Raw genomic sequence first — 56,533 nt, 5'->3', positions numbered from 1 at the left:
CAATCAGCACCGTCGAAACCGTCAGTGCGACCGCCGCGAGGGCGATGATCTGGATTCGGCGCTGCTTCTTCAGACTTTTCATGGGCTCACATCACGGGAACAACGGGGCCATCAACAGCCCTTCAGTCTCTGGAATACCTAACATCAGATTGGCATTTTGCAACGCCTGCCCCGACGATCCCTTGGTCAAATTGTCGAGGGCAGCCACAACCACGGTCCGCCCCGGCAACCGATCCGCCGCGACGCCGATATGACAGAAGTTCGATCCGCGCACGTGCCGGGTGCTGGGCACCTCGCCCATGGGCAGCACTTCGATGAACGGTTCCGCCTCATAAGCCGCTGCCAGCGTGTCATAAATCGCCTGTGCCTCGCCCTTCACGTAGGCCGTGCCCAGAATCCCCCGGTTTGCAGGGATCAGATGCGGCTGGAACTGGATATGCACATCCCGCCCCGCAACCTTGGAAAACTCCTGGTCAAACTCGCCCAAATGCCGGTGCGCGCCGCCCGTGGCATAGGCGTGATACCCTTCGCTCAACTCGGCATGCAGCAAATTCTCTTTCAACGCCCGCCCCGCGCCAGACACGGCCGCCTTGAGGTCAAGAATGATGTCATCCAGATCAATCACGCCCGCCGAAATCAATGGCCGCAACGCAAACTGTCCCGTGGCAGCGTTGCACCCCGTGCCAGCCACCAACCGCGCGGCAGTAATTTCATCGCGATAAAACTCGGTCAGGCCATAGACAGCTTCGCCCTGCATCTCGACCGCCGAATGCGGGTTGCCGTACCACTTCTGATAGGCCTCCGGGTCGCGCAGCCGGAAATCCGCGCTCAGATCAATGATCCGCAGATCGCGCGGCAAGCCCGAGATCACCTCTTGGCTCGTCTTGTGCGGCAAGGCACAGAAACACAGGTCAATCCCCGCCCAGTCGATCTGGTCAAAGGCGACCATGGGCGGCAGATCCAGATGACGTAAGTGAGGATAGACCTGCGCAACAGTCTGCCCAGCTTTAGAGAACGCACCCAAAGCCTTGATTTCAATGGAAGAGTGCCCAGCAATCAGCCGGATCAATTCAGCGCCCGTGTAGCCGGAAGCGCCCAGAATAGCGATGTTATAGGTCATGTCGGTCTTCTTGAATAAAGTGTCAGATCAGGCGGCTTCAAACGTGATCTGTCGTCGCAAGAATTGCGTGGCGCGCTGGCTGACGGTCTTGGGATCACCGGTGGTCAGATACCCCGACGCACCACTGCCCATCTTGTCAGGGTGACGCTGCAGATAGTCGGCCAGGCTCTCGCCCACCAAACCGGCTTGCGAATACACAGCCACATCCGCGCCCAGCGCGTCCTGAAACTCGTCCTGCATCAGCGGATAGTGGGTACAGCCCAGAATGGCGGCCTGCGGCTCGGGCATCTTACGCTTCAGCGCATCCACATGGGACCGCACCAGCGCATCCGCCAAAATCATGTCGCCATCCTCGATGGCATCCACAACGCCCCCACAGGCCTGCGCTTCGACATCGACGCCAATCGCGCGAAAGGCCAGCTCGCGCTGAAACGCGCGGCTCGCTACGGTGGCAGGCGTTGCAAACAACGCCACATGCTGCACCCCGACCTCGCGCGGCGGAGAATTGTCTCCCCACTGACGCTCGGTCAGTGCTTCGATCATTGGCACAAAAACACCCAGCACACGTTTGTCAGAGGGCACCCACCTTTCCTGCATCCGGCGCAAAGCCGCTGCAGAGGCCGTATTGCAGGCCAAGATCACCAGATCGCAGCCCGCATCGAACAGGCGCTGCACAGCCGCAGTCGTCAGGTCATAGATATTGTCGGCCGTCCGCACACCGTAAGGTGCATTGGCACTGTCGGCGAGGTACACGAAATCCACATCCGGCAGCCGCTTTTGCGCAGCATCCAGCACGGTCAAACCGCCCAAACCGGAATCGAAAATACCAACTGCCATGCAGCACCTCTCGCGGCTCACGTGCGGTGCCGCTCTTCGAACTCATATCCCAGGTCAAACATCTTCACCGGGTTCGGATTCAGCTCATACGTGGCTTTGCGCAGGAATTCCATCATCTGTTTGGGATGCTGCGCCATCGGGTTAAGCACATCCCTGCCGATAGGGTCCCCAATCACCACATCCACGGGCGTATCCACCCGCTTCTTGAACTCTTTGATCAGCAAGCCAAGGCGCAGCGTATTGTGCAGATGGCTGGCAATCTGGAACATGCGGCTGGTGTGTCCATCGAAGTAGAGCGGCACAACCGTTGCCTCGGATTTCGCCACCATGCGCGCGGTAAAACTGCGCCAACCGGGGTCCATGGGCCGCGAAAACGGCTTTGCTGCCGTGCTGACAGTCCCACCGGGAAAGATGCCAATCGCTCCGCCGTCGCCAAGATAGCGCAACGCCTCCTTGCGGGTCGCCACGTTCAGCGCCATGGCCTCGCGTGTGTCGTCAAAGCTGATGGGCAACAGAACCCTGTTCAACTCCTCGGCCTTCTTGAAAACCGAGTTCGCCATGATCCGAAAATCACCCCGGATGGTCGACAGGATATGTCCCATCATCAAACCATCCAGAATGCCATAGGGATGGTTCGCAATTAGAATAAGCGGCTTGTCACGCGGGATGTTGTCCAAACTGCCCGCAACGACATTCAGCGACAGACCATAGCGCTCAACCATCACGGCCCAGAAATCACGGCCCGCCGCCACCTCGTGTTCGTAGCCCTGCGCCCGCTTGATCAGCCGCAGGCGCCCGGTCGTGTTTTCAAGGATACGGATCAACGCCCGTCCGCCCTTGGTCTCGGCCGAGTGGGAATAGCTGATCTCGCGCGTAATTTCGCGTTGCTGACGGTTGGGCATGGTGTTCTGCCTGATGACGGTACTAGGCACCCGTTTTACGGGGTGCGCGCAATCCTGCCTAGCCCATATGACGCAGGTGTGACGCGATCACTCAGCCGCCTTGGCCTGTTCTGGCCCTCCTGCCCGAATAACGGACAACAACTCCTCGCGCCGCTTGGCCGCCTTCGCCTCGTTCGCCTGCTTGACCGGACCAAAGCCCCGAATGTCGAGCGGAAGCGCCGCCAGTGCCACAATCGCATCGCGGGTCCCCTCATCAAGCTTGGGCAAGACCGCCTTTATATCCGCCTCGTACTGCTTGATCAGCGCCCGTTCCATCTTGCGCTCTTCCGTCCGCCCAAAAATATCCAACGGTGTTCCGCGCAGTCCCTTCAACTTCGCCAAAATGCGGAAGTTGCGCATCATGCCCGGCCCATATTCCTTCTTCACAGGCCGCCCATCCGGACCGTCCTTTGACAGCATCGGCGGGGCCAGGTGGAACTTCATGGTGAAGTCGCCCTCAAACTGCTCCCGCGCCTTGGCCTCTGTTTCCAGATGCAGGCGGGCCACCTCGTACTCGTCCTTGTAAGCCAGCAGCTTGTGGTAGCCCTTGGCCACCGCCTCCTTCACGGCGACGTCCTCGACCCCGTCAACCAGCTTGCGATACCGCTTGGCCAAACGCTTGCCCTGATACTTCACCAGATGATCCGCCCGGAAGGCGATCTTCTCATCCAGCGATTTCGGCAACTGGATCACCTTGGGCTCCGCAATCCGCGCGGCCTCTTCCGCATGCAGCACCGCCCAGCGCCCGATATCAAAGGCGCGTTTGTTGCGCTCAACCGCCGCACCGTTCAGATCAATCGCCGCCACGATGGCGTCATGGGTCAACGGCACCAAGCCCCGCTGCCACGCCGCGCCAAAGATCATCATGTTGGAAAAGATGCTGTCGCCCATCGTGGCCTTGGCCAGATCGGACGCATCGAACATATCTACCCGGTCGCGCAGACGCGCTTCCAGCGCAAGGGATAGTCGATCAGACGGCAGCGCAAACTCTGTATCACGGGTGAAATCCCCGGTGATGATCTCATGACTGTTCACCACCGCGCCCGTGCGCCCAGCGCTGGTCAGGCCAAGCGTCTTGGCCCCAGCGCTGACCACCAGGTCGCCGCCAATCAGTGCGTCACACTCGCCCGTAGCAACCCGAATGGCACTGATATCGGCAGGATCATTCGCCAAACGGCAATGGATGTGCACCGCACCGCCCTTCTGGGCGAGGCCCGCCATCTCCATCATCCCGGCACCTTTACCGTCGATATGGGCCGCCTGCGCCATGACCGCACCAATGGTAACAACACCCGTGCCCCCGACGCCCGTGATGACTACGTTCCACGTACCCTTGATCTCGGGCAGCTGCGGCATCGGCAGGTCGGGCAGATGCAACTCGGTTGTCGCCGCCTTCTTCACCTGCGCCCCTTCCAGCGTCACAAAGCTGGGGCAGAACCCTTTGAGGCAGGAAAAATCCTTGTTGCAAGAGGACTGGTCAATCGCCCGCTTCCGGCCCAGCTCGGTCTCTTTCGGCACGATGGAGACACAGTTCGACTGCACGCCACAATCGCCGCAGCCCTCGCACACATCCGTGTTGATGAACACACGCTTGTCGATGTCCGGAAAGGTGCCGCGCTTGCGGCGCCGACGCTTCTCGGCCGCACAAGTCTGCACATAAACGATGGCACTCACGCCTTCAGTCTTAGCAAAGCGCTCTTGAACCAGCGGCAACTCCGCCCGCTCATGGGTCGGCACACCCGTAGGAAAGCGCGAGACATCCACGTCTTCCTTTTCGTCATAGACAACGGCGACATGCTCACACCCCATCGCTCGGACTTCATCGACGATGCGGTAGGGATCAAGGCCACCCTCATTCCCCTGCCCACCCGTCATGGCAACAGCGTCGTTGTACAGGATCTTGTAAGTGATGTTGGTTCCGGCAGCCAAAGCTGCGCGAATGGCCTGCACGCCCGAGTGGTTATAAGTCCCGTCGCCTATATTCTGAAACACATGATCGCGTGTCGAAAACGGCGCCTCGCCGATCCAGTTCGCGCCCTCGGCCCCCATATGGGTATACCCGATGGTCTCGCGGTCCATCCACTGCACCATGTAGTGACAGCCGATGCCCGCATAGGCCCGCGACCCCTCGGGCACCTTGGTCGATGAATTGTGCGGACAGCCCGAACAAAAGTAAGGCAAGCGCGCCGCAATATCCTCAGCATTGTCGGACCGGCGCGCCTCGTCCAGCTTGGCAAGCCCCGCCTTGATGCCGTCTGTGTTGCGGCCCTCTTCGACCAGAATACCGCCCAGCTTCTCTGCAATCCAAATGGGATCTAGCGCCCCACGCGTCGGGAACAACTCTTCACGGTGCAGTCCACCGGCCCCGCCCTTGTACCAGCCATAAACGCGGCGCCCGCGCCGGTCGTCAAAGATGGCCTCCTTGATCTGTACCTCGATCAGCTTGCGCTTTTCCTCGACCACAACGATCAGGTCCAAGCCTTCGGCCCAGTCGTGGAAGCCCTGCATGTCCAGCGGAAAAGTCTGCCCCACCTTGTAGGTCGTGATGCCCAGCCGCTCGGCTTCGTTCTCATCTATGTTGAGCAGGTTCAAAGCGTGAACCAAATCCAACCAGTTCTTGCCCGCAGCGACAAAGCCGATCTTGGCGCCCGCCTTGCCCCAAATCCGCTTGTCCATGCGGTTGGCGCGCGAAAAAGCCTCTGCCGCAAAGCGTTTGTGGTCAATCATCCGCGTTTCTTGTTCCGTCGGCGTATCCACCAAACGAATGTTTAATCCGCCCTCGGGCAGTTGGTAGTCTGGCACCTTGATGGCCATGCGATGCGGGTCGCCATCCACGACACTGGTGGCCTCCACCGTGTCCTTCATAGTCTTCAGACCAACCCACAGCCCCGAAAACCGGCTCAGCGCCCAACCATAGACACCGTAATCCATGATTTCCTGCACACCTGCCGGAGAGACAACAGGCATGTAGGCATCAATCAGCGCCCATTCGGACTGGTGTAACACGGTCGAGCTTTCGCCAGTGTGGTCGTCCCCCATGGCGACCAGCACACCGCCATGTTTCGACGATCCAGCCATGTTGGCGTGTTTGAACGCATCGCCAGAGCGGTCGACCCCCGGCCCCTTACCGTACCACAAACCGTAGACACCATCGAACTTGCCCTCGCCCCGCAACTCGGCCTGCTGCGCGCCCCATAGGGCAGTCGCTGCCAAATCCTCGTTCAGCCCCGGCTGAAATGTCACGTCATGCGCGGCAAGCTGCTTCAGCGCCCGCGTCATCTGCATGTCCACAGCCCCCAGCGGAGAGCCGCGATATCCAGTCACCAGGCCGGCAGTATTCAGCCCCGCAGCGGTATCTCGCGCCTTCTGTATCAGCATCAGGCGCACAAGCGCCTGTGTGCCGTTCAGCAAAACGGGGCTCTTTTCAAGATCGTAGCGGTCGTTCAAGGAAATCTTTTGCGTGCTCATCGCTGGCCTCCCCTGCCGTGATCAGTCTTGCATATTCTCAGTTGAATAATAGGTCACACACTCTGACCTTACCAGAAAATTTTTCGTGCGTTCCCGGTTCCGGTCATGCAAGCGATGTGAAAAGAGACTATTTCGGATACGGTAGCGCAAACGTTACGAAAGTGGTGCAAATGGACTGGGATAAGTTACGGATATTTCACGCGGTCGCAGACGCGGGCAGCCTGACTCACGCAGGTGACAAGCTGAATCTGAGCCAATCCGCCGTGTCCCGGCAAATCCGCGGGCTCGAAGAATCGCTGAACGCCACCTTGTTTCACCGCCATGCACGCGGGCTGATCCTGACGGAACAGGGCGAGTTGCTGTTTGATGCGACGACCGCGATGAACAAGCGGCTCGACACGGCAAGCGCCCGCATCCGCGACAGCGAAGAAGAAGTGTTTGGCGATCTGCGCGTCACGACCACAATCGGCTTCGGCACGCTGTGGCTGGCCCCGCGTCTGGTCAAGCTCTACGAACAATACCCGGACCTCCGGGTCGATCTCATGCTCGAAGAGCGCGTGCTCGACCTGCCCATGCGCGAGGCCGACGTGGCCATCCGCATGAAAGAACCCAGCCAGGCCGACCTGATCCGAAAGCGTCTTATGACGGTCAAGATGCAGGTGTTCGCCACACAGGCTTATCTTGATGCCAATGGCACACCCAACACGCCCGAAGACCTGATCCATCACCGCCTGATCTGCCAGAACGTGAACTCGGCCCAGGTGGGCGCAGGCAGCAGCCTCGTGCAGCACTTGCTGACCTACGAAGTGCGGTCCCTTCTGACAGTGAACAACTACTTCGGCGTGTTGCAGGGGGTGCTTCAGGATCTCGGCCTTGGCATCCTGCCCGACTACGTCTCACTGGACGATCCGCGACTCGTCCGCGTGCTACCCGAGATTGAATCTGCTGATGTGCCTGTTTTTTTGGCGTACCCAGAAGAATTGCGCCAATCCAAGCGGATCGCCGCCTTCCGGGACTTCGTGCAGGAAGAGATCATCGCGTACCGTAAAATGTTGAGGAAAAAAGAAAATCCCTGAGATATGCGAAAAATGCATACCTGCCATGCCTTTGCGCGTGCAGAAAGTGCCTTGATCGGGGGCATTTGCATCCCTACCTCGCCTATTGAAGATACACGGCGCATATCGCGCCATCTTCATACCTCCCTGTTGGACTTGGCCGAGCTTCGCGCTCGGCCTTTTTTTATCTCCACGTTGCAACGAATCCCTTTTCCGGTCATGCCGGAGAAAAAGACTTTGCGCCGGGGGGCCCATGTTTTTGATGAATTTCCTGCTGCGGACAATTGTGTTCGCTCTCTCATTGTCCATTGCTGTTGGCGCATCCGCACAGGGCCTGTCCGTCACGGGAAGCAGCTCATCTTCCAGTGAAACAGTCCCCGAACTGCCCGACCCTCTGACCGAAGACGCCGCAAACGCTCTGATTTCCCGGCTGTCCGACACGCAGGTCCGCGAGTTGCTGCTGGATCAGCTGAACGCGCAAGCTGTTCCTGAACAGGAAGACGCGGGTATTGGCGAATTCCTGTACCACTTAACGACAGGTGCATTCGGCACGATCACGGAGTCGGTCGAACGCGTGCCGATCCTGTTCAGTAGCCAGGCCAAGGCGTTTTCGAATTTCGGTAACTTCGTCGGTACAAATGGTCTGCTAGCGACCGCAGGCTTCTTCGTTCTGGTCACAATCGGAGCGCTGTTGATCGAACTGGTGTTCCGGCGCTTTATTCGCAGATGGCTGATCCTGCCCGAACAGGCGGATCAGGATGCCAACTTGCGGTCCACTCTGTCCCTGCTCTTTATCCGATTGCTCAGCGAACTGGCCGCAGTGGGGGTCTTTATCGCAGCCGCGATTGCACTGACGAACCTCGTTGTGCCACCCTACTACCATCCATTCATCACCTTGTTCGGTTTCAACCTCGTCGGCCTGCCTCGGTTGGCCATCGCGGTCGGGCGATTCTTCATGGCGCCCACAGCGCCCGCCTACCGGATCGTGCACGCCACGGACGAGGTTGCACGCGCCATCGTCTTCCACATGTTCTGGCTTGCACTCCTGATCGGGTTTGGCGCGTCCATCATCCCGTTCAATGCTGCCAATGGCGTTCCCATGGGTGAATCCCGCATCGGCTTCTGGATCAACCTTTCGGTGCATGTCTACGTGGCCATGATCGTCTGGCGTTACCGCGACGCCATGGTACGCATGATGCGCGGCGCCGATCCTGACGTCAGCCCTGTCGAAGAACGCATCGCGCGCGCCTTTCCCTATTTCGCCATCGCTGCGGCCATGGGGACATGGTGGGTGGTCAACATCGTGGTCAGCTACGGTGACTTCTCAGTGCTACGCAGTGCCCCCCACTACAAGACAATGACCCTCCTGCTCTTCGCACCTGCCATGGATACAGCGATCCGTGGCCTTGTGCGGCGGCTGGCCCCACCCATGACGGGCGAAGGGGCGGTGGCCCAACGCGCATATGTGGCGACGAAACGGTCCTATATCCGCATCGGTCGGGTCATCGTGTTCGGTATCGTGCTGATCTCGATCGCGGGCTTCTGGGGCATGACACCGACAACGCTCGCCTCGGCCGGTGTTGGCGAACGCTTCGCCGCCAGCCTGATCGAATTCCTGATGATCATCGCAATCGGCTATCTCGTCTACGAGGTCGTCTCGCTCATCATCAACCGCAAGCTGGCCGCGGAACAAACGGCATCAGGCTACGATCCTGACACGGAAGACACCGGCGATGGCGGCGGCGCAGGCGGATCGCGCCTGTCGACCGTGTTGCCCCTGATCCTCGGCGTCAGCCAGGCAACCATCATCGTCCTGTTCCTCTTGCTGGGGCTCAGCAACATCGGGGTGGACACGACGCCACTGCTGGCAGGTGCCGGTATCGTCGGCCTCGCCATCGGCTTCGGTGCCCAGAAACTGGTGACAGACGTTGTGTCGGGTATCTTTTTCCTGGTCGATGACGCCTTCCGCACCGGCGAATATGTCGAAGTGGATGGCACCATGGGCACGGTCGAAAAGATCTCGATCCGGTCGATGCAATTGCGCCACCACAAGGGCCCCGTGCATACCCTGCCCTATGGCGAAATCCCCAAGATTACCAATTTCAGCCGCGACTGGGTGATCATGAAGCTGCGCTTCACCGTTCCCTTTGGCACGGACCCCGAAAAGGTCCGCAAACTGTTCAAGAAAATCGGGCAAGACATGATGGCCCTGGACCAGTTCAAGGACGACTTCCTGCAACCCTTCAAATCCCAAGGCGTGTTCGAGTTCGACGACGTGGGCATCGTGATCCGGGGCAAGTTCATGGCCAAACCCGGCACACAATTCGTGCTGCGCAAGGAAATCTACAACCGCGTCAACAAGGCGTTCGAAGAAAACGGCCTCGAGTTTGCACGGCGCGAGGTGCGGGTCGCCATCCCGAACCTCACGGATCAGGACAAGCTGACGGAAGAGGACAAGGCCACCATTGCCGCGGCGGCAACGCAGGCCGCACAAGAGATGACCGATCAAGCCCCTGCAGCGGACAAGCCCGGGGATTGAAGCGGTCGACCTAAAAACGAGAAAGAAAACTTTATTCAGTCACGCGGCATCGCATTCCGGTGTGATGACATAGGGTGATCGACACGTGGTCGTGACAACATCTTTCCTTGGGGCAGCTGGCAACCATTTGATGGGCAACAGCATAAAAAGGAGCCTGTTATGACGTTTATTAAATCGACCCTTACCGCATTGACACTCGGCCTCTCAGCCACTGTTGCGCACGCCGACCTCAGCCCGTCGGATATCGCCGCCATCGATGGCAAAAGCGGTATTCGCGTCTATTCTTCAGACGGTGACTTCGTGGGGCTGACCAATGGCTTGAGCATCAACCAGGATCGCACGCGCCTCTTTTTGGTGCCGCGCGCCGGATCCATTTTTCGTTTGCGTGGCAAGGACGTGATCGTCACAACCAAGACCGACCTGTTGACGCTGCAGGATGGAAATATTGTGATTGATGCCGACACCCAAAGGCTGCGGATCAAGGCCCGGTCATCGTCCTCTGATGACGATGGAATCGTGACCATCCTGCTTTTGAATGGCTAAGACACACCCTGTGTTGCGCGCATCTTGTGTCCGACATGGCGCGCGCAACCGCTCCGGGTCATGGCCCAGCCTGCCTAAGTCAGGTTAATTTCGGCCAAAGCGACCGCGCGATGATCTAAGCAATTGATCTCTCGGAACGATCAAAAAGCGATGAAAATACCCTAAACGCAACGAACAGGCTGTCCCCGCGGGGACAAACCCTTTCCCCTCGCCCGTCCCTGCTCTAAAGAGCGGTCCAAAGCCGGGGGACACCACATGCCAGAACCGAAAATCACCGAAGATCTGATCGCAAGTCACGGGCTCAAACCCGATGAATACGACCGTATCCTCGAGATCATCGGACGCGAGCCAACCTTTACCGAGCTCGGCATCTTCTCGGCCATGTGGAACGAACACTGTTCCTACAAATCCTCCAAGATCCACCTCAAGAAACTGCCCACCACGGGCCCTCAGGTGATCTGTGGTCCGGGTGAGAACGCGGGCGTTGTCGATATCGGCGACGGACAGGCCGTGGTGTTCAAGATGGAGTCGCACAACCACCCCAGCTACATCGAACCCTACCAGGGCGCGGCCACCGGCGTGGGCGGCATCCTGCGCGATGTCTTCACGATGGGTGCCCGCCCGATTGCATCTATGAACGCCCTGTCTTTCGGCGAACCCGACCATCCCAAGACCCGCCAGCTGGTGCACGGCGTGGTTGAAGGCATCGGCGGATATGGCAACGCCTTCGGCGTGCCTTGCGCGGGTGGTGAAGTGCGGTTCGACCCGGCCTATAACGGCAACTGCCTCGTGAACGCCTTTGCTGCAGGCCTCGCCGACGCGGACAAGATTTTCTATTCCGCCGCCTCGGGCATCGGCATGCCCGTCGTTTACCTTGGCGCCAAGACGGGCCGCGACGGCGTCGGTGGGGCCACTATGGCCAGCGCCGAATTCGACGACACGATCGAAGAAAAACGCCCCACCGTGCAAGTCGGTGACCCCTTCACCGAAAAACGTCTGATGGAAGCCACGTTAGAGCTGATGCAAACCGGAGCCGTGATCTCGATCCAGGACATGGGGGCCGCTGGCCTGACCTGTTCCGCGGTGGAAATGGGCGACAAGGGTGGTCTTGGCGTCAAGCTGAACCTCAACGACGTGCCCGTGCGCGAAGAGAACATGACCGCCTACGAGATGATGCTGTCTGAGTCCCAAGAACGCATGCTCATGGTCCTCAATCCCGAGCTTGAGGCCGAGGCCAAGGCCGTCTTCGATAAGTGGGATCTGGACTTCGCCATCGTGGGTGAAACGCTTCCCGAAGACCGCTTTCTGATCGAGCACGATGACGAGATCAAAGCAGACCTGCCGCTGTCCAAACTCGCCTCCGAAGCCCCGGAATACGATCGTCCGTGGGAGCCCACACCAGAAGCCAGTCCCCTCGGGGACATCCCAAGCATCGACCCGATCGACGGCCTCAAGGCGCTGCTGGCCAGCCCCAACTACGCCGCGAAGCAGTGGGTGTTTGAACAGTATGACACAATGGTTATGGCCGACAGCGCCCGCACACCGGGTCTGGGTGCAGGGATCATGCGGGTGCATGGCACGGACAAGTCCCTTGCCTTCACGTCGGACGTCACTCCACGCTACGTCAAGGCCAACCCGGTCGAGGGCGGTAAGCAGGCGGTCGCAGAGGCCTATCGAAACTTGACGGCAGTGGGCGCCAAGCCATTGGCAACAACAGACAATCTGAACTTCGGCAACCCCGAAAAGCCCGAGATCATGGGACAGTTCGTGGGGGCGCTCGACGGAATTGGTCAGGCTTGCGAAGCGCTCGACATGCCCATCGTGTCGGGCAACGTGTCGCTTTACAACGAGACGGACGGCACCGGCATCCTGCCCACCCCCACCATCGGGGCCGTTGGGCTGATCGATCACCCGGACAACATCATCGGTGGCGACGTGCGCGATGGCCATGTGGCCTTGCTGGTGGGCGAGTGCGGCGGACATCTGGGCCAGTCCGCGATCCTTGCCGAAGTGTTTGGACGTACTGACGGGGACGCGCCGCATGTGGACCTTGATTCTGAGAAGCGGAATGGCGATTTCATTCGTGAAAACAGACACTTGATTAACGCCTGCACTGATCTGAGTGACGGGGGCCTCGCCCTTGCCGCTTTTGAATTGGCAGAAGCAGCAAACGTAGGCGTATGGATCGACGCCAATGAGATGGGCAGCTTCTTTGGCGAGGATCAGGCGCGGTATCTGGTGGCTTGTTCCTTTGACAAAGCCGAAGCCTTGATGATCGCCGCCGGCAAGGCGGGCGTGCCTATCGTTTCCGTCGGCAAATTCTCGGGCGATACGGTGTGGATGGGCAACAGCTCGGCCCCGCTGTCGGAATTGTCGGACATCTATCGCAACAGCTTTGCCGATACATTCGCGTGACCCTGTTGGGACGGCGAGACTTTTCGTACGAAAAATCTTGGCCCGGATCAGGCGGTGATCATTCGGAGCAAGCGGTCGCGGTCGCCGACATCGTCGCGCAGGGAAATCACCTGCGCCAGTTCTTCGATGGACGCTATGGAGTGACCGGCGCGGAAGCTGTCCACGTGGGGCAGCATTGCAGCGATACCACGGGCGCGTGGTGCAAAATCCTCCCACCTTAACAACGGGTTGATCCAGATCAAACGTTGTGCGGAGAGGTGCAGACGCTCCATCTGTTTCGCCAGTGCATCCGGGTCGTCACGGTCGAGACCGTCGGTGATCAGAAGCACCACAGCCCCTTGTCCCAAGACGCGGCGGGACCAGTCGCGATTAAACGTTTCAAGGCACGATCCAATCCGCGTGCCACCTTCCCAATCCTGCGCTTCCGCCCCTGCGGCTTGCAGCGCCGCATCCACATCACGCTGTGCCAGATGTCGCGTGATGTTTGTGAGCCGCGTGCCAAAAGTGAAAGCGTGCACCTTGGCCCAGCCCGCCCCCTTTGCATTCGCCACCGCATGGAGGAAGTGCAGCACAACGCGGGAATACTGGCTCATGGAGCCCGAGATATCGCAGAGCGCCACAAGGTTCGGATAGCGGACCCTCGGCGTTTTCCACTTCAGATCGCGCATCTCTCCGCCCTGTCGCATGGCCGCGCGCAAGGTGCGGGCGGGATCGATGCGCCCCAGCCCGGCGACCCGCGTCCGGCGCGTTGGCATGGGATCGACCGGCAGCGCCATGCGGGCAAGCATGGCTTTGGCTTGCGCCATTTCCTCGGTGCTCATCTGTTCGAAATCGAGGGTTTTGAGCTGTTCCTCGTTGCTCATGGTGAGCGAGGCGTCAATTTCGATCTCGGTCCCGCCCTCCTCCATCTCTGGCAGGTCGATGTCATCGCCAGCTCCATCAAGCAGCGCTTCGGCGGCGCGTTTCTCAGCGGCTTGTGCGCTACGGTCTTCCTGTACGCCCCGCACGGCAGGCAGCATGGCAGCCATCATGTGTTCGAGGTAGCGTGGGTCGCGCCAGTAGAGGCGGAAAATCTGGGCAAAGACCGCCCGGTGTTCCGGCTTTGAGACAAAGCAGGCGTGCAGCGTCCAGTAAAAGTCACGTTTCTCGGTGAAGCCCGCCTTGGTCACTGCCGTGATGGCATCCATCACGCGGCCCGTACCAATAGGTAGGCCAGCGCGGCGCAGGGCGCGGGCGAAATGGGTGATGTTTCCCGCGAGCTTTGGGTTTTCGGGGAGTTCGAGTGGGGTGTATTCAGGCATGCGGACGCTCCAGATGCCTACAAATCTTGTCTGCCGCGTTGTCGGCAGACAGGTTCGTGACGTCCAGCACGACGGCTGCGGCCGGAGTAAACAACTTCTCCCGGCTTCGAATGGTTTTTAGCACGTCACCATCCGTCAGCTTGGTGCCCCCTGCCCGGGATGGGTCCGACAGACGACGTTGGTTTTCATCAATGGAAAGGTCCAACACAAACAGATGCAATAGCGCGTTTCGGTCTCGTGCAAGTTCAAGTGTTGGTTGGAAAAGGAGTCTTGCAGCAGGTTCATCCGCCAAAGCGTCGGTTAGAACAATGGGTACATCGTCCGACAGCCGACGCGCATGGGCAAGGATGAGATTTCGGACTTCTTCGCGCATGGCTATGCTTTCCGGCGTATCGCGCGCATAGAGTGCCCGCGCGGCATCCAGCATCAGGTGATTGTGGATCAATCGCCCTCCCAAACGTTCGGCCACACGCTTTCCAATCGCCTTCTTACCCGCACCAGGCCAGCCGCCGATATGGATCACGGGCGCAACCGACATCAGATCATGCCGGTTCCAGAGACGCTTTGGCCTCGTCCAGCAGGCGTTTGGCCTCGGACCCTTGGAGTTTTTGGATATCGTCCTGGTACTTGAGGATTGCGCCGAGCGTGTCTGCGATGACCTCGGGGCTGAGTGTCAGCACGTCGAGCGCAAGCAGGCATTTGGCCCAGTCGATGGTTTCGGCGACGCCGGGCTTCTTGAACAGGTCCTCGGTCCGCAAGCGCTGCACGAAGGCCACCACTTCGCGGCTGAGTTCGGCTGCCGCTTCTGGCGCGCGGGCCTCCAGGATCTCCATCTCGCGGTCGAAATTCGGGTAGTCGACCCAGTGATATAGGCAACGGCGTTTGAGCGCGTCGTGCACTTCGCGCGTGCGGTTGGAGGTGACGATGGCGATGGGCGGTTCGGGGGCTTTTATCGTGCCCAGTTCCGGAATGGTAACTTGGAAGTCGGAAAGCGCTTCGAGCAGGAAAGCCTCGAACGGTTCGTCCGTGCGGTCCAGCTCGTCGATCAGCAGGACCGGCGCCCCGTTGGCGTCCGGGCGCATGGCGTCGAGCAGCGGGCGTTCGATCAGGTAATCATCAGAGAAGAGTTCGGTTTGTAGCGCTTTGCGGTCGGCCCCGCCCGATGCTTCCGCTGTGCGGATCGCGACCATCTGTGCCGGAAAGTTCCATTCGTAGACCGCCGATGACGCATCGAGCCCTTCGTAGCACTGCAACCGGATCAGGCGACGGCCAAGTGCAGCCGCCAGCGCCTTGGCGATTTCAGTCTTGCCCACCCCTGCCTCGCCTTCAAGGAAGAGCGGGCGGCCGAGGGACAGGCTTAGGAACACGACGGTCCCAAGGGCGCGGTCGCAGACATAGCCCTGATCAGCAAGCATGGTCTGGACAGCATCGATAGAAGTTGGGGTTTGCATCGGGTTTCCTTCCTTGCGTCCAACCTGCATCGCTGGGCCGTGTCGTCAAGGCCTCCTAAAGTCCTGTGCGTTGACGGGATTCGCGAGAAATGGCATGGTGTTAACGGGATAAGAATGAGGTTCGCGGCATAGATACGGGAACCCGGAACAGAGGCGGTGGGCAATGACCCGATCACGAAAGGCTGGCGTTTGATGCGCATTACGGCTGTGACCTGCGTGAAAAACGAGGGCCCGTTTCTGTTGGAGTGGATTGCCTTCAACCGCCTGATCGGGGTGACCGATCATCTGTTTTATTCCAATGATTGCACCGATGGGACCGATGCCCTGCTGGATGCATTGGCCGATCGCGGGTTGTGCCAGCATTTGCCGAACCCGGCGGAGGGGCGCAATTATCAGATGGAAGCGCTGAAGGATGCGCGCCGTCAGGACATCGTGACCGAGGCCGACTGGGTTTGGGTCGCGGATGTGGACGAGTTTTTGAACATCCATGTGGGCAATCACACGATCCCTGCCCTGATCGAGGCCTGTGGTGATCCGCAGGCGATTTCGGTGACCTTCCAGTTTTTTGCCAATGATGGCGTCGACACGTTTGTTGATGCGCCGGTGATCGGCCAGTTCCATCGCTCGCACAATCCGGACCTGTGGTGTGGAGAGGCCGCGATTGAGGTCAAGTCGCTGGTGCGTCACGACTTTCCCTTGCAGTACTACGGCGCACATCGCCCGTTCCAGAAGGGCAAAGCCAAGCCTGCGTGGACCGATGGGTCGGGTCGCAAAGTGCCGCACAAGTTCCTTGTCGCCGCCAATCCACGCCGCATTCGCCGCTTTCCCGCACATGGGGCGCGGGAGTTTGCAACCTTGAACCACTATGCTTTGCGGTCTTTGGATAGCTATCTGGTCAAGAATGACCGGGGCGATGTGAACCGCGAAAACCGCGCCTTTGACGATACTTATTGGCGGGAGCGGAATGACCCCGCCTGGGAAGACAAGAGCATTCAGCGCTATTTGCCCGATCTGAAAAAGGCGTTGGTGGAGCTGAAGAAAGACAAGGAGATCAGTGCGCTGCATGACGACTGCGTGCAGCGGCATATCGCCAAGCGGGACGAGTTGCTGGCAATTCCGGAATACCAGGCAATGCAGGCACAGTTGCACGCCGCCTCGACCCTGCCGCCGCAGGAAGAAGCGATGTTGATCGACCTGGGATTGATGGAGCCCGCGGCATGAGTTTGCGCGTTGTGAACCTTGGTCTGCCCAAGACCGGCACCACGACGCTGGCCCGTGCCCTGCGTCGGGCGGGGCTGCATGTGGCGGACCATCGCGTGCGGCCGCGCCAAACCAACAATACGCAGCTGCACAATGAATTTGTCGCCGACCTTTTGTATCGTGGATATTTCGAGACAGGTGATCCGGGCGCGTACTTCGCCGACTTCGACGCGATTTCGGAGATGAGTGTGCTGCGCGCAGGACGGTCCCTGTGGCCGCAAATGGATTTCGGGCTGATCATGGCGATCCGCAAGCACAATCCCGGCGTCAAGTTCCTTGCTTCGAACCGCGACCCTTTCGAGATGTCGCAATCCATGCTGGCGTGGTCCGATCTGGGCACGTCGCGCCTGCCCGCCAACAACATCCCAGGCCTGCCGGAAGGGTTTGGAGAGACGAGCATCCAGCGAATGCAGTGGATCGAAGCCCATTATGCCCATCTGCGCGCGATCTTTCGCGATGATGATGATTTTCTGGAATACGACGTGGCCGACCCCGAAGCGAAAGACCTGATCAGCGGTTTCATCGAGTTGCCGGTGAACTGGTGGGGTCGGACCAATGTGAACAAGTTGAACGAGGTTGCCTGATGCGAATCCACCTGCATATCGGGTTGGAACAGGTGGGCGCAGACCGCCTGCAGAACGTGCTGGCCGCCAAACGGGACCAGATGATCACCAAGGGCGTGCTTTATGCGCGCAGCCCCGGAAACAAGAACCACACACGCCTATACATGGCGGTGACAGAGACCGCGCATGTCGATCCATTGCGTTACAACCGCGGATACATCACAGCTGACAAACAGAAAGTTCTGCATGATACGGTCGCGGCTGATCTGGCCAAGGAAGTCGCGCAGTTTTCACCAGATCACTTGATCCTGTCCGCGTCGCAACTGGGTGTGAGCCTGGTGTCCAAATCCGAACTTGAGCGATTGAAGGCCCTGTTGGCACCCTTGTCCGAGGACATTCGCATCATCGCGCATATCGATGAACCTGCGCACCTGCTGGCCCGCCACTACCGGGAACAGATCATGGAGGGGCGCGGCGTCGCGCTTACCCAGGAACTGGAGCTTGCGGGCAGCAAGACATGGTGGGCAGACGCACTGGCAGCCGCGCCCCGGATCAATCCGCAGGCGGGTGTGTTCATCGAAAGCCAGGCTGCCCCATGCTGGCTGGACTACAGCGCCCTGGAACGACACTGGAACGCGGTGTTTGGCGAGGGCACCCTCACGTTCCGGGCCTACGATGCAGAGGTCTTTGCCGCCGAAACGGTGACCGAAGAAATACGTACGGCATTTCAGATCAAACAGGCCATTGGCAAGGCTGCAAAGGCGGATGTGCCTTCCGAACCATCTGCGGCGTGGTTGGCGCGCGGGCGGCAGTTGAACGACCTGATCCTGCAGGTGCTGGCGAATGAGAAACGCATTCTGCCCCGGCAGTTGTGGCGATCTTTTGTGAATGAAATCAAGGTGGACGGTGATCCCATTGATCCCGCATCGCTATCCGCCATCTCAAAAACCTTTGCCACGCAGAACACCGCCATTGCCAAGGCGCACGGGCTGCGTGCAGGCCTGTTCAAAGCACCGCGTGCAAAGAAGGCCTGGGAAGAGGCGGATCCGACACGCGGTTTTCGCGCATCGCAATATCTGTTGGGCTTCATGTGGCGGATCGACAAAGCGACACAGGAAGAACGCAAGACCAAGGCCGCTGATCTGGCTCGCCTGAACGGCACCCCTGCCCCAACACCGCCGGGTCCAGACCCCGTGGCGAGCGATGGCCTGACCGACACGGCCCGCGCATTGATGCCACCGCTGGCCGTGCAGAACTTCGAAAAACTGCGCGCGTCCTCCTTTGCGCCCCACAACAAGTTGGGCGCCGTCAACGAAGAGGAATTGGCCGCGGCCTACGCCCCCATCGACAAACGCGATCTGCCCAAGGGGTCGACCGGCAATGTCATTGTCGGCTGCATGAAGAACGAGGCGCCCTATATCGTCGAATGGGTTGCCTATCACCGTGCGATGGGCGTCGACAATTTCCTGATCTACACCAACGGATGCGAAGACGGCACGTCGGAAATTCTGGATCGTCTGCAAGACATGGGTGTGCTCCAGCACCGCAACAACGACAACTGGAAGGGCAACTCGCCCCAACAATACGCGTTGAACCAGTCGCTGAAAGAGCCTCTGATCAAGAACGCGGACTGGATCATCCATATTGATGTGGATGAGTTCATGAACGTGCGCACCGGCAATGGCACGTTGCAGGATTTCTTTGACGCAGTACCGGATGCAACGAATGTCGCCATGACCTGGCGGTTGTTCGGCCATAACGGCGTGACCGAGTTGAAAGACGAGTTTGTCATCGACCAGTTCGACCACTGCGCCCCGAAATATTGCCCCAAACCGCACACGGTCTGGGGGTTCAAGACGATGTTCAAGAACATCGGTGCCTACGAAAAGATCAGCTGCCACCGACCGAACAAGCTAAAGCCCGGCAAAAAGTCCAACGTGCGTTGGGTGAACGGGTCCGGCAAGGACATGACCAAGGAAGTCGCCGAAAACGGCTGGAGAAGTTCAAAGAAATCAATTGGGTATGACCTTCTGCAGCTCAATCACTATGCCCTGCGCAGCGCGGAAAGCTTTTTGATCAAGCGGCAGCGTGGCCGTGCGCTGCACGTGGATCGGTCCATCGGGATCAACTATTGGATCCGTATGGATTGGTCCGATTTCCGCGACATCACCATCAAACGAAACCTGCCCCGCATGCGCACCGAATATGAGACGTTGATGCAGGATGCCGAACTGCGCAAGTGGCACGAATTTGGTCTGACATGGCATCGGACCAAGGCGGACGAGCTCCACGCCAATCCGGAGTTCCAAGACCTGTATGATCAGGCCCTTAAGGTCAAACTGACTGAGACTGAGCGGGTGGCCTATGCCCTCGCCCTCGACATGGAGAGTTGAGATGGATGGTGCACAGATCGAGCATGACGTGATCACGACACCGCGGGGATTGTTGTTCCCACGCGATACGGATGTGCTGAAGCCACGCATTGCGGGCAGCTTGCGGCGCGGCCTTTATGAGAGGAAGGAAGGTGACGCGGTGTTGCGCGTCATCCAGCCTGATGATGTCGTTCTGGAATTGGGCGGCGGGGTTGGTTTCATTTCGACCCTTGTGGCCAAGAAAAGCCAAGCTGCGCATGTGCATGTCTACGAGGCGAACAGTACACTGGCCGTATACATCCGACAGGTGCACGACGCCAATGGGATCGAGAATACGACCGTGCATCACGCCATATTGGGCAAGCGCAAGGGGACCAAGGACTTCCATGTGCGCGGCAACATCCTGGCGTCGTCCGTCGAAGAGACAAATGGCGAGGGCATCGTGCGCACAGAGACCGTAGATGTCGTGAATGCGGGTCAACAAACCAAGGCAATCAAACCCACAGTTCTGGTGTGTGACATCGAAGGGGACGAGGCAGAATTGCTGCCCGAGATGGACCTGAGCACCCTGCGCGCCGCCGTCATTGAACTGCATCCGCAATGGATCGGCCCAGAAGGTGTAAACGCAGTCTTTGGCGCAATGATGGGCGCCGGTCTGGCCTATTACCCCAAATTGTCCACGCAAAAAGTCGTCACTTTCCGCAGGGCCTGGCCGCTGAAGTGACACATCTTGCCCTTCTGACGGTCCGGAACGAGGCTGCGTTCCTTCTGGAATGGCTGGCCCATCACCGGGCTGTTGGCTTTGACGATTTCCTTGTGTTTTCCAATGATTGCGACGATGGCACCGATACCATGCTGGACCGGCTGGCCGCGCTTGGCTGGCTGACCCATGTTCGCAATGAAGGCCCCTATGACAAAGGCGGTATCCAGTTCACGGCCCTCAAGGCCGCTGCCAAGATGGATCAGATCAAGACAGCGGATTGGATTCTGCCGCTTGATGTCGACGAGTTCGTCAACATTCATACTGGTGACGGTACATTATCGGCCCTGCACGCCGCCCTGCCCGAAGCCACAGCCATCACGTTGACATGGCGTCTGTTCGGCAACAATGGCCAGGTTCGATATCTGGACCGACCCGTGACAGATACCTTTCCCATGGCGGCACCGAAAATCCTGCACTGGCCATGGCGCGCATCCATGTTCAAGACGCTCTATGCGAATGACGGTACGTATCGCAAACCCGGCGTGCATCGCCCGCGCGATGCGGATGGCAGCAAGCTTGCGCAGGCCAATTGGTTCGATAGCCATGGACGCGCGTTGCCGGAACAGTTCAAAACCCGCCGCCTGTTTTCCAACTACGGGCAACCCAATTACGGGTTGGCGCAGCTCAATCACTACCCGCTTGGAGCGATGGAAAGCTATGTTCTGAAGGCGGACCGGGGCCGCGCCGTACATTCGGACGATTTGCTGGGCGTCGATTACTGGGTCGAGCGGAACTTCTGTACGGATGAGGACCGAACGATCAGCCGGTATGCGGAACGGCGCGATGCACATCTGGCCGACCTGAAGGCTGATAGTGTGCTTGCAACACTGCACGACGACGCCGTCGCGTGGCGCAAATCAAGGTTCGATGAATTGATGCAGCAAGAACCGTTTCGCGCGCTGTTTGGCCGTCTGCTGATGACGCCACCCACACGCCCTGTACCGCCAAAAGCCGCGCAATTCATGATCCAATACGCCAACCAGGCGCGTCGCTCGGCGCAATAGTCGCGCAAATTTTCCCCATTTTTGCCCCATTGCGGCGGTACGTCACCCTCAACCCGCGGTTCAAAGGCGGGATGTGAGGATAGAGCAATGCAGGACCAAGAGATTCCGTTCGAGCCGGATCTGGCCGATCTGCCGAAAGCTGAGTGGCTGTCACGCCTGATGCAAGCCGCTGAAGACCAAGGGTTTTTTAAACCCCTGGGGCGCAAGCATTTTGCAGCGCACATTCGGCGCGGCGACACGTTGGTCGTGACCTTCGAATCGGTACAGGGTATGCGCGCCCTGTCAGAGCGGGCCGAGCCTTTGGGCTGGTCCATGGTGCGCGACAATGACTGGTCGCACCTGTGTATCGCGTCGGATGGTGACACGTGGTTTCGCGACCGGCACGTGATTGGTCTATTCGATCAGCTGGTCGATGACGGCTTTTTCGACGACTTCGAAACGGTGCTGTTCTACGGGGCCGGTCCCTGCGGATATGCCGCTGCTGCCTATTCCGTAGCCGCACCGGGGGCGCAGGTGCTTTTGATCCAACCCCAGGCCACGCTTGATCCGCGTGTGACGGAATGGGACGACCGATTTATCGAGATGCGGCGCACCGACTTCACGTCGCGCTACGGCTACGCGCCAGACATGCTGGACGCCTGTGCGCAAGCCTATGTGCTGTACGATCCGGTTGAAAGACTGGACGCCATGCACGCCGCCCTGTTCACCCGCGCCGGTGTGACACAATATCGCCTTCGTAATATGGGCGACACGATCCAGAGCGACCTGATGGCCATGAACGTGCTGCCTGACCTGCTTGAAATGGCCGCCGAAGGCACGCTGGATGATCTGCAATTCGCCAAGATCTATCGCGCGCGCCGCACCTATCCGGGCTATCTGCGTCGTGTTCTGGCCGCCCTCGACCGCAACGAACGGACCGAGCTGACCTACATGATGGCGCGCAACGTGGTGTCGCGTATGAAGCGGGCACCTCGGTTCCAGCGCCGCCTGGCCGAGATTGACGCACTGCGCAATGCCGCAAATGCCAGAAGTGCCGAGCCCGAGGACTAGAAACCCATGTCATGCCCATGCTAACGGCGGCGCATGACCACACTTACCATCGCCCGCCCCGACGATTGGCACCTGCATCTGCGTGACGGCGCAATGATGCGCGCCGTGCTGCCATGGACCGCGCAACATTTTGCCCGCGCCATCATCATGCCCAACCTCGTGCCTCCGGTTGTTACAGGTGCTCAAGCTGCTGCCTATCGCGATCGCATCCTGTCCGCCCTGCCCGACGGCATGGATTTTGATCCGTTGATGACGCTGTACCTGACCGAAGACACGGATGCGGATGACGTGGCCGCAGCGCACGCAAGTGGTTTGGTCAAAGCCGTCAAACTCTATCCGGCCGGGGCAACCACCAATTCCGCTTCGGGCGTCGCAAACTTCGACAAGGTGCGCCCGGTGCTGGAGCGCATGGCGGAGATTGGCCTGCCCCTATGCGTGCATGGTGAGGTCACCGACCATGACATCGACATCTTCGACCGTGAAGCGGTGTTCATCGACCGGGTTCTCGACCCAATCCGACGCACCACACCCGGCTTGCGCGTTGTCATGGAACACATCACCACGTCGAACGCGGTCGACTACGCCCGCGCACAGGATGAGAGCCTTGGGGCCACGATCACGACGCATCACCTGGTGATCAACCGCAACCACATCCTGGCCGGAGGTATCAAGCCGCACTACTACTGCCTGCCTGTTGCCAAACGGGAGGAGCACCGACTGGCGCTGCGTGCAGCCGCAACCAGTGGCGAGGCGCGGTTCTTTCTGGGCACCGATAGCGCGCCGCACACCGATGAGAACAAGCTGTTGCCCTGTGGCTGTGCGGGCTGCTTCACAGCCCCCAACACGCTGCCCATACTCGCACAGGTGTTTGAGGAAGAGGATGCGCTGGACAAGCTCGAAGGCTTCACATCGCGCAACGGCCCAGCTTTCTATGGGCTACCCGCCAACGAAGACACCATTGCCCTCACCAAATCCGCCCCTACGCTGCCTGACCAAATTGACACTGACGATGGCCCGGTCACCGTCTTTGATCCCGGTTTCGATCTGACGTGGTCCGTCCAGTAACTTCCCTGTTTCAAGAAAATCCCCGCCGGAGGCTCCCGCACCCTCCACACTGCACAAAGCCCGAAAGCAAAGCATCATGATCCCAACAAGCTACCCCACATCCGAAGAAATGGCCCGCCTGACGGCCCGCATGCTGCTGGAAATCAAGGCCGTGCATTTCAACGCGACAGAGCCGTTCACATTGGCTTCGGGCCTGCCAAGCCCGACCTATATCGACTGTCGCAAGCTGATCTCTTACCCGCGCATCCGGTCGACGCTGATGGATTTTCTCACTGTCACCGTTATGCGCAATGCGGGGTTTGAAGCGTTCGACAACATCGCGGGTGGCGAGACTGCAGGCATCCCTTTTGCTGCCTTCGTGGCTGAGCGGATGGCCCTGCCGATGACGTATGTTCGAAAAAAGCCCAAGGGATATGGCAAGGGCGCCCGGATCGAAGGGAACATGACCGATGGTCAGCGCGTTTTGCTGGTCGAGGATCTGACGACCGATGGTGGATCAAAGCTGAGCTTTGTGGATGCCATCCGTGATGCTGGGGCAGCCTGCGCGCACACAGCTGTTATCTTTTACTACGGGATTTTCCCAGAGACCGAGAAGGTATTGGGTGATCATGGCGTGACGCTGCATCACCTATGCACATGGTGGGATGTGTTGGCCGAGGCCAAGGCGTCCGGTGCATTTGATGCCGCAACTCTGGACGGTGTCGAGGACTTCCTGAACGACCCACGCGCGTGGCAGGCAGCCCGGACGTAACGGAACTTTGCCGATACGGCTCCGTTTGTAGCTTTTCTACATGGTGTCTGGCTGTGGAACAGTGTGCAAAACCATGATTCTTTTGCACGGCGCCGGACAGATGTGGTATGCGTGCAGGACGCCATTGCCATATGTGGGAAAGTGTAAACCACGATTGTGGAGAATCCACCGGGTTGTCCACAGACTTGCTCCCGGTTTTCAACGCCTATGCGCTTGTGGCAAGACACCCGGAACGCGGGGACAATAAAACAACGAGCAGAGAGTGGGGCGATGAACGAGATTGCAGCAATCAATCCGACCGGGGTTGCGGTTCAGGATGCCGAGACCATGCCCCACTCGATCGAGGCCGAGCAGCAATTGCTGGGCGCGATTCTGACCAACAACGACATCTATGACCGCGTCGCATCGATCATCAATCCGACCCATTTCTATGACCCGGTGCACGCCCGCATCTTTGAGATTTCGGCGGCTCGGATCGCCAAAAACAATCTTGCCTCTCCCGTGACGCTCAAGGCGTTCATGGAGGAGGATGAGGGGCTGAAAGAGCTGGGCGGTCCGGCCTACCTTGCCCGCCTTGCCGGGGCCGCCATCAGTGCCTTTGCCGTGCGCGACTATGCGCAGATGATTTATGATCTTGCCGTACGCCGCGACCTGATCCAACTGGGGCGCGACATCAGCGCCAAGGCGGCCAAGGTCGATGTCGCCTCGGAGCCCAAGGAGCAGATCGTAGAGGCCGAACAGGCGCTTTACAAGCTGGCGGAACAGGGCACATCAGAGGGTGGATTTCAGAGTTTTCTCAAAGCTGTAACGGATGCAGTTAATGTCGCCAATGCCGCGTATCAGCGGGAAGGCGGACTTGCCGGTATCTCAACTGGCCTGATCGATATGGACAAGAAGCTGGGGGGTCTGCACCCGTCTGACCTTCTGATCCTTGCGGGCCGTCCGTCGATGGGGAAAACCTCGCTCGCCACCAACATCGCCTTCAACATTGCCAAAGCCTACAAAAAGGGCCTGAAACCCGACGGAGCCGAAGGCGCGATTGAAGGCGGCGTAGTGGGCTTCTATTCGCTCGAGATGAGCGCGGAGCAGCTCGCGGCGCGTATCCTGTCCGAGGCCGCCGAAGTGCCCTCGGAAAACATTCGTCGTGGTGACATGACCGAGGCCGAGTTCCGGCGCTTTGTGGACGCGGCCAAACAGCTCGAAGCCTGCCCGCTCTATATTGACGACACTGCCGCGATCCCGATTGCCCAGCTGTCCGCGCGCGCGCGCCGGTTGAAGCGGACGCACGGGCTGGATGTGCTGATTGTTGACTACCTGCAACTGGTGCGCGGTGTGTCCGAAAACCGTGTACAGGAGATCGGCGAGATATCGATGGGCCTCAAGGCCATCGCCAAAGAGCTGAACATCCCCGTCATCGCGCTGTCGCAGTTGTCGCGTCAGGTCGAAAACCGGGAAGACAAGCGCCCGCAGCTGTCAGACCTTCGGGAATCGGGATCGATTGAGCAAGACGCCGACGTCGTCATGTTCGTTTTCCGCGAAGAGTATTATAAGGAACGTGAGAAGCCCGGTGATCACGACCTGGAAGCCATGGCCAAGTGGCAGGAAGAGATGGAGCGGCTGCATGGTCGCGCCGAAGTCATCATCGGCAAACAGCGTCACGGCCCCATTGGCACAGTGGACCTGAGTTTCGAAGGGCGCTTTACCCGTTTCGGCAACCTTGTGCAGCCCTGGCAGCAGGGCGGCGGTGGCGACACCGGGTTCTGATCACCAAGGACGCGCTGCGCGCGACGCCAATGTTTTAGGGGCTCTGCCCTCGCCTTCGGCGTCCCCGAGGTATTTTTGGCCAGAAGAAGCTGTATGGCCGGGTTGTGATTGGACAGAGTCACGCTGGCCCGTCACAGTAACAGCATGCGCTTGCTTCTTGGTTTGTTGGTGTGCTTTGGCTCGGTCGTGCATGCGCAGGAGCGGATCGAGGTGGATGTCGAGCTGTTCCTCGCCGTTGATGTAAGCCGCTCTATGCAACCCTACGAGCTTGAAATCCAGCGGCGTGGCTATGCCGCTGCCCTTCAAGCGCCCGAGGTGCAGGCCGCCATCACAAGTGGGTTTCTGGGTCGGATCGCAATCACCTATGTTGAATGGGCCGGGACGCATGACCAACGGGTGATTGTACCTTGGACCGTTTTGGCCACCCCCGAGGATGCGGCCAGGATTGCAGGTCAGATCACAGCCCATTTTGACGATGCGATGCGCCGCACTTCGATTTCCGGAGCGTTGATGCATGCTGCTGAGAGCATTGACCGGAACGCATTTGATGGCTTGCGCAGGGTTATTGACGTGTCAGGGGACGGCCCGAACAACATGGGGCGTCCCGTCACCCTGGCCCGAGATGCCGTTCTGGCGCAGGGCATCACGATCAACGGACTGCCATTGATGACCCAAGATGACGGATTTACGTCCCGGTGGAATATTCCCGATCTTGATGCCTACTACACCGCATGTGTCATTGGCGGCACCGGTGCCTTTGTCGTGCCCGTTACGGATTGGGCGGAATTTGAGGATGCGGTGCGGCGCAAACTGGTCCTTGAAATTGCCGGACAGTCCGCGCGTCTGTGGCGTGCCCAAGCCACAGCACCCTATAACTGCCTGATCGGAGAGGAAATCTGGGAACGCAATCGCGACATCTTTGCGCTGCCTTAAGCCCATATCGCATTTTCCTCTTCACCAATGCGCGTCGTCCTGCCAAACAGCCGGTCATGACATCTGCGACCCTCTCTATCGACCTCGGCGCGCTTGTGCGCAATTGGCAATCCCTTGATGCACTCAGCGCGTGCGAAACCGGTGCGGTGGTCAAAGCCAATGGCTATGGTCTGGGTGCGCCTGTCGTGGGCCGCGCTCTTGTACGCGCTGGCGTGCGCAGCTTTTTCGTGGCCACGGCCGAAGAAGGCAACACGCTGCGCGGGGCGATTGGTCAGGGGCCAGCGATCTACGTCTTTTCCGGGCACATGGTTGGCGATACCAACGCGATCCGCGAAGCGGCGTTAACCCCGCTGCTTAACTCCGTTGACCAGATGCTGCGTCATGTCGAGGCGTTGCCGGGTGCGCCCTTCGGCATTCAACTGGACAGCGGGATGAACCGCCTGGGCATGGAGCCCGCCGAATGGTCCGCCGTGCGCGACATTGCAATTGCCCAAGGTCCAGCGCTGATCATGTCGCATCTGGCCTGTGCGGATGAGCCTGATCACCCGATGAATGCAAGGCAATTGTCCGAGTTCCGTGCGATGACTGACGGATTGGACATTCCCAGCTCTCTAGCTGCCACCGGCGGCACCATACTTGGCCCGGACTATCACTTTGACATGACGCGTCCGGGTATCGGCCTCTATGGCGGTCTGCCCTTTGCCGATGCGGCCCCGGTGGTCACGCTTGATCTGCCCGTCATTCAGGTTCGGGACGTCGTGCAGGGGGAAAGCGTCGGCTACGGCAACACCTGGACTGCCCCACGAGACAGCCGCATCGCGACTGTCTCCGGCGGCTATGCAGACGGGTTGATCCGCGCGATGGGTCCCAAGGCGACGCTTTTTGCCGGCGACACGCCCTGCCCTGTCGTTGGCCGTGTGTCCATGGATCTGATCACTGCAGACGTCACGACACTGGATCATGATCCCGTCGAGCTGCAGCTTATCGGGCGTCATCAGTCTGTCGATACGGTGGCTGATGCCGCTGGCACCATTGGTTATGAAATCCTGACCTCGCTTGGCCTGCGCTATCAACGGAGCCTTGTGGGATGAGCTGGATCGCAGCACTTGGACGGGCCGCGCTGGGCCTTTTGGCCGCCATGGGCCGTGTGGCCATGTTCTTTGGCACGTCGGTCACCCACCTGTTGCGGCCCCCGTTTTATCCACGCGAGCTGGCCCTGGCCCTGCTGAATATCGGGTGGTTGTCCCTGCCTGTCGTCGGGTTGACGGCCATTTTTACGGGCGGCGCGCTGGCGCTGCAAATCTATGCCGGCGGCGCGCGCTTCAATGCCGAGGCTGTGGTGCCCCAGATCGTTGCCATAGGCATGGTGCGCGAACTGGGTCCGGTGCTTGTCGGGTTGATGATCGCCGCGCGCGTCACCTCTTCCATCGCGGCCGAGATTGCGACGATGAAAGTGACCGAGCAGATTGATGCTTTGGTCACGCTGTCGACGCATCCGATGAAGTACCTGACAGTGCCGCGCGTGCTAGCCGCCACATTGGTCGTGCCATTGTTGGTGGCCGTTGGTGATGTGATTGGTATCTTTGGTGGTTATGCGGTCGCCACGGGCACGTTGGGCTTCAACGCAGCGGCGTACATCCAGAACACGGTCGATTTCCTGCAAATGCGGGATATTACATCCAGCCTTGTGAAAGGCGCGGTGTTCGGCTGCATCGCCGCCTTGATGGGATGCTACTTCGGCATGAACTCAGGCCGGGGTGCGCAGGGCGTGGGCCGGGCGACCAAGGGGTCGGTCGAGGCCGCTGCCGTGTTGATCCTGGCCGCCAACTTCGTGCTCACAGGGGTGTTCTTTTCGGTATGACCCAGAACGCGCCCTCTTCCTTGTCCGTCACAGGTCCTGCCAGATGATTACGCTCGACAACATCCACAAAAGCTTTGGCGACAATCACGTTCTGCGCGGTGTTGATCTGCATGTCGCGCGCGGCACGTCGATGGTGATCATTGGCGGCTCCGGCACCGGCAAGTCCATCGCGATCAAGACGATCCTTGGCCTTGTTACGCCCGAGAAGGGCACGATCACGGTTGACGGTCAGGATGTCAGCCAGACCGGAGATCGCGATGCCTTTCTGGCACGCTTCGGGATGCTTTTTCAGGGTGCTGCCTTGTTTGATTCCCTGCCCGTCTGGCAGAACGTTGCCTTTCGTCTGCTGCGCGGCAGCCTTGCGCGCCCGAAGGAAGAGGCGCATGAGATTGCCATCGAGAAACTGCGCCGTGTGGGGCTGACGCCGGATGTGGCGGATCGTCTGCCTGCCGAACTATCGGGCGGGATGCAAAAACGCGTGGGGCTGGCGCGGGCCATTGCGGCAGAACCCGAAATCATCTTTTTTGACGAACCGACCACCGGACTTGATCCAATCATGGCGGGCGTCATCAACGACCTCATCCGCGAGATTGTAACCGAGATGGGTGCGACAACGATGACGATCACCCACGACATGACGTCCGTGCGGACCATTGCGGATAACGTCGCGATGCTGCACGGGGGCAAGATCCGCTGGACAGGTCCCGTGGCCGACATTGACGGGGCGACCGATCCATACGTGGATCAGTTCATTCACGGGCGGGCAGAAGGGCCGATCGAGACCGTGCGCTGAGGCGTGCAGCGCTTGACACATGCATTCCGACGCGGCCACTTGCCGTCATGCATCGCTGGATCAACCTGTCCCTGCTTATCCTGTTCCCGGTCTCGTGGTTTGCGCCATTGCTCGAGGCAGGGCTACTGCCGCTTTTCAAGCTGAAAGAGATTTCCGTTTTGACCGGGCTTCAATCGCTTTGGGGCACGGATGTCTTCCTTGCCCTGATCGTTGCCATCTTTGCCCTGGTGGCGCCGATGGCCAAGACCATCGGACTGGCGCTGCTGCATTGGAACATGGCCAGCCCGCGCCTTGCCCCTGCGCTGCGGATCATGGGGAAGCTGGCGATGGCCGATATTTTTCTGATCGCAATGTACATCACGGTTGCCAAAGGCATCGGTGTTGGACGGCTGGAAGTGGCGTGGGGGCTTTACCTCTTTACCGCGTGCATTCTGGCATCGCTTTGGGTCGGTGTTCGAACTGAAAGGATTGCGTCCAACCTCATGGATTGATGCGAAACCGGAAACAATCCATATCGCGCCCTCACAAGTCACCACTTTTTGACTGTATTTTCCGACGCTTAAGGATATGCTGCCTAGATTAGTGCGTCTTCTGGGGGGAAGGCTAATGAAACAAGTAATTTTCGCAGCACAGGTTCTTGCTGCAACCATGCAACGGCTCGCGCTTTTTCTTTTTGCTGCGCTCGCACTTGGATTGATTGTCACAATTGGGATGGCTGCGGCAGGCTTTTGGCCGTGGATTGACCTTTCGGTTACTTGGAATGGCGCGCCGGTTGCCCAAGCTGGGATGATCGCCCAGATCGGGCTGACTGTCTTTGCAGTTGCCTTGTGTTTTTTCCTGCCAACCAACATGCGCATCATGCAGCTTGAAAACTCGCACCGGCAATTCAGTGTTGGCGTAGATGACATCACCCGTGCCTATCACGCTGCACATCACGCGGATCGCAGCGGCACTTTTGGTCTGAGCGATGCGTTTGAAAGCACGCAGGATCGTCTGGCGTTCCTGCGCGATCATCCCGATCTGGGTATGTTGGAGCCTGAACTGCTGGAGTTGGCGGCGAAGATGTCCCATATCAGTCGAGACCTTGCCCAAGCCTATTCAGACACCAAGGTCGAACGGGCGCGGTCCTTCCTTCAGCAGCGCCAATTCGAGATTGAGCAGTTCAACGACCGCTTGGAACAGGCCAAGGCGATCCATGGCGAGTTTTCGACCTGGATCAACCGGCTGGAACTGGAGGAGAACGTGGCACGCGCCCATCTTGAACGTCTTTTGGACGAGATGGAGCGACTGCTGCCCGAACTGAACCAACCTGCCACACCGTCAAAAGTCACCCAACTGCCATTGCGCGCTGAATAGGGCTTGCCCGCCCACGCCGCCGCTGGCAGACCAACGCGCATGGTAAAAACCGGCACGACCTATTCCTGCTCCTCATGCGGCGCGTCCTTCTCCAAGTGGTCCGGGCGCTGTGACGGCTGTGGTGAGTGGAACACCATCAGCGAAGACGCCGGCCTTTCTGCGGGCCCCAGCAGCAAGGGGCTGGGCACAAAACGGGGCAATACGGTCACCCTGACCGATCTGGCGACGCAGGAAACGCCACCACCCCGAACCGAAAGCAAGGTGGCCGAGCTTGACCGGGTACTGGGCGGCGGTCTTGTCCCCGCTTCTGCCATTCTGGTTGGTGGCGATCCTGGCATCGGCAAATCCACCCTTCTGTTGCAAGCCGCGGCGCGTTTCGCCCGCAACGGCCTGAAAACGATCTATGTCAGCGGCGAAGAGGCAAGTGCGCAGGTCCGGATGCGCGCGGAGCGCCTCGGGCTGTCCGATGCGCCAGTACAACTGGCGGCGGATACCAACCTGCGCAACATCCTGACCACGCTCGAGGCCGAGGCGCCGGGGTTGGCCATCATCGATTCAATCCAGACCATGTGGCTCGACACTGTCGACAGTGCGCCCGGGTCGGTCAGCCAGGTTCGTGCCGCCGCACATGAACTGACGACTTTTGCCAAGCGAAAAGGCATCAGCGTCATTCTGGTTGGGCACGTGACCAAGGAAGGGCAGATTGCAGGCCCCCGCGTGGTCGAACACATGGTCGATACGGTCTTGTACTTCGAGGGCGAGCGCGGGCACCAGTTCCGCATCCTGCGCGCAGTCAAGAACCGCTTCGGCCCCGCCGACGAAATTGGCGTGTTCGAAATGACCGGCAAAGGACTGGCCGAGGTCACGAACCCGTCGGCCCTGTTCTTGTCCGAACGCGGCGAGCCGTCGCCCGGGTCCGTCGTATTTGCCGGGATCGAAGGCACCCGTCCCGTGTTGTGCGAGATGCAGGCCCTTGTCGCACCCTCCCCGCATTCCCAAGCGCGCCGGACCGTGGTGGGTTGGGATGGTGGGCGTCTTGCCATGATCCTTGCGGTCCTTGAGGCACGCTGTGGCATCCCTTTTGCCGGGCTTGATGTGTATCTGAATGTCGCAGGCGGCATGAAAATCAGCGAACCTGCTGCCGATCTGGCCGTCGCAGCCGCCCTTTTGTCTGCACGCGAGGATAGTGCATTGCCCGCAGATACAGTTGTTTTTGGGGAAATCAGCCTATCTGGCGCGCTTCGGCCTGCCCCTCAGACGGAAAACAGGTTGAAAGAAGCCCAAAAACTTGGTTTTTCGTCATCCATTGCACCCAAAGGCGGCAAAGCCCAAGGTGCACCGGGAATGACGCTGAAACGCTTCAGTGACCTGACCGGGTTTGTAGGCGACGTATTCGGCGCAGGCTAGACGCCGCACGGGCAGAACATAAGGGGCAGGACCATGGAAGGGTTCACCATCATTGACGGCGTAGTTGCCGTGGTCATCATCCTGTCGGCCCTATTGGCCTATGGGCGCGGGTTCGTGCGCGAAGCCATGGCAATTGCAGGCTGGATTGCAGCCGCCATTCTGGCATTCCTGTTTGCCCCGCGCGTGGAACCGCTGGTGCGCGAGATTCCGGTTGTGGGCGACTTCATCGCTGACAGTTGCGAGCTCAGCATTATTGGGGCCTTTGCCCTTGTCTTTGCTGTTGCGTTGATCGTGGTGTCCCTGTTCACCCCGCTTTTTTCATCGATTGTGCAACGGTCCGCTCTCGGCGGTATCGATCAGGGTCTTGGTTTCCTCTTTGGCGTGGCGCGTGGCATCCTTCTGGTTGCCATTGCGTTCTTTGTCTACGACACGGTGATCACCGGTCAGGAATTCACCATCGTTGATGAAAGCCGTTCGGCCGCCGTGTTTGGCCGCTTCACCGGGCAGATCGAAGAGCAGAACCCCGAAGAGGCGCTTGGCTGGATCACCCGCCAATACGAGAGCCTTGTGGGCGCCTGCAGCGAATAATTCGTCCCAACGAAGCGGGAATCAGACATTTCAAAGGCGCGGGCAGCACCGCCCGCACGCAATCATGGTTAAGCGCGGATTAATCGCGTCGCCGTGATGCGGAGAGTGTGGGCCGCCTGCACCCCACTGGTGACTGTGGCGAAACAGCGCCCGGCTTTGGCCGTGGTTGTGACCAAAAAGCGGCAGATTTGTGGAGCGTTCTTGTCCCCAGAACACGAACACAAACTGACCCGAGGATACACCGATGTTTCTGAACCACGACGCCGCATTTGCCGACATTACGCCCATTAAAACACCAACTGTCCCGCGCATCAGCGCAACAGTCACGGCACATACATTGCTGGAGACTGAAAAAGGATGGGCATCGGTTGACACGCTGCAGGCAGGCGACGCCGTGGCGACGCTCGACGGTGGCTTTGCAGAAATCACCGCGATCACGCGCCCCGACCGCACTGTACCGCTTGTGCATATCCCCGGTGGTGTCCTCTCGACCTGCTCCGACATCGCCTTGCCCGCAAATGCCCATGTTGCGTTGCACACCCCGGCCCGCTGGGTAGACGCACCCGTGGTCTCTGTCCCGGTCAAGGCACTTAGCGGTTGGTGTGGGATCCGCCCTACCCTGTTTAATGGGCCGGACCTGGCTGAATTGCATTTCGCGGACGAAGAGATGATCTATGCCCAGTCTGGCCTGCTGATCCACGCCGCACCGTCATCAGGCGACAGCTTCTTTTCCAAGCTCAATTACGGTGACACTCGCGCCATGCTGGTACTGTCCGCTGGCAAAATTGGCCAACCGGACACGGTCGCTGCGTAATGCACGATCAATTGTGATCCTTTCGTGACAGGGGCAGCCTGTCTTGTTACACCGCGCCCATATCCCATTCACGGATTCGGAGCTGCCCCTTGTCCGACCTTGCCGCACACGCGCAAATGCCCCTTGCCCATCCCTTTGATGACGACAAACTCAAGGAAGAATGCGGGATATTCGGCGTCCTCGGGACAATGGACGCCGCGAATTTCGTGGCCCTTGGCCTGCACGCCCTGCAACATCGTGGACAAGAAGCGGGCGGTATCGTTGCCTACCACCCCGACCAGGGGTTCAATTCGGCCCGGCGCTTTGGCTATGTCCGCGACAACTTCACCTCTCAGGCGGTGATGGAAACGCTTCCCGGCTCCCTTTCGATTGGCCATGTGCGCTACTCAACAGCTGGGTCCAAAGGGCAAACCGCGATCCGCGATGTACAGCCCTTCTTTGGCGAATTCGCCATGGGCGGCGCGGCCATTGCCCATAACGGCAATATCACCAATGCAGATGCCCTGCGCCGAGAATTGATCGAGCGCGGCTCGATCTTCCAGTCCTCATCGGACAGCGAATGCATCATCCACCTGATGGCCCGCAGCCTGCAGCGCAATATCCCCGAGCGGATGGAAGACGCGCTACGCAGGGTCGAAGGCGCATTTTCGGTTGTCGCCATGACCCGCACCAAGCTGATCGGCGTGCGCGATGCGTTGGGCGTGCGCCCACTGGTGCTGGGCAAGCTGGACACCGGTTATGTTCTCAGTTCCGAAACATGCGCGCTCGACATCATCGGCGCCGAGTTCGTGCGGGAGATCGAACCTGGCGAGATGGTGGTGATCACCGACAAAGGCGTCGACAGCCGCTTCCCCTTTCGCCCGCAGAAACCCCGGTTCTGTATCTTCGAGCACGTCTATTTCAGCCGCCCCGACAGTATCCTCGGCGGTCGGTCAGTCTATGAGACTCGCGAAAACATCGGACGCGAATTGGCCAAGGAGGCTCCGGTCGAAGCGGACCTCGTCTGTCCGGTCCCGGACAGCGGCACCCCTGCGGCCATTGGCTATTCGCTGGAATCCGGCATCCCCTACGCCATGGGCATCATCCGGAACCAGTACATGGGCCGGACGTTCATCGAGCCGACCGAAAGCATCCGCAACATGGGTGTACGCCTGAAGCTGAACGTGAACCGCGCCCTGATCAAAGACAAGCGTGTGATCCTTGTGGATGACAGTGTTGTGCGCGGCACGACATCTCGCAAGATCAAGGAAATGATCCTGGACGCAGGTGCCAAAGAGGTGCATTTCCGCATCGCTTCGCCGCCCACGGCTTGGCCTTGTTTCTATGGTGTCGATACGCCACAGCGCGAAAAGCTGCTGGCCGCGACCATGAGCGAGGAAGAGATGTGCCAGCATCTGGGCGTCGACAGCCTGAAGTTCATCTCGCTCGATGGCCTCTACCGCGCTGTCGGCGAGACCAAGGGGCGCGATGCATCCAGTCCGCAATATTGTGATGCCTGCTTCTCGGGTGAGTACCCGGTCGAACCCGCCGACATGATCGAGAAGGGTTTTGAGATGAAGGCGGCAGAGTAATCGCTGCTGACATTTTGTGACATCAGTGCAGGCGATGGTTCAGTATGGATGTTACGCCTTCAGAGATTTTGAACCGAACCGAAAATTGGCCTGACGAGGCGCAGACACATTTCCTGCGTCTTCGCAGCATTGTGCATGATGTAGCGACCAGTGCCGACATCGGCCCTCTCGACGAAAGCCTGAAATGGGGGCAGCCCGCATGGCGGCCCAAACGCCCACGCGTAGGATCAACTTTGCGCGTGGATTGGTCGCCTGCAACGCCAAACCGCCTTATGACATTTGTCGACTGCAAGACCAATCTGGCGGCGCAGATGGACAACCGGTATCCAAATCGGTTCCACAATGACGGACGGCGCGCGCTGGGGTTCGACCTTGATGTGCCACTGGACGAAGACGCGCTTTGGCACCTTGCCCACATCACGCTGACCTATCACAGGTCTAAGCGTCAGGGCTGATCAGCACGCCACCGCCGAATGTCCCAACGTCACTGGGCAAAGCATTGCGTATTGATGCACGGGCCCGTTCACCTCCCGAACAGGTCATGTTAGCGGCGCCCCTTGATTCATGGGGATGAACACGCAAATGGCCGAAGAGACAAACGCGACAACCGCAGATCTTGCGACCCAAAACGGTGTGCTACCGCTGCGCAACCTGCAGCTTCTGGGTGTTGTCGGGACAGAAAACAGCCGCCGCGCACTCTTGCGAACGGCTGGAGGGCAAACACGCATGGTGCAGGTTGGCGACACTTTCCGCCACGGCACCGTCATTGCGATAGGCGAGGATCGGGTTGTCCTGGCCGGAGGCGTCGGCCAACGCACGCTTACTTTGCCGGACCGGCCAAAGGCTGCCGCTTGACCCTTGGCCCGCCACAAGGCAAGAGCGGGCCATGACACAGACTGCCCTTATCACTGGTGCCTCCCGTGGCCTTGGCGCGGCCATGGCGTCGGCCCTTGCCCCGACGCATCACATCATTGCAGTGGCCAAAACAACGGGCGCACTGGAAGAGCTGGATGACGAGATCACTGCCAAAGGTGGCGCCGCAACGCTTGCGCCCATGGACATCGGCAATGACGCGGCAATGCAGACCCTGTGCCGTGGTATCTTTGACCGCTGGGGCAGCCTGGACATGTGGGTACATTGCGCAATCCATGCCGCCCCACTGGCCCCGACCAGCATGATCGACGCCAAGGACATGTCAAAGTCCATCGCGGGCAACGTGGCAGCGACGGCGACACTGATTACGTACATCGCCCCCCTGCTCGGCACATCCGGCAAGGCTGTGTTCATGGATGACCCGGTTGCTGGCCAATCGTTCTACGGCGCATATGGCGCAACCAAGGCCGCGCAGATCGCGCTGGCCCGCAGTTGGCAAGCTGAGACGGCCAAGACAGGACCACAGGTGCATATCGCAACCCCTCAGCCCATGCCAACGGCAACGCGTGCGCGCTTCCATCCCGGCGAAGATCGCTCCCCCCTCGCCAATCCGGCGGACGAAGCAGCCCGTATCCTGTCCGAAATCAACGGTTGAACAGAACAGGCAAGCATGACCCAATAGGATCATGCTGAGCCGCCTGACCCGATTTGACCGGCCCCGACCGCCTGCGCGGTCTGGCACCCTGCAATCCATCTACGATGCGGCGGCAACCGGCTGGCAGGACGGCATTTCCAAGCTTGGGTTTCTGTCGGCCTATGCCGACCTGATGTCCTCGGTTCCGGTTGTCAGAAACGAACCAAGGGTACTGGACGTCGGCACCGGCACAGGCGCCTTCGCGCAGGCGTGGCTGGACGCACACGGGGCGCCCGCCGCCCTAACATTGACGGACATTTCACAATCCATGCTCGACACAGCCGCGGCCCGACTGCCCGGTGCCGTCACGATTGCGACCCCGTTGGGAGGGTCATTGGATCATATTCCCCCACAGGATGTCGTGTTGTGCGCCCACGTGATCGAGCATCTGGAGGACCCGCAAGCGGCCTTGGCCTGGTTGTACGATCACATTGCACCCGGCGGTCTGTTGGTCCTGGCCCTCTCTCGTCCCCACTGGTGCACGGCACTTGTTCGATGGCGGTGGGGCAATGCCGCGTATCACCCGGCGCAGGCCAAACAGATGTTGGAGGCGGCAGGGTTTGCAGACATCACGCTGCACCCGTTCAAGAGCGGTCCACCCAGCCGCGTGTCACATGGATACATCGCCATTCGCCCGTAGCGGGTACGCAACGGTCCCATGTCGCTGTTCCAAAAAAATCGCCGTCGGGGGCCGCGACAGTTGCCCCGCGCGTGCGCGGCACATAGTAAGGCGCAAAGGGGCGACACATGCGCATTCTCATCACAAATGACGACGGTATCTCGGCCCCCGGCCTTCGGGTACTTGAACAGATCGCGGTCGACCTTGCCGGGCCGGACGGGCATGTGACCACCGTTGCCCCCGCCTTTGAGCAATCGGGCGTGGCCCACTGCATCAACTATGCGCGGCCCTTCATGTTCCAACAGATCGCGCCCAACCGGTACACGGTCGAAGGCAGTCCGGCAGATTGCGTTCTTGCAGGACTGCATCAGGTTCTGGAGGGTCCGCCCGACTTGATCCTGTCCGGTGTGAACCGGGGCAACAACTCGGCCGAGAACGCGCTCTATTCCGGCACATTGGGCGCGGCCATCGAAGGGGCGTTGCAGGGTGTGCTATCGATTGGACTGTCTCAGTATTTTGGCCCCGCGAACCGAGAGCTGGATGACCCGTTCGAGGCGTCTACTACCCATTGCAAGGCGCTTGTTGAGCGGATTATTGCCGCCACACCCAAGGACCAACCCGGGTACCAACTGTTTTACAACGTCAACATCCCGCCCGTGGCGGCGGCGGATGTCAAAGGCACGCGGGTCGTGTCCCAGGGCCTGCGCCCCGGCGTGGGGTTCCATACCGAACAGACGCAGTCGCCCAGCGGACGCAACTTCCTCTGGATCCGGGGCGGCAACCAGCATGTCCCCACGGCCCCCGATACCGACGCCGCCGTGAACCTGGATGGCTACATCTCGGTCACGCCCATGCGCGCGGATTTCACCGCGCATGACATGCTGGACCAGCTTGGGTCCATCGCCACATGAGTGAGGACACCGATCTCGCCACGCGCAAGATGCAGTTCCTTTACGCGCTGCGGTCCAAGGGTGTGACCGACAAGCGTGTGCTTGGCGCGATGGAAGAGATAGACCGCGGCCCCTTTGTCCGCGGGCTGTTTTCCGAACGTGCATATGAAGATATGCCTTTGCCCATTGCCTGCGGGCAGACGATCAGCCAACCCTCGGTCGTTGGCCTCATGACGCAGGCGCTGAATGTCAGCCCACGGGACAAGGTGCTCGAAATCGGGACCGGATCCGGCTACCAGGCGGCCATCCTCGCCAAACTTGCGCGTCGGGTCTACACGATCGATCGGCACAGGCGGCTTGTGCACGAGGCGCGCGCGATCTTCGAAGAGCTGAACCTGCACACCATCACCGCGATCACGGGGGATGGGTCTTTCGGCTTGCCAGACCAGGCCCCCTTTGATCGCATCATCGTCACCGCCGCCGCAGAGGACCCGCCAGGCCCCCTGCTGGGTCAGTTGAAAGAGGGTGGGATCATGGTGCTGCCCGTGGGGCAATCAGACGCCGTGCAAAGCCTGATCCGTGTGCGTAAGACCGCAGACGGCCTAGAATATGACGAATTGCGCGATGTGCGCTTTGTTCCCTTGCTCGAGGGCTTGGGCAAAGACTGAAACTGGTGTAAGTAGCGCGCATCCGACAAGGCCCCCATTCACGAGGGGTCAGGCAGAGGACGACGCAGATGATCCCGACCCTACAGCGCCCCCGTGGGCCCCTGATGATTGCAACCTGCGGCTTGCTGGTGCTGGCCGCCTGCGAAGAGCCGCTGGATTTTGACCTGCGTGGTCTTGGTGGTGGTTTCACGACGGCTGAGGCGGCGCAGAACGCAACGGCGGACAGACCGGAACCGGACGACCGCGGTGTCATTTCCTATCCCAATTACCAGGTTGCCGTGGCCAAACGGGGCGATACGCTACAGGATGTGGCGACCCGCGTTGGATTGCCAGTGGCTGAGCTCGCAAGCTTCAATGGCGTTGAAACGGACGTGCCGTTGCGCAACGGCGAAATCATCGCCCTGCCCCGCCGTGTGTCGGAACCGTCAGCATCGACCGGAGCGATTGGCACCGGCCCAATTCAGCCATCATCCGTGGATGTCACCACGCTGGCAGGCAACGCGATCGACAATTCCGCGCCAACGCCTGTGGCCAATGCTCCGACAGCCACACCCCTGCCTCAAACCGGCCAGGAGCCGATCCGCCACCGGGTGGAACGGGGCGAAACCGCCTTTACAATCGCGCGCCTTTACCAGGTGCCGGCCAAATCGCTGGCGGAATGGAATGGCCTTGGTGCCGATTTTGCCGTGCGCGAGGGGCAGTACCTGCTGATCCCTGTGGCCCGGGCCAACGCACCCGCTCAACCCGCAACGGCCCCAGATACAGCCACCACAGCTCCCGGTGCGGGATCTCCCACGCCGCTGCCGCCCAGCTCGGCCAAACCCTTGCCGGAAGACGATACCGCCAACCCACCGGCTGCAACCCCGGACCCGGACAAGCCGGTTGCGGATGTGGGCCAGACCAGCGCCTCCACCCAGTCCGGTGAAATGTCCCTTCCCGTTCAAGGGACGATCATTCGGGATTATGCCAAGGGCCGGAACGAAGGCGTCGACATCCAGGCCGCACCAGGCACGGCAGTCAGCGCAGCAGCCGGTGGCACCGTTGCGGCCATCACAGAAAGCGCCGAAGGCGTGCCCATCATCGTTGTGCGTCACCCGGACAACCTTCTGACCGTTTATGCCAACGTCACGGACGTGAGTGTTGCCAAGGGCGATACGGTATCGCGCGGACAATCCATCGCGAAACTGCGCGACACCAGCGACACGGCATATGTCCACTTCGAAGTGCGGGATGGTTTCGACAGTGTAAACCCGAACCCGTTCTTCGAATAGGGCGGACCTTGGGCAATTGTGGCTGATTGCCACTCACGCGGGTGAATGCGCCGCAATTGCCCCAAACATTCCCTGAATTCTCCGCAAACGGCGACGTACGGCCCTAACTCCGCCCGGTTGAGGGATCAGAAACAATCCAAAGAAACTAATTGGATTGGTTCGGGCGCATGCCTGTCTTTTATGGATACAGCTTTGCCCTGCGGGGCATCCAGACCACCGTCAACGGCGCGGCGAACAACTATGCTTTCGCGCCCACTGGCACATGGCGGTACACAGGCGACACCACCTATTTCGTGGTGAATGAAAATGATGGCGCCACCGTATTCAATGGTGACGGCGACAACAACGAAACGGTCCAGGCCCAGGAACGCATTGGCGGTGCTTTCCCACAGACAGTTACGATTGACGGCACAGACCGACAGATCATCTGGGACTACACATTCACAGTGACCGATGGCACAACCACATGGCAAGTGGCTGTCATCGACGTCGACCTCAACAATGACAACGACCTCAATGACGGGGCCGACGCCACCGCAACGGATGAAGACGGTTACTTTCTTGTTTTTCCCGATGGCATTCCCCCGCCAAACACGGACCTCACGATTGGTGGCATTGTCGAGAATGACGAATTCGTCCCGCACGGGGATCTGGGCGGCACCATCGTGTGTTTTGCGTCTGGCACATTGATCGAAACACCGACAGGCCCCTGCATCATCGAGGCACTGAACAAAGGTGACCTTGTCCAAACTGGCGCGTCAGGACCGCAACCCATTCTCTGGGTGGGTCAAACGACAGTTCTGGCCACCGACGACCTGGCCCCTATCGTCATCTCTGCTGGCACCCTTGGAAACGACCGCGATCTTGTCGTGTCGCCACAGCATGCGATCATGCTGACGGATTGGCGGGCCGAGTTGCTCTTTGGTCAGGACGAGGTTCTTGTCCGGGCCAAGGATCTGCTTTGTATGGATGGTGTCTATCGCAAGGTCGGGGGGCGCGTGACCTATCATCACATCCTGCTCAATGAGCATAACGTCGTGAAGTCGCACGGAATCTGGAGCGAAACACTCTATCCCGGTTCAATTGCCATGGATGCGGTGGGCGACGATGCCCGCCTTGAAATCGAACAGTTGTTTCCTGACCTTACCGGATATGGCCCAATGTGCGCGCCGTGTCTGAAAGGTTACGAAGCACATCTTCTGGCGGCCTAGATCGTGACGCCCCGCCGTCCGGCCAGATCACAAAAGTACTGCCAGGCCACGCGACCCGATCTGGACCCGCGCGTGGCCTGCCATTCGATGGCCTCAGCCCACAGCGTGTCTTCATCGATCTTGACCTCGTAAGCCGCGCAGTAGCCCCGGATCATCGCCAGATACTGATCCTGGTCGCAAGCATGAAAGCCCAACCACAAGCCGAACCTGTCGGAGAGGCTCACCTTCTCCTCCACCGCTTCGGACGGGTTGATGGCGCTGCCGCGCTCGTTCTCGATCATATCGCGCGGCATCAGATGGCGGCGGTTCGACGTCGCATAAAGGATCACGTTGTCAGGCCGCCCTTCGATGCCACCATCCAACACAGCCTTGAGTGATTTGTAATGCTGATCATCATGGCTGAAGCTCAGATCATCGCAAAACAGGATGAAACGGGCATCCGGCGCCTGTCGCAGGACATTCAGCAAACGGCCAACCGACGGCAAGTCTTCGCGGTGCAACTCAACGATCTTCAGCCGCCCGTATTCAACTTCAAGCGCGCCATGTATCGCCTTGACGAGACTGGATTTCCCCATCCCGCGCGCACCCCATAGCAGCGCGTTGTTCGCGGGCAGGCCTTGGGCAAACTGTCTGGTGTTCGCCAGCAGCGTATCGCGCGACCGGTCGACGCCCAACAGCAAGTCCAAGGGCACACGCGACACATGCGCGACGGGTTCGAGCCGGTCAGGATCTGTTTGCCAGACAAAGGCCGATGCCGCATCAAAATCAGGGGCCTCCAACGGCGCAGGAGACATCCGCTCAAGCGCCGCTGCAATGCGGTCCATGGGGTCGTCGATCACTTCAGGTCTTCCTCGGGCATATCACCAAGGTCATCCTCGTCGTCAAAGTATCCTTCTTCACGCAGCTGCGCATCGCGCTTCTTCTCGACACGCCGGACGAGCCAGATCGACACCTCGTAAAGACCGTAAACGACCGTGAATAGGATCAGCTGCGTGATGACGTCGGGCGGCGTGACAACAGCGGCCAGCACCAGAATGCCAACCATCGCGTATTTGCGCACATTGCCGAGGCCCTCGGAACTGACCAGCCCCGCCTTGCCCATCAAGGTCAGCAGCACGGGAAGCTGAAAGCACAAGCCAAAGGCCATGATGAATTTCAGCGTGATATCAAGGCTCTCGTTGACCTTCCCAAAGAAGGTAATCGTCGGCCCTTCGTTTGCCACCTCTGGCGTGATGACGGCGCCATCCGGCAAGGTTTCGGGATTGCCGAAGACAATAGCCAGAACCGACGACACATCTGCAAAGCCCAGGAAAAACGCCATGGCCAGCGGTGTCACAACGAACTGCGCAAAACTCGCGCCAAGCAGGAACATGACCGGCGACGCAATCAGGAACGGCAGGAACGCGTTCTTTTCCTGACGGTACAGTCCCGGCGCCACGAACCGCCACATCTGAAAACCAATGACCGGAAAGGCCAGAGCAAACCCAAACACCATCGAGATGCGGAACAGCGTGAACAGATACTCTTGGGGCGACGTATATTGCAGCGTGGGCGACGGGTCTCCCAGATCGCGCAATGTGTCGACGATCGGCTCCATCAGGAAGTTCAGCACATGCACCGCAATGAACTCGCCCTGGATGGGGATAAAGAACACCGTAATCGCAATGATGAACGCAATCACCGACCGGATCAGCCGCGTGCGCAGCTCGGCCAGATGTTCAATCAGTGGCGCTGTGCTGTCGTCGATGTTTTCGGTCTGGCTCATCTAGCTCTCTTTCGGCGCCTGTGCTTCAAGCTCTTCGGCTTTTTTCAACGCATCTGCGGCCTCTTGGGCCTTGCGCTCGGCCTGTGCACGGGCGGTTGCGGCTTGGATCTTGCGCGCATTTTCGGCCCGCTCCGCCTTGTCCGCGGCCAGTTTTCCCGTCTCGCTCTCGGGATCAAGATCGGTCAGCGACGATGTCACATCGCGTGCCGCATCTTTCACCCCATCCATCGCACTCTTGACCGGATTACTGGCGGTCTTGATCGTGCGCTGTATGTCTTTGACGCCTGCCTCGTCCGCAGCCTGATTCATGGCAGACGAAAACTCGCGTGCCATGCCCCGTGCCTTGCCGACGAAGCGGCCGACATTGCGAAACACCATTGGCAGGTCTTTGGGGCCAATGACGATCAGCGCCACGATCCCGATGACCAGCAATTCCGCCAGCCCAAGGTCAAACATGGATCAGACCTTGTCTTTTTCGGACTCGGGCGTGATGTCCTTGGCCTCATCGGCCTGCGCTGCTTCCAGCTCTTCCTTGCCTTCGTTGATGCCCTTCTTGAAGCTGGTGATGCCCTTGCCGACCTCACCCATCAGGCTTGAAATCTTGCCCCGGCCAAACAGCACCAGCACCACAACGGCGATCAGCAGCAGGCCCGGAAGTCCAATGTTTCCAATTCCCATGGTGTCTCTCCCATCTCTGGCGACGGAATGCCGCCTGTCGGTTAGTGTTCTATGGTTTTGCCGCAGTTGCGAAAAGGCTGACGGCCAGCTTCGCGGTAACGAAGACGCCAAATCCGCAAGAAAATTCCTGTGGCCTGCGTTCAACTGACAGGTTAATGTCAGTTGGATAGTCCTAAACCCGGCGCATCACCGCTCGAACACAGGAGAAACCGATGCGCACACCTATAACCAACCTCTTTGCACCTGCCATTAAGCATGCAGCCACAGGCGAAGGGACAGCAGGCGCTCAGCCCGTCGCCGAAATCGTGACATTCCGGCTGGTCGACGGCACCGATCCGGCGTCTTTCATCTCTGCCGCAGATGGCATGGGCCCCTTTCTGCGCAGCACGGGCGCGATGATCAAACGCACACTGTCGTCAGATGAAACCGGCCTCTGGACCGACCACATCACCTGGACATCCCTCGAAGCCGCCAAAACGGCTGCAAACGAAATGTTCCAACGGCCCGAGGCGCAGCCTGTCATGTCGATGATCGATCATGACAGCATCGACATGCGCCACGCCCCCATACAGTTGCAACAGGAGTAACATGCGCCGCACCGACCGCCTTTTTGACATCATCCAGATCCTGCGCGACGGCAAGTTGCACAAAGCACAGGAGATCGCGGATGTCTGCGAGGTGTCGGTGCGCACCATCTACCGCGACATGGACACGCTGGTGGCCTCGGGCGTGCCCGTGCAGGGTGAACGTGGCGTGGGCTACATGATCACCGAGGCGATCAGCCTGCCGCCGCTTACCCTCACGACCGAAGAGCTTGAGGCGCTGAACCTCGGCATGGCGATTGTGGCAGAAGCGGCGGATGACACGCTCAAATCCGCGGCCCGCACGCTGGCCGACAAGATCGACGCTGTGCTGCCCGAACGGACCGTGGCCGAAGCTGACAAATGGAAGTTTGCAGTCTACCCGTTCGCAGACGCAGTGCGTGGCTTTGCCCAGATGCCCACCTTGCGGGCGGCGATCCGTGCCAAGCAGAAACTGAAGCTAACCTATCACTCCAAAGGCGACCGGATCAGCACCCGCACCATCCGCCCATTGCACATGGAATACTGGGGCCGCGTCTGGACCCTGACCTCGTGGTGCGAGCTACGCGACGACTTCCGCGTCTTCCGCGTGGATCTGATCCAGTCGGCCGAGGCACTGCCGGAAATGTTCGTGGACGAACCGGGCAAACGTTTGTCAGATTACGACCCGAATCTGTGACGCACGCGACCAGATTTTTCGCAGAAAAGTCTCAGCCCCGCACCGGCAGGAACACTTCGATAGCCGCGACGGCCATCACCGCGACATCACCGGCCACGGGCACATCCAGCCCGCCTTGTTCCGCGACAACCTCAACCGACCCATAGGGCAGCAAACCTGCGATCACATCCACATCCACGGCCTCGGGACGTGGCACAGCCACGTGCACCACAACGCGCATCGTCTCGCGGTCCACACCCAATGTGCCAAAGATCGGCAAGGACGCGCCCTGCAGCGCCTGCTCTACCGCGCGCCTTGCCGCCTTCGTGTCGTCGCGGCCATGCAGGTCGACACCCTGCGCCATCTCGATGATCAACCGTTGCTCAGGCATTTGACACCTCCACCGACACGATCAACGCCGCTTGCGCCATCACTGTCGGGTTTCCGTCTCCCTCGGGCCGCGCAACATCAAGACCGCCATGCCCCACGACGAAAGACGTCTCACCATAGGGAAACACGTCGGCCAACACATCGGTATCGACCAGTTCGGGCTTGGCACACCCGATATGCACTTCGATGCGCATATCCTCTTTGCCAACACCCATGTATTCCGCCAGGTTGATCGAATTGCGCCACAACGCCGCGCGCACAGCCCGCGCCGCCGCCTCGGTATAGCTGCCCCGACGCAGGGACGTGCCCAGGCCGAATTCCACAATCATCGGTCCGCTCATTCCGCTGCCTCCGCGCTTGGAAATACATAGCATTTGTCGCGCCGGACGCGCAGCCACATCACAGTATCGGGTTGCGGCAGAAACACGCCCGGCACGGTGCTCTTGATCTGGGCAACCCCGTCATCCAGACGAAACTCCACAAGGCTCTCATTGCCCATGAACCGCGCCCGCACCACGTGGGCTCGCGCCGCCGTCCCCTCCGTCGCCGTCGGACTGGGGCCAATCCCCGCTCGGTCGAAGTCGATCTTCACATGCTGGGGACGAAAAACGATATCCACCTGCGTTCCATCCGCCACACCCGGGGCCAGGAAGTGACCAAAGGGCGTTATCGCCAAAGCCCCTTCAACAACGGATCGCAACCTGTTGGCATCGCTGAAAAATGCGACAGACGCCCGATCAACCGGTCGGGTGTACACGTTATAGGGCGCACCCTGCTGCACGATATGTCCATCTCGCATCAATGCGATCTCATCGGCCATGCGCATGGCCTCTTCCGGTTCATGCGTGACAAGCAGTACGCCGGTATCCTCTTCCTTGAGGATCGCCAGCGTCTCGTCCCGAATGCCATCCCGCAACCGGTTGTCGAGGCCGGAAAACGGTTCATCCATCAGCATGATGCGTGGACGGGGCGCCAGTGCCCGGGCCAAAGCGATGCGCTGCTGCTCGCCCCCCGACAACTGGTGCGGATACATATCGATGAAGCGCGACATGCGCACCCGCTCCAACATCTCGACCACACGCGCGCGCTTTTCTTCACGACTGCCCGACAGGCCATAGGCGATATTGCCCTCAACGCTCAGATGCGGGAACAGGGCAAAGTCCTGAAACATCAAGCCAATCTCGCGCCGCTCCGGCGGCACACGAAACCGCGTGTCACAGATCAGCTTGCCATCAACGTATATCTCGCCCGAGTCCTGCATCTCGACCCCGGCAATCATACGCAAGGTCGTCGACTTGCCACATCCGGAGGGTCCCAACAGGCACGTCACCTGCCCAGGCTGGATCGACAGGCTCACCCCATCGACCACACGCCGCCCCCCAAAGCTGCGCACGAGATTGCGAATTTCCAGCCGAGGTGCAGTCACGGCGTCCCCATACCCGATCAAAACAGTCGGGACGTATCAGGCCCGGCGCGCGCCCGCAAGCACTGCCGCAAATCCGGCGACCAGAACGAAAACACAAATCACCAGCAATTGCTCGTACTTGTGACCCTCCGGCAGGACAGAGGCAAAGACAGGCCACGCGCGCCCGAAATAGGCCAAAGCCCCAAGCATGGCAGCGGCAAAGGCGAGCAGATAAGACCACGTTGGCACGCGCAAGCCCATCACCAGCCCCACGATCAGCACGGGTGTAAGGAACATCGACGCGGTACCGCTGACGGCTACGGCATCAAACAGCGTCGCATTTCCCCACAGGGTCAATGCCGCCCCCAGCACCATGAACACAACCATCACAGCACGCCCGCCCATCAGCGTGCGCGGTGCCAGCGCCAACTCCTCAACCACCAACCGGGCCGAAGAGGACAAGGCTGAGTCCAGCGTCGACAGGGCCGACACAAGCAGCGACAGCATCAGAAGAGCAAAGACCCACATCGGGAACATTGTCCCCCATGTGCCAATCAACTCGCCCTTGTACTCTGCCCCCACAAGGCTTGCTTGAATGCCAAAGAACCCGAACCCGATGATGCAGAAGGTCGACAGCCAGAAGGCGTGCAGGAAAGACCGGCGCGTGGTCTCTTCATCCGCAATGAACCCCCGGTCCATCATCACCGGATCATGGGCGGGATAGGAAAACACCTGAAGCGCCGCAACAGCCAGCAACACCCAGCCATTCCAAGCCCCTGCCGTCCCTGGCGCGGTCAGCACAGCCCCCAGCGAAAAGCCGGGACTCAGCACAAGATAGAGAACGGCAACGCCAAACACGCCAAAAAAAACTGACATCTGGACGACATCTGTACGTAAGGCAGCACTCAATCCTCCCCACGCGGAATAGGCCAGCCCGACAACGGCCACGATCAGGATGGCCCACGTGCCACTACCCTCAATCACGGCACCTGCAATCAACCCAACCACCAACAGATTGGCAAACACCTCGGACAGCAGGCGCAGCGCAATGACAAGGTTGTAAGCCACGGTGCCGCGCACTCCGAACCGGTCGTGCAACCAATCCTGAACGGACATTGCCCCCTTCGCCCGCAACCGCGCGACGATGAAGCCACCTGTCAGAAAGCTGCCGTAGTAAGCGGTGTAGGCCAGCGTGCCGGCAATTCCGTAGAAATAGCCAAGAATGGCGGCGTTCATCAGGCTGCGGGCAAAGATCCAGGTTGTGACCTGGCTTAGCACCAGCACCCACAAACTGGGTGCCTGCCCCGCCGCCTGCCCCGAATAAAACCCCTCGACCGACACGCGGCGCGGCGCCGACAGCACGCTCGCCCCGATCAGGACAACAAAAAGTACAATCAATACAAATGGATCCATTGCTGCTCACCCCATTTTATTTGATCGCAGCGGTAACACTGACGTTCGGGGTTGGCCACGCATGTTGCACGTCTGCACCGGATTGTGAGCTGACGTTAGGTCGCGTCAATCGCCGATTGGATGCATCAACCGGGGATGGCAAGACTGCGGCACCAAAAAAACCAACAAAGGTACGGAACCATCATGAAACTGAAAGCCAGTGTGCTTGCCGCATGTCTCCTTGTGGCGGGCTGCGACTATGCCGAGGTCACGCAAGCACCCGTCGAGGTCAGCATGAAAACAAGCGGACGCCAAGTACTCGGATTTACAGAACCCACGATGCGTACATTCGTGCGCAAGGACGGCAATCAAAGCGAAGTTGTGGGCGCGCGCTGCACGTTTGACTCAGCCGAACTCACCGGCTCGGTCGTCACACCAGCCATCGTGCGCATGCCCATCTTCAAAGGGCAACCAACCGCCCTGCGCGTTGATTGCAAGGCACCCGGCCTCAGCGGCAAACAAACAGTCAACCCAGTCCTGAACGGCACCGCAGTGGGCGCCGCTTCGCCCGCTGGTTTGGTGGTTGGCCTTGTGACCGCTTCTATTGTCGCCGCGCAGGACAAGTGGTCCTACGGTGCCAACAACAGCATCATGACCATCAATATGGATCAGGCTGAATGATCACCAGGGTCGGTGGGTGGGCGAATTTGCGCAGCAAAGAGTGGACGCACCGACCCTAAACGATGTCGAATGACGCCTCGGCACGATCCACACCGTTCACCTGCACAACCAGCCCATGCGCGCCGGGGTGCAATTCAAAGGTCGTCGCATTGGCCTTCAGCTTGTGCACCTTTTTAAGCACCAGCGGCTTGCCAGGCTTCACCTCGGCCACCTTCAGCTTGAACACTTTTTCACCGGTTTTACCCCCGGGCCGCGCAAAGCGAATGCGATAGTCAACCAGCACGGGGGTTGCCTCCGCCCCCTCCAGCGTGACGGTGAATGCCAACCCATCGCCCAACGGCACCTTTGGCGTCGCGACATCAACAGATACCAACAGGTCCGCATCACCGCGATAGCCCAGCATGTCCATCGCGCCCCGATGCCCATCCTTGATCAGCGTCCGCAAGGCATGGCGGCGCATCCACGCGCGCTCTTTGGCGTCCTGCGTGGCTTGCGCCTCCCAAGCGGCCAGCCGCTCCAGCACGGCATCAGGCGCGGTCTTGGCCACGTCATTGAGATGATTGGCGACAGAACGGGTCACAAACCGCGTGGGATCCGCCTGCAAACGGTCCAACAGCGGCAAGGTCTGATCCAGCGTCAGCTCGACCTTTCGCGCCCAGGGCAGCTTGGGCCGCATCCCTTCACTGACCAATCGCCGTACATGATAATTCTCGTCATCGGCCCACATCTGCAGGCGGGCCAGTGTTTCGTCGGTCCACCGGTTCAGGAAAGCACGAATGTAAAACTCCATGGAAAAGCGCTGGGTCGCTTCATAGAGCAGGTCCAGCGCGCGCTCACGGTGATCCTCCAGTCCGTGCCGGACCGCCAGCACGCCCGGCACTGCGTGAATGAAGCGACCAAAATCGTCATCGCGCAGCGTGGGGTCAAGCCGGGGCGGCATCGCCGCCTGCAACTGGTCCGCCATCGTCGGGAAATCGGCCGCCAGATGCGGCTCCAAACAGTCCGCAAACCAATCCAGACACTCCATCAGCGACCGCTCGGCGATGCCCGACAGGGCAGCCACATGAAAAGCATCGCGGTCAAAGCCAGGGACGCCCGCTACAAACTCATCCGCCAAGTCACCCAAGGACTCCGCGTTGAAAAGTTGGTCTTTCAGCGAAAAAGTCGGCTGCGCCTTGGCCATTGGGTCTATCCTTCAATGCAAAGATGGTTGCGTGCATAGTCCCAATAGCCCCGGGACGCTGACAGTTTTTGGCAGCAGAAGCGACCCTTGCCACTGGCCGCGTCTGCCGATGCCACCGCTCTTTATATTGTCGCCACAGTCGCGCCGCCATCCAGCAGCAGGTTCTGCCCAACAATGAAGCCTGCGTGCTGTGAGCACAGGAACGCGCAAGCGGCGCCAAACTCTTCGCGTGTGCCATAGCGGCCCGCCGGAATGGTGGCTGCACGCTCGGCGCGTGCCTCCTCCAACGTGATGCCCTTGGCCGCCACCACGCCCCCGTCCAGCGCATCGGCACGGTCCGTGGCATGAATGCCAGGAAGTAGGTTGTTGATGGTCACGCCCTTGTTCGCCACCTGCCGCGAGGTGCCCGCGACATAGCCGGTCAGACCCGCCCGGGCCGAGTTCGACAACCCAAGCACGGGAATGGGCGCTTTCACCGATTGTGACGTGATGTTCACCACCCGGCCCCAGCCGCGCTCCATCATGCCGGGGACAAGGGCTTTGATCAGGGCAATGGGGGCCAGCATGTTGGCATCAAGCGCTTTGATGAAATCCTCGCGGTCCCAGTCATGCCACATGCCGGGGGGCGGGCCGCCTGCATTGTTGACCAGAATGTCGGCATCACTAGCAGCCGCGACCAACGCGCCCTGCCCCTCGGCCGTTGTCACATCAGCCGCGACCGTCTGCACATCAACGCCGTGCGCCGCGCGGATCGCGTCTGCCGATGCCTCCAACGCCTCGGCGCCACGCGCATTCATGACCAGATGCACACCCGCAGCCGCCAGCGCCTCGGCGCATCCCAGACCCAGCCCCTTGGACGAGGCGCACACAACCGCCCGCTTGCCTGCAATTCCAAGATCCATGATCGCTCTCCCATTCAGTTTTCACACCAACAGGTAACGGGACGTTCACTGATGCGCCAGTAAAAGACCAAATCGTTGACCGAGGGGGGCACAATTCTATTTAAGTGGGTGGCATATTACCCAAGTAGCAAATCAGATGACGAAGATCGCCCATACACCAGCGCAAAGCATGTCCGTCTTCCGCGCAGAAGACTTTGTGGTGAGTGAAGGCGCCAATCTGGGCGACCCTTTGACGTATGCGGACGATATGCTGCTGGATGATATTTATGCGCTGGCGGCGTCAGCCCAACCCATGCGGCTGTCGACACATGCCGGTGACCCGGCTCACCTGACCGTCGCGGAAGGCAGCGAATGCGGCGCACCCGGGGCGGCCATCCACCTCGATTGCGCCCTCACGCTCATGTCGCCTGATGGGCACATCACGGACGCCATCGTGCTGGTCGAAGTGGACGCTGCAGGCAATATCAATCAGGTCTACCTGCTGCCACTCGCCCGGCTGGCTTCGCGGATCGGTTACGCCCTTGTCGGCATCGAACGGGACGAAGCGCGTAGTAAACTTGCGCATCTCACCTGCGCCCGATTCACCCGCGGCACCCATATTACTATGGCCTCCGGCGCCCAAAAACCGATCGAAGACCTGGTGGTCGGAGAGCGCGTGCTGACGCGCAATGATGGTGTGCAAGAGGTGCGATGGGTTGGTCAATCGACGGTTCGGGCGACGGGCGACTTCGCCCCCATCCGCATTCGCGCAGGCACATTGAACAACGACCGCGACCTGATCGTTTCACCCGATCACCGGCTGTTCATCTACCAGCGCAAGGATCGTCTCGGTGCTGGCCGTTCCGAACTTCTCGTCAAGGCCAGGCATCTGGTCAACAATGACAGCGTAACGGTACAGGATGGTGGGTTCGTGGACTATTTCGAACTTCTGTTCGACACCCACCAGATCATCTATGCCGAAGGCATTGCGGCGGAATCCATGTTGATCGACACACGGACAATGCCTGTCTTGCCCAAAGAGGTGTCATCGCAACTCACCTCGCACACCGACGCGGGCCTGTCCGGCCTCGATGTGACCGAGACGCTTTTGGACCGTCCAGACGTTGCCGAATTGCTCAAACGGGCATCAACGCGCTGAAATCCGCCGACGCTTGACGCATATCAAGGCAAGCAGGCGTCGCAATCTCCACATCAGGTTCAAGCACCTGAAACGGAGACATCAATGACCAAGCTGACCTCGATCCTTGTTGCCACAGACCTGTCCATCCGGTCTGATCGGGCCGTGCGCCGGGCCGCGCAAATCGCGCGTGAACATGGTGCTGCGCTGACGGTTCTGACGGTGCTGGACGATGCGATGCCATTGGAGATCATCGACACCCTGCACGCAAAGGCCCGCGCCACGCTGGACCGGTTCGTCACCTCGGTCTGCGACGGGGTGAACGTGACGATCAAGGCCGAACCAGGGGATCCCAGCGCCAACATCATTCGCGCCTGCACGGACGAGGTGGATTTGCTTGTCATGGGCACGCACCGTCAACGCCCGTTTCTGGACGCCGTGCGTGAAACGACGATGCAACGCATCGTGCGGCGCATATCAACACCTGTTCTTCTGGTGACGGACCGGGTCGACCATGCCTATTCCACGATTCTGTCTGCCTGCGACTTTTCCCCGGCCTGCAGCGGCGCCATGCGGATGGCGCACGCCCTGGCGCCCACCGCCACCATTCACCCGGTGCACGCGCTGCACATCCCCTATTCTGGCATGCTGTCGCAGACCAAGGCCGCCGCCGACGCAATCGAAGCGTCGTTCCGACAAGAAGCAGAAAGTGCAGCAAAAGCTTGGATGCGAGGCGAGGACCTGCCATCGGAACAGATGGAGCAGCTCGAAATTCTGGCGGGCGTGCCCTACCCCATTCTGCGCCGCAAGGTAGACACCGGCAACGTTGACTTGATTGCAGTGGGTGCCCACGGGCGAGTTGGTGCGGCGCGCAGCCTGCTTGGCTCACTGGCGACCGACCTGATGCGGGAACCCCTGTGCGATGTATTGATCGCAAGACCTTAACCAGCATTACAAAGACTGCTGAAAGAGCGCGAGAGACTTCGATGCGCCTCTCGCGCACATCATTGATGAAAGAAACAAACGGGTAAGCTCAGACCGAGTAGAAAAACTCTTCCCGCGCGATCTTCCCATCCGCAACCGTATACAGCGCCACTTCCTTCATGTCGGTGACCTCACCACTTTCCTTGTGCTTGGCCTTCAGCTCAAAGATCACGGCAAAGCGGTCGTCCGGGTGCAGCATCGCATCCGAAACCGAGGCATCCAAAACGTCGAACGTGGTCTCCCACCATTCATGCTTGCCCCGGATCGCTGTAATACCCTGCACCTCCCGCCCCATGCCATTGTCCATCGCTTCGACCGAAACGGCATCGGTGGCATAGAGCGCGTCAAGATTGTCGGCCGAGGTGTTGTTGCGGCAGCCTTCGACCAGTTTGTCGGCAATTTCATTTAGCGTCATGGCGATATCCTCGTTGAAATGAATATCCCAACCCTACGCCGTCCCACTGACAGTTTTTGTCACGACGGCTCAGGTGATCCCCATTTCCGCGTTCAGCTCTTTCATCCGCTTGTTCAGCGCATTCATCTCCAGTGACATCCGCGGCATCGGATCGTCCCCGACAAAGGCCGTGATCTGACCACCCATCAGTGCAGACCAATAGATGCGCAATACATCATTCATCCGCTGGGAATAGTTCGGCCCCAACTTGCGAAACCACCTCACCATGTCCGCATCCAGTCGAATGGTGACACGCGTCTTGTGCGGCTTGACGCCATCGAAGCTATCCAGCCCGTTCCAGGCGGCCGGGATCGACTCTTCGATATGCTTGTACCGCATCTCGCCCTGATGACGGTCCAGCGTCACCATCAGGTCCAGTTGGGCTTTGCGTTGGCTCTGGTGCATGGCTTCGGCTCCTGATTGCGATCTGCGCACCGGGCAAGACTGTCACCAAAGGGTTAACGTGCACTGACCGATGCGCACGTTGGGGGTGCACAGGGGGTGTACGGATGCTGCACGGGGGGTGACACCCTGCTGCTGACCCCGAAACATGCTGCGCTTGCCCCGGTTTAAGACCCCGGATATACGGCGCTCATGTTGGATAACCGCCCTGAATTGCCCCCCGAAATTGCCCGTCGCCGCACCTTCGCGATCATCTCGCACCCCGACGCGGGCAAGACGACCCTGACCGAAAAGTTCCTGCTGTTCGGCGGGGCTATCCAGATGGCTGGACAGGTCCGCGCCAAGGGTGAGGCACGGCGCACCCGTTCCGACTTTATGGCGATGGAGAAAGACCGCGGCATCTCGGTTTCAGCCTCGGCGATGTCCTTTGATTTCACAAGCAAAACCAATACGTTCCGCTTCAACCTTGTAGACACGCCTGGCCACTCCGACTTCTCCGAAGACACCTATCGTACGCTGACAGCCGTGGATGCAGCGATCATGGTGATCGACGGCGCCAAAGGGGTCGAAAGTCAGACCCAAAAACTGTTCGAGGTCTGCCGCCTGCGTGACCTGCCCATCCTGACATTCTGTAACAAGATGGACCGCGAAAGCCGCGACGTCTTTGAGATCATTGACGAAATTCAGGAAAACCTTGCCATCGACGTCACTCCGGCCTCCTGGCCCATCGGTGTGGGACGCGACTTCATCGGCTGCTACGACATCCTGCGCGACCGCTTGGAACTCATGGACCGCGCGGACCGCAACAAGGTCGCGGAAAGCATTGAAATCAACGGCTTGGACGACCCCAAGCTGGCCGAGTACATCCCCGAAGCACAATTGAACCAGCTCCGCGAAGAACTTGAAATGGCCCGCGAGTTGCTGCCACCGCTGGATGCCGAGGCGATGCTGCAAGGCACGCTGACACCGATCTGGTTTGGCTCGGCGATCAACTCGTTTGGCGTCAAGGAACTGATGAACGGCATCGCCAACTATGGCCCCCAGCCACAGGTTCAATCCGCCCAACCGCGCCAAATTTCACCCGAAGAAACAAAGGTTTCCGGCTTTGTCTTCAAAGTGCAGGCCAACATGGATCCCAAGCACCGTGACCGCGTGGCTTTTGTCCGAATGGCCTCGGGTCACTTCAAACGCGGCATGAAACTGACCCACGTGCGATCCAAGAAACCCATGGCGATCTCGAACCCTGTCATGTTCCTCGCCTCCGACCGCGAACTGGCGGAAGAGGCTTGGGCCGGCGACATCATCGGCATTCCGAACCACGGCCAATTGCGCATCGGTGACACGTTAACCGAAGGTGAAGCTTTGCGTGTTACAGGTATTCCCAGCTTTGCGCCTGAACTGCTACAAGGTGTCCGCGCTGGCGATCCATTGAAGGCCAAGCATCTGGAAAAGGCGTTGATGCAATTTGCAGAGGAAGGGGCGGCCAAGGTTTTCAAACCGTCCATCGGCTCGGGCTTTATCGTTGGTGTAGTTGGCGCACTGCAATTCGAAGTACTCGCCAGCCGGATCGAGCTGGAATACGGGCTGCCCGTGCGGTTCGAACAATCACAATTCACCTCTGCCCGCTGGGTGAGCGGTGACAAACAAGCCGTTGATAAATTTTCGGAAAGTAACAAACAGCACATCAGCCACGACCACGATGGCGACATCGTCTACCTGACCCGTCTGCAGTGGGACATCGACCGCGTGGCCCGCGACTATCCGGATGTAACACTGAGCGCGACCAAGGAAATGATGGTCTGACGACATGACCAACGGGCCGCAAATCCCGGTCCCGCAGCCGGTTCAAACAGACCCGGCAAAACTGCGTTGGGGCATCGTGTCCACGGTCAAAGCGCCGTTGCGCAAGATCGCGGAATTCATCGCCTTTCACCTCGATCTTGGCGCCCAACGCATCCGCATCCATCTGGATGTACCTGACCCGTCCATCGCTGAACGGCTCGCACATCCACGGGTGCGCTTCACGCAATGTGACGACAGGTATTGGCAAGGCAAGCCCAGCCGTGCCCGGGCAACCCACCAGAGGCGGCAAATGTTCAATGCCGCCCGAACCTACCGGGTGAGCCAACT

At 59.7% G+C, this 56,533-nt stretch carries 58 protein-coding genes (2 of these 58 only partly in view); 38 read left to right on the top strand and 20 right to left on the bottom strand.

Going from position 1 to position 56,533, the window contains the following annotated elements; genetic code table 11:
• The 5 genes from ccmE to Q1A51_RS08715 form a co-directional block, all read right to left on the bottom strand.
• Nucleotides 1–82, bottom strand: the 5' end (the start) of a protein-coding gene (ccmE, locus tag Q1A51_RS08735; RefSeq protein WP_299200365.1) for a cytochrome c maturation protein CcmE. Its footprint begins 362 nt before the window's first position; only the first 82 of its 444 coding nucleotides appear in the window; it begins with the start codon at nt 80–82; its stop codon lies beyond the left edge, outside the window.
• A 9-nt stretch (nt 83–91) separates the two neighbouring features.
• Entirely contained in the window at nt 92–1,120 is a 1,029-nt protein-coding gene (gene argC / locus Q1A51_RS08730; protein WP_299597256.1) for an N-acetyl-gamma-glutamyl-phosphate reductase, read from the bottom strand.
• Nucleotides 1,121–1,147: 27 nt separating this feature from the next.
• Entirely contained in the window at nt 1,148–1,957 is an 810-nt protein-coding gene (locus tag Q1A51_RS08725) for an aspartate/glutamate racemase family protein (RefSeq protein ID WP_299597259.1), read from the bottom strand.
• A 17-nt stretch (nt 1,958–1,974) separates the two neighbouring features.
• Nucleotides 1,975–2,859 carry a lysophospholipid acyltransferase family protein gene (locus Q1A51_RS08720; RefSeq protein WP_299597262.1) on the bottom strand — a complete coding sequence of 295 codons (885 nt, stop codon included), beginning with the start codon at nt 2,857–2,859 and terminating at the stop codon, nt 1,975–1,977.
• A gap of 87 nt (nt 2,860–2,946) precedes the next feature.
• A complete protein-coding gene (locus tag Q1A51_RS08715) occupies nt 2,947–6,366 on the bottom strand; it encodes an indolepyruvate ferredoxin oxidoreductase family protein (protein ID WP_299597265.1) in 3,420 nt (1,139 codons plus the stop codon).
• A 170-nt stretch (nt 6,367–6,536) separates the two neighbouring features.
• Between Q1A51_RS08715 and Q1A51_RS08710 the strand changes: the two genes are divergently transcribed.
• The 4 genes from Q1A51_RS08710 (at nt 6,537) to purL (ending at nt 12,918) form a co-directional block, all read left to right on the top strand.
• Nucleotides 6,537–7,442 carry a LysR family transcriptional regulator gene (locus Q1A51_RS08710; RefSeq protein WP_299200413.1) on the top strand — a complete coding sequence of 302 codons (906 nt, stop codon included), beginning with the start codon at nt 6,537–6,539 and terminating at the stop codon, nt 7,440–7,442.
• 232 nt (nt 7,443–7,674) lie between these two features.
• A complete protein-coding gene (locus Q1A51_RS08705; protein ID WP_299597269.1) occupies nt 7,675–9,960 on the top strand; it encodes a mechanosensitive ion channel family protein in 2,286 nt (761 codons plus the stop codon).
• A 159-nt stretch (nt 9,961–10,119) separates the two neighbouring features.
• Entirely contained in the window at nt 10,120–10,503 is a 384-nt protein-coding gene (locus tag Q1A51_RS08700; RefSeq protein WP_299597272.1) for a hypothetical protein, read from the top strand.
• A 255-nt stretch (nt 10,504–10,758) separates the two neighbouring features.
• Nucleotides 10,759–12,918: a phosphoribosylformylglycinamidine synthase subunit PurL gene (purL, locus tag Q1A51_RS08695; RefSeq protein WP_299597275.1), complete on the top strand. Its 2,160-nt coding sequence runs from the start codon at nt 10,759–10,761 to the stop codon at nt 12,916–12,918.
• Nucleotides 12,919–12,965: 47 nt separating this feature from the next.
• On the opposite strand, the gene Q1A51_RS08690 is transcribed toward purL, so the two are convergent.
• From Q1A51_RS08690 to Q1A51_RS08680, 3 genes are read right to left on the bottom strand one after another with little or no spacing between them, the layout of a single operon-like run.
• Nucleotides 12,966–14,219 (bottom strand): VWA domain-containing protein, encoded by a 1,254-nt coding sequence (locus Q1A51_RS08690; RefSeq protein WP_299597279.1) that lies wholly within the window; start codon nt 14,217–14,219, stop codon nt 12,966–12,968.
• Nucleotides 14,212–14,757, bottom strand: coding sequence for a hypothetical protein (locus Q1A51_RS08685; RefSeq protein WP_299597282.1), 546 nt, complete (start codon nt 14,755–14,757; stop codon nt 14,212–14,214). The genes Q1A51_RS08690 and Q1A51_RS08685 overlap by 8 nt, the downstream gene beginning before the upstream one ends.
• Nucleotides 14,758–14,761: 4 nt before the next feature.
• Nucleotides 14,762–15,670, bottom strand: coding sequence for a MoxR family ATPase (locus Q1A51_RS08680; protein ID WP_299597284.1), 909 nt, complete (start codon nt 15,668–15,670; stop codon nt 14,762–14,764).
• Between the two features lie 192 nt (nt 15,671–15,862).
• On the opposite strand from Q1A51_RS08680, the gene Q1A51_RS08675 reads away from it, so the two are divergent.
• The 27 genes from Q1A51_RS08675 to Q1A51_RS08545 all read left to right on the top strand — a co-directional run bounded on the left by Q1A51_RS08675 (nt 15,863) and on the right by Q1A51_RS08545 (nt 41,811).
• Nucleotides 15,863–16,891 carry a glycosyltransferase family 2 protein gene (locus Q1A51_RS08675; RefSeq protein ID WP_299597287.1) on the top strand — a complete coding sequence of 343 codons (1,029 nt, stop codon included), beginning with the start codon at nt 15,863–15,865 and terminating at the stop codon, nt 16,889–16,891.
• On the top strand, nt 16,888–17,514 hold the full coding sequence (locus Q1A51_RS08670; RefSeq protein WP_299200472.1) for a sulfotransferase: 627 nt from the start codon (nt 16,888–16,890) through the stop codon (nt 17,512–17,514). Before Q1A51_RS08675 ends, Q1A51_RS08670 begins: the two co-directional genes overlap by 4 nt.
• Nucleotides 17,514–19,886 (top strand): glycosyltransferase family 2 protein, encoded by a 2,373-nt coding sequence (locus Q1A51_RS08665; RefSeq protein WP_299597291.1) that lies wholly within the window; start codon nt 17,514–17,516, stop codon nt 19,884–19,886. Before Q1A51_RS08670 ends, Q1A51_RS08665 begins: the two co-directional genes overlap by 1 nt.
• A gap of 1 nt (nt 19,887) precedes the next feature.
• On the top strand, nt 19,888–20,589 hold the full coding sequence (locus Q1A51_RS08660) for an FkbM family methyltransferase (protein WP_299597294.1): 702 nt from the start codon (nt 19,888–19,890) through the stop codon (nt 20,587–20,589).
• Nucleotides 20,586–21,632 carry a glycosyltransferase family 2 protein gene (locus tag Q1A51_RS08655; RefSeq protein WP_299597297.1) on the top strand — a complete coding sequence of 349 codons (1,047 nt, stop codon included), beginning with the start codon at nt 20,586–20,588 and terminating at the stop codon, nt 21,630–21,632. The genes Q1A51_RS08660 and Q1A51_RS08655 overlap by 4 nt, the downstream gene beginning before the upstream one ends.
• A gap of 87 nt (nt 21,633–21,719) precedes the next feature.
• Nucleotides 21,720–22,682: a phosphoadenosine phosphosulfate reductase gene (locus tag Q1A51_RS08650; RefSeq protein ID WP_299597300.1), complete on the top strand. Its 963-nt coding sequence runs from the start codon at nt 21,720–21,722 to the stop codon at nt 22,680–22,682.
• Nucleotides 22,683–22,715: 33 nt separating this feature from the next.
• Nucleotides 22,716–23,747 (top strand): dihydroorotase, encoded by a 1,032-nt coding sequence (gene pyrC, locus Q1A51_RS08645; RefSeq protein WP_299597303.1) that lies wholly within the window; start codon nt 22,716–22,718, stop codon nt 23,745–23,747.
• A 76-nt stretch (nt 23,748–23,823) separates the two neighbouring features.
• Entirely contained in the window at nt 23,824–24,498 is a 675-nt protein-coding gene (locus Q1A51_RS08640; RefSeq protein WP_299597306.1) for an orotate phosphoribosyltransferase, read from the top strand.
• A 270-nt stretch (nt 24,499–24,768) separates the two neighbouring features.
• Nucleotides 24,769–26,262 (top strand): replicative DNA helicase, encoded by a 1,494-nt coding sequence (locus tag Q1A51_RS08635; RefSeq protein ID WP_299597309.1) that lies wholly within the window; start codon nt 24,769–24,771, stop codon nt 26,260–26,262.
• Nucleotides 26,263–26,406: 144 nt separating this feature from the next.
• Nucleotides 26,407–27,195: a DUF1194 domain-containing protein gene (locus Q1A51_RS08630; RefSeq protein WP_299597312.1), complete on the top strand. Its 789-nt coding sequence runs from the start codon at nt 26,407–26,409 to the stop codon at nt 27,193–27,195.
• 56 nt (nt 27,196–27,251) lie between these two features.
• Nucleotides 27,252–28,286: an alanine racemase gene (alr, locus tag Q1A51_RS08625; protein ID WP_299597315.1), complete on the top strand. Its 1,035-nt coding sequence runs from the start codon at nt 27,252–27,254 to the stop codon at nt 28,284–28,286.
• Nucleotides 28,283–29,056, top strand: a complete 774-nt coding sequence (locus Q1A51_RS08620) for an ABC transporter permease (RefSeq protein ID WP_299597318.1) — start codon at nt 28,283–28,285, stop codon at nt 29,054–29,056. The genes alr and Q1A51_RS08620 overlap by 4 nt, the downstream gene beginning before the upstream one ends.
• Nucleotides 29,057–29,099: 43 nt before the next feature.
• Nucleotides 29,100–29,849, top strand: a complete 750-nt coding sequence (locus Q1A51_RS08615) for an ATP-binding cassette domain-containing protein (protein WP_299597321.1) — start codon at nt 29,100–29,102, stop codon at nt 29,847–29,849.
• A gap of 47 nt (nt 29,850–29,896) precedes the next feature.
• The gene (locus Q1A51_RS08610; protein ID WP_299597324.1) at nt 29,897–30,340 is read left to right on the top strand and encodes a paraquat-inducible protein A; all 444 of its coding nucleotides are present in this window, start codon (nt 29,897–29,899) and stop codon (nt 30,338–30,340) included.
• Nucleotides 30,341–30,455: 115 nt separating this feature from the next.
• Nucleotides 30,456–31,205 carry a DNA repair protein gene (locus Q1A51_RS08605; RefSeq protein WP_299597327.1) on the top strand — a complete coding sequence of 250 codons (750 nt, stop codon included), beginning with the start codon at nt 30,456–30,458 and terminating at the stop codon, nt 31,203–31,205.
• Between the two features lie 39 nt (nt 31,206–31,244).
• Nucleotides 31,245–32,612 carry a DNA repair protein RadA gene (radA, locus tag Q1A51_RS08600; RefSeq protein ID WP_299597330.1) on the top strand — a complete coding sequence of 456 codons (1,368 nt, stop codon included), beginning with the start codon at nt 31,245–31,247 and terminating at the stop codon, nt 32,610–32,612.
• A gap of 33 nt (nt 32,613–32,645) precedes the next feature.
• Nucleotides 32,646–33,200, top strand: coding sequence for a CvpA family protein (locus Q1A51_RS08595; protein ID WP_299200529.1), 555 nt, complete (start codon nt 32,646–32,648; stop codon nt 33,198–33,200).
• Between the two features lie 244 nt (nt 33,201–33,444).
• Nucleotides 33,445–34,014, top strand: a complete 570-nt coding sequence (locus tag Q1A51_RS08590) for a hypothetical protein (RefSeq protein WP_299597334.1) — start codon at nt 33,445–33,447, stop codon at nt 34,012–34,014.
• 116 nt (nt 34,015–34,130) lie between these two features.
• Nucleotides 34,131–35,585: an amidophosphoribosyltransferase gene (gene purF, locus Q1A51_RS08585; protein ID WP_299597338.1), complete on the top strand. Its 1,455-nt coding sequence runs from the start codon at nt 34,131–34,133 to the stop codon at nt 35,583–35,585.
• 44 nt (nt 35,586–35,629) lie between these two features.
• A complete protein-coding gene (locus Q1A51_RS08580) occupies nt 35,630–36,040 on the top strand; it encodes a hypothetical protein (protein WP_299597341.1) in 411 nt (136 codons plus the stop codon).
• Between the two features lie 115 nt (nt 36,041–36,155).
• Nucleotides 36,156–36,440: a hypothetical protein gene (locus Q1A51_RS08575; RefSeq protein ID WP_299671236.1), complete on the top strand. Its 285-nt coding sequence runs from the start codon at nt 36,156–36,158 to the stop codon at nt 36,438–36,440.
• 31 nt (nt 36,441–36,471) lie between these two features.
• Nucleotides 36,472–37,113 carry an SDR family NAD(P)-dependent oxidoreductase gene (locus tag Q1A51_RS08570; RefSeq protein WP_299597346.1) on the top strand — a complete coding sequence of 214 codons (642 nt, stop codon included), beginning with the start codon at nt 36,472–36,474 and terminating at the stop codon, nt 37,111–37,113.
• Between the two features lie 31 nt (nt 37,114–37,144).
• Nucleotides 37,145–37,792, top strand: a complete 648-nt coding sequence (locus Q1A51_RS08565) for a class I SAM-dependent methyltransferase (protein ID WP_299200541.1) — start codon at nt 37,145–37,147, stop codon at nt 37,790–37,792.
• Nucleotides 37,793–37,899: 107 nt separating this feature from the next.
• Entirely contained in the window at nt 37,900–38,682 is a 783-nt protein-coding gene (surE, locus tag Q1A51_RS08560) for a 5'/3'-nucleotidase SurE (protein ID WP_299597351.1), read from the top strand.
• Nucleotides 38,679–39,329, top strand: coding sequence for a protein-L-isoaspartate(D-aspartate) O-methyltransferase (locus tag Q1A51_RS08555; RefSeq protein ID WP_299597354.1), 651 nt, complete (start codon nt 38,679–38,681; stop codon nt 39,327–39,329). The genes surE and Q1A51_RS08555 overlap by 4 nt, the downstream gene beginning before the upstream one ends.
• Nucleotides 39,330–39,397: 68 nt before the next feature.
• Nucleotides 39,398–40,600, top strand: coding sequence for a peptidoglycan DD-metalloendopeptidase family protein (locus Q1A51_RS08550; protein ID WP_299597357.1), 1,203 nt, complete (start codon nt 39,398–39,400; stop codon nt 40,598–40,600).
• 167 nt (nt 40,601–40,767) lie between these two features.
• On the top strand, nt 40,768–41,811 hold the full coding sequence (locus Q1A51_RS08545; RefSeq protein ID WP_299597360.1) for a Hint domain-containing protein: 1,044 nt from the start codon (nt 40,768–40,770) through the stop codon (nt 41,809–41,811).
• On the opposite strand, the gene Q1A51_RS08540 is transcribed toward Q1A51_RS08545, so the two are convergent.
• The 4 genes from Q1A51_RS08540 to Q1A51_RS08525 are packed head-to-tail and all read right to left on the bottom strand — an operon-like array spanning nt 41,808 to nt 44,254.
• Nucleotides 41,808–42,650 (bottom strand): ATP-binding protein, encoded by an 843-nt coding sequence (locus Q1A51_RS08540; protein WP_299597363.1) that lies wholly within the window; start codon nt 42,648–42,650, stop codon nt 41,808–41,810. The two genes, Q1A51_RS08545 and Q1A51_RS08540, sit on opposite strands and share 4 nt — an antisense overlap.
• Nucleotides 42,647–43,576: a twin-arginine translocase subunit TatC gene (locus tag Q1A51_RS08535; RefSeq protein ID WP_299597367.1), complete on the bottom strand. Its 930-nt coding sequence runs from the start codon at nt 43,574–43,576 to the stop codon at nt 42,647–42,649. The genes Q1A51_RS08540 and Q1A51_RS08535 overlap by 4 nt, the downstream gene beginning before the upstream one ends.
• On the bottom strand, nt 43,577–44,032 hold the full coding sequence (gene tatB / locus Q1A51_RS08530) for a Sec-independent protein translocase protein TatB (protein WP_299597370.1): 456 nt from the start codon (nt 44,030–44,032) through the stop codon (nt 43,577–43,579).
• Between the two features lie 3 nt (nt 44,033–44,035).
• Nucleotides 44,036–44,254, bottom strand: coding sequence for a twin-arginine translocase TatA/TatE family subunit (locus Q1A51_RS08525; protein ID WP_299200556.1), 219 nt, complete (start codon nt 44,252–44,254; stop codon nt 44,036–44,038).
• Between the two features lie 212 nt (nt 44,255–44,466).
• On the opposite strand from Q1A51_RS08525, the gene Q1A51_RS08520 reads away from it, so the two are divergent.
• Both Q1A51_RS08520 and Q1A51_RS08515 read left to right on the top strand, forming a co-directional pair.
• Nucleotides 44,467–44,841, top strand: a complete 375-nt coding sequence (locus Q1A51_RS08520) for a hypothetical protein (protein WP_299597373.1) — start codon at nt 44,467–44,469, stop codon at nt 44,839–44,841.
• A gap of 1 nt (nt 44,842) precedes the next feature.
• A complete protein-coding gene (locus tag Q1A51_RS08515; protein ID WP_299597376.1) occupies nt 44,843–45,514 on the top strand; it encodes a YafY family protein in 672 nt (223 codons plus the stop codon).
• A 31-nt stretch (nt 45,515–45,545) separates the two neighbouring features.
• On the opposite strand, the gene Q1A51_RS08510 is transcribed toward Q1A51_RS08515, so the two are convergent.
• The 4 genes from Q1A51_RS08510 to Q1A51_RS08495 are packed head-to-tail and all read right to left on the bottom strand — an operon-like array spanning nt 45,546 to nt 48,701.
• A complete protein-coding gene (locus Q1A51_RS08510) occupies nt 45,546–45,884 on the bottom strand; it encodes a Lin0512 family protein (RefSeq protein WP_299597379.1) in 339 nt (112 codons plus the stop codon).
• Complete coding sequence (locus Q1A51_RS08505; RefSeq protein WP_299597382.1) at nt 45,877–46,224, bottom strand: Lin0512 family protein; 348 nt, start codon at nt 46,222–46,224, stop codon at nt 45,877–45,879. The genes Q1A51_RS08510 and Q1A51_RS08505 overlap by 8 nt, the downstream gene beginning before the upstream one ends.
• Complete coding sequence (locus Q1A51_RS08500; RefSeq protein WP_299597385.1) at nt 46,221–47,309, bottom strand: ABC transporter ATP-binding protein; 1,089 nt, start codon at nt 47,307–47,309, stop codon at nt 46,221–46,223. The genes Q1A51_RS08505 and Q1A51_RS08500 overlap by 4 nt, the downstream gene beginning before the upstream one ends.
• 36 nt (nt 47,310–47,345) lie before the next feature.
• Nucleotides 47,346–48,701, bottom strand: coding sequence for a sodium:proline symporter (locus Q1A51_RS08495; protein WP_299597388.1), 1,356 nt, complete (start codon nt 48,699–48,701; stop codon nt 47,346–47,348).
• Between the two features lie 183 nt (nt 48,702–48,884).
• On the opposite strand from Q1A51_RS08495, the gene Q1A51_RS08490 reads away from it, so the two are divergent.
• Nucleotides 48,885–49,361, top strand: coding sequence for a hypothetical protein (locus Q1A51_RS08490; RefSeq protein WP_299597391.1), 477 nt, complete (start codon nt 48,885–48,887; stop codon nt 49,359–49,361).
• A 55-nt stretch (nt 49,362–49,416) separates the two neighbouring features.
• Here the strand turns inward: Q1A51_RS08490 and Q1A51_RS08485 are convergent, their stop codons facing one another.
• Together Q1A51_RS08485 and Q1A51_RS08480 are read right to left on the bottom strand one after the other, a co-directional pair.
• On the bottom strand, nt 49,417–50,544 hold the full coding sequence (locus tag Q1A51_RS08485) for a DNA alkylation repair protein (RefSeq protein WP_299597394.1): 1,128 nt from the start codon (nt 50,542–50,544) through the stop codon (nt 49,417–49,419).
• A gap of 122 nt (nt 50,545–50,666) precedes the next feature.
• Nucleotides 50,667–51,446, bottom strand: coding sequence for an SDR family oxidoreductase (locus Q1A51_RS08480; protein ID WP_299597397.1), 780 nt, complete (start codon nt 51,444–51,446; stop codon nt 50,667–50,669).
• Nucleotides 51,447–51,582: 136 nt separating this feature from the next.
• Here Q1A51_RS08480 and Q1A51_RS08475 point away from each other — a divergent pair, with 136 nt between their 5' ends.
• Both Q1A51_RS08475 and Q1A51_RS08470 read left to right on the top strand, forming a co-directional pair.
• Nucleotides 51,583–52,584 carry a Hint domain-containing protein gene (locus tag Q1A51_RS08475; RefSeq protein WP_299597400.1) on the top strand — a complete coding sequence of 334 codons (1,002 nt, stop codon included), beginning with the start codon at nt 51,583–51,585 and terminating at the stop codon, nt 52,582–52,584.
• Nucleotides 52,585–52,668: 84 nt separating this feature from the next.
• Complete coding sequence (locus tag Q1A51_RS08470) at nt 52,669–53,508, top strand: universal stress protein (RefSeq protein ID WP_299597403.1); 840 nt, start codon at nt 52,669–52,671, stop codon at nt 53,506–53,508.
• 88 nt (nt 53,509–53,596) lie between these two features.
• Here the strand turns inward: Q1A51_RS08470 and Q1A51_RS08465 are convergent, their stop codons facing one another.
• Both Q1A51_RS08465 and Q1A51_RS08460 read right to left on the bottom strand, forming a co-directional pair.
• Nucleotides 53,597–53,962 carry a nuclear transport factor 2 family protein gene (locus Q1A51_RS08465; RefSeq protein ID WP_299597406.1) on the bottom strand — a complete coding sequence of 122 codons (366 nt, stop codon included), beginning with the start codon at nt 53,960–53,962 and terminating at the stop codon, nt 53,597–53,599.
• A 69-nt stretch (nt 53,963–54,031) separates the two neighbouring features.
• Nucleotides 54,032–54,406, bottom strand: coding sequence for a BrnA antitoxin family protein (locus Q1A51_RS08460; RefSeq protein ID WP_299597409.1), 375 nt, complete (start codon nt 54,404–54,406; stop codon nt 54,032–54,034).
• Between the two features lie 189 nt (nt 54,407–54,595).
• On the opposite strand from Q1A51_RS08460, the gene Q1A51_RS08455 reads away from it, so the two are divergent.
• Together Q1A51_RS08455 and Q1A51_RS08450 are read left to right on the top strand one after the other, a co-directional pair.
• On the top strand, nt 54,596–56,206 hold the full coding sequence (locus tag Q1A51_RS08455) for a peptide chain release factor 3 (protein WP_299597412.1): 1,611 nt from the start codon (nt 54,596–54,598) through the stop codon (nt 56,204–56,206).
• Nucleotides 56,207–56,210: 4 nt separating this feature from the next.
• A protein-coding gene (locus tag Q1A51_RS08450) for a glycosyltransferase family 2 protein (RefSeq protein ID WP_299597415.1) crosses the window boundary here: on the top strand, nt 56,211–56,533 show its start. The gene runs 631 nt beyond the window's last position; only the first 323 of its 954 coding nucleotides appear in the window; it begins with the start codon at nt 56,211–56,213; its stop codon lies off the right edge, out of view.

This window comes from uncultured Tateyamaria sp. (assembly GCF_947496075.1).
Taxonomy (GTDB): domain Bacteria; phylum Pseudomonadota; class Alphaproteobacteria; order Rhodobacterales; family Rhodobacteraceae; genus Tateyamaria.
This window is presented reverse-complemented; position numbering and strand designations above follow the sequence as displayed.

Bases quoted from the DNA above. Each gene is read 5' to 3' on its own strand.
- argC (WP_299597256.1), bottom strand. From the start codon at position 1,120: ATGACCTATAACATCGCTATTCTGGGCGCTTCCGGCTACACGGGCGCT.
- Q1A51_RS08725 (WP_299597259.1), bottom strand. From the start codon at position 1,957: ATGGCAGTTGGTATTTTCGATTCCGGTTTGGGCGGTTTGACCGTGCTG.
- Q1A51_RS08720 (WP_299597262.1), bottom strand. From the start codon at position 2,859: ATGCCCAACCGTCAGCAACGCGAAATTACGCGCGAGATCAGCTATTCC.
- Q1A51_RS08715 (WP_299597265.1), bottom strand. From the start codon at position 6,366: ATGAGCACGCAAAAGATTTCCTTGAACGACCGCTACGATCTTGAAAAG.
- Q1A51_RS08710 (WP_299200413.1), top strand. From the start codon at position 6,537: ATGGACTGGGATAAGTTACGGATATTTCACGCGGTCGCAGACGCGGGC.
- Q1A51_RS08705 (WP_299597269.1), top strand. From the start codon at position 7,675: ATGTTTTTGATGAATTTCCTGCTGCGGACAATTGTGTTCGCTCTCTCA.
- Q1A51_RS08700 (WP_299597272.1), top strand. From the start codon at position 10,120: ATGACGTTTATTAAATCGACCCTTACCGCATTGACACTCGGCCTCTCA.
- purL (WP_299597275.1), top strand. From the start codon at position 10,759: ATGCCAGAACCGAAAATCACCGAAGATCTGATCGCAAGTCACGGGCTC.
- Q1A51_RS08690 (WP_299597279.1), bottom strand. From the start codon at position 14,219: ATGCCTGAATACACCCCACTCGAACTCCCCGAAAACCCAAAGCTCGCG.
- Q1A51_RS08685 (WP_299597282.1), bottom strand. From the start codon at position 14,757: ATGTCGGTTGCGCCCGTGATCCATATCGGCGGCTGGCCTGGTGCGGGT.
- Q1A51_RS08680 (WP_299597284.1), bottom strand. From the start codon at position 15,670: ATGCAAACCCCAACTTCTATCGATGCTGTCCAGACCATGCTTGCTGAT.
- Q1A51_RS08675 (WP_299597287.1), top strand. From the start codon at position 15,863: ATGCGCATTACGGCTGTGACCTGCGTGAAAAACGAGGGCCCGTTTCTG.
- Q1A51_RS08670 (WP_299200472.1), top strand. From the start codon at position 16,888: ATGAGTTTGCGCGTTGTGAACCTTGGTCTGCCCAAGACCGGCACCACG.
- Q1A51_RS08665 (WP_299597291.1), top strand. From the start codon at position 17,514: ATGCGAATCCACCTGCATATCGGGTTGGAACAGGTGGGCGCAGACCGC.
- Q1A51_RS08660 (WP_299597294.1), top strand. From the start codon at position 19,888: ATGGATGGTGCACAGATCGAGCATGACGTGATCACGACACCGCGGGGA.
- Q1A51_RS08650 (WP_299597300.1), top strand. From the start codon at position 21,720: ATGCAGGACCAAGAGATTCCGTTCGAGCCGGATCTGGCCGATCTGCCG.
- pyrC (WP_299597303.1), top strand. From the start codon at position 22,716: ATGACCACACTTACCATCGCCCGCCCCGACGATTGGCACCTGCATCTG.
- Q1A51_RS08640 (WP_299597306.1), top strand. From the start codon at position 23,824: ATGATCCCAACAAGCTACCCCACATCCGAAGAAATGGCCCGCCTGACG.
- Q1A51_RS08635 (WP_299597309.1), top strand. From the start codon at position 24,769: ATGAACGAGATTGCAGCAATCAATCCGACCGGGGTTGCGGTTCAGGAT.
- Q1A51_RS08630 (WP_299597312.1), top strand. From the start codon at position 26,407: ATGCGCTTGCTTCTTGGTTTGTTGGTGTGCTTTGGCTCGGTCGTGCAT.
- alr (WP_299597315.1), top strand. From the start codon at position 27,252: ATGACATCTGCGACCCTCTCTATCGACCTCGGCGCGCTTGTGCGCAAT.
- Q1A51_RS08620 (WP_299597318.1), top strand. From the start codon at position 28,283: ATGAGCTGGATCGCAGCACTTGGACGGGCCGCGCTGGGCCTTTTGGCC.
- Q1A51_RS08615 (WP_299597321.1), top strand. From the start codon at position 29,100: ATGATTACGCTCGACAACATCCACAAAAGCTTTGGCGACAATCACGTT.
- Q1A51_RS08610 (WP_299597324.1), top strand. From the start codon at position 29,897: ATGCATCGCTGGATCAACCTGTCCCTGCTTATCCTGTTCCCGGTCTCG.
- Q1A51_RS08605 (WP_299597327.1), top strand. From the start codon at position 30,456: ATGAAACAAGTAATTTTCGCAGCACAGGTTCTTGCTGCAACCATGCAA.
- radA (WP_299597330.1), top strand. From the start codon at position 31,245: ATGGTAAAAACCGGCACGACCTATTCCTGCTCCTCATGCGGCGCGTCC.
- Q1A51_RS08595 (WP_299200529.1), top strand. From the start codon at position 32,646: ATGGAAGGGTTCACCATCATTGACGGCGTAGTTGCCGTGGTCATCATC.
- Q1A51_RS08590 (WP_299597334.1), top strand. From the start codon at position 33,445: ATGTTTCTGAACCACGACGCCGCATTTGCCGACATTACGCCCATTAAA.
- purF (WP_299597338.1), top strand. From the start codon at position 34,131: ATGCCCCTTGCCCATCCCTTTGATGACGACAAACTCAAGGAAGAATGC.
- Q1A51_RS08580 (WP_299597341.1), top strand. From the start codon at position 35,630: ATGGATGTTACGCCTTCAGAGATTTTGAACCGAACCGAAAATTGGCCT.
- Q1A51_RS08575 (WP_299671236.1), top strand. From the start codon at position 36,156: ATGAACACGCAAATGGCCGAAGAGACAAACGCGACAACCGCAGATCTT.
- Q1A51_RS08570 (WP_299597346.1), top strand. From the start codon at position 36,472: ATGACACAGACTGCCCTTATCACTGGTGCCTCCCGTGGCCTTGGCGCG.
- Q1A51_RS08565 (WP_299200541.1), top strand. From the start codon at position 37,145: ATGCTGAGCCGCCTGACCCGATTTGACCGGCCCCGACCGCCTGCGCGG.
- surE (WP_299597351.1), top strand. From the start codon at position 37,900: ATGCGCATTCTCATCACAAATGACGACGGTATCTCGGCCCCCGGCCTT.
- Q1A51_RS08555 (WP_299597354.1), top strand. From the start codon at position 38,679: ATGAGTGAGGACACCGATCTCGCCACGCGCAAGATGCAGTTCCTTTAC.
- Q1A51_RS08550 (WP_299597357.1), top strand. From the start codon at position 39,398: ATGATCCCGACCCTACAGCGCCCCCGTGGGCCCCTGATGATTGCAACC.
- Q1A51_RS08545 (WP_299597360.1), top strand. From the start codon at position 40,768: ATGCCTGTCTTTTATGGATACAGCTTTGCCCTGCGGGGCATCCAGACC.
- Q1A51_RS08535 (WP_299597367.1), bottom strand. From the start codon at position 43,576: ATGAGCCAGACCGAAAACATCGACGACAGCACAGCGCCACTGATTGAA.
- tatB (WP_299597370.1), bottom strand. From the start codon at position 44,032: ATGTTTGACCTTGGGCTGGCGGAATTGCTGGTCATCGGGATCGTGGCG.
- Q1A51_RS08525 (WP_299200556.1), bottom strand. From the start codon at position 44,254: ATGGGAATTGGAAACATTGGACTTCCGGGCCTGCTGCTGATCGCCGTT.
- Q1A51_RS08520 (WP_299597373.1), top strand. From the start codon at position 44,467: ATGCGCACACCTATAACCAACCTCTTTGCACCTGCCATTAAGCATGCA.
- Q1A51_RS08515 (WP_299597376.1), top strand. From the start codon at position 44,843: ATGCGCCGCACCGACCGCCTTTTTGACATCATCCAGATCCTGCGCGAC.
- Q1A51_RS08510 (WP_299597379.1), bottom strand. From the start codon at position 45,884: ATGCCTGAGCAACGGTTGATCATCGAGATGGCGCAGGGTGTCGACCTG.
- Q1A51_RS08505 (WP_299597382.1), bottom strand. From the start codon at position 46,224: ATGAGCGGACCGATGATTGTGGAATTCGGCCTGGGCACGTCCCTGCGT.
- Q1A51_RS08495 (WP_299597388.1), bottom strand. From the start codon at position 48,701: ATGGATCCATTTGTATTGATTGTACTTTTTGTTGTCCTGATCGGGGCG.
- Q1A51_RS08490 (WP_299597391.1), top strand. From the start codon at position 48,885: ATGAAACTGAAAGCCAGTGTGCTTGCCGCATGTCTCCTTGTGGCGGGC.
- Q1A51_RS08485 (WP_299597394.1), bottom strand. From the start codon at position 50,544: ATGGCCAAGGCGCAGCCGACTTTTTCGCTGAAAGACCAACTTTTCAAC.
- Q1A51_RS08480 (WP_299597397.1), bottom strand. From the start codon at position 51,446: ATGGATCTTGGAATTGCAGGCAAGCGGGCGGTTGTGTGCGCCTCGTCC.
- Q1A51_RS08475 (WP_299597400.1), top strand. From the start codon at position 51,583: ATGACGAAGATCGCCCATACACCAGCGCAAAGCATGTCCGTCTTCCGC.
- Q1A51_RS08470 (WP_299597403.1), top strand. From the start codon at position 52,669: ATGACCAAGCTGACCTCGATCCTTGTTGCCACAGACCTGTCCATCCGG.
- Q1A51_RS08465 (WP_299597406.1), bottom strand. From the start codon at position 53,962: ATGACGCTAAATGAAATTGCCGACAAACTGGTCGAAGGCTGCCGCAAC.
- Q1A51_RS08460 (WP_299597409.1), bottom strand. From the start codon at position 54,406: ATGCACCAGAGCCAACGCAAAGCCCAACTGGACCTGATGGTGACGCTG.
- Q1A51_RS08455 (WP_299597412.1), top strand. From the start codon at position 54,596: ATGTTGGATAACCGCCCTGAATTGCCCCCCGAAATTGCCCGTCGCCGC.